This is a genomic window from Marinobacter sp. 2_MG-2023 (assembly GCF_030546935.1).
Classification (GTDB): domain Bacteria; phylum Pseudomonadota; class Gammaproteobacteria; order Pseudomonadales; family Oleiphilaceae; genus Marinobacter.
In genome coordinates this window covers 1-57,671 of record NZ_JAUOPH010000009.1, presented here as the reverse complement: position 1 = coordinate 57,671, position 57,671 = coordinate 1, and the positions used below count along the sequence as shown (strand labels likewise).

Here is a 57,671-nt window from a genome sequence, read left to right as displayed (position 1 = left end):
GAAATAGGCGAAACCACACCAAAGTCTTGCAGGGTCTTGCGAACAGCCGGGACACCAACATCCAGACCAACCCTGACCGCCGGAAGATTGTATGATTTTGAAAGGGCTCGATGCAGGGGGACTTCCCCACGCTCTTCACCATCGTAGTTTTTAGGTGTCCAGCGCTTTCCGTCGTCGAACTCCAGCGTGAAAGACTTGTCCAGTACTGGCGTCATCAGCGTATAGCGCTCCGGTTGCTCCAGCGCTGTCAGGTAGGTAAAAGGTTTGATCAGGGAACCAATCGGGCGATTGGCGTCCAGCGCCCGATTAAAGCCGGCGAACTGCGGGTCTTTTCCGCCAACGAGAGCCAACACTTCCCCCGTATCCTTGGCGGTCACCACAAGTGTTGCTTCCAGGGCCTTAGCTGTGTCGCCGCTGGCCAGTCTTGGCAAGGTGTCCGTAACTGCGTACTCAGCGGCGTATTGAATGGCCGGGTTAAGTGTAGTGAATATTCGTAGCCCTTCGCTGCGCAAGTCCTCTTCTTTGTAGTCCCGCGCCAGGTGCCTTCGAACAAGATCGATATAGGCAGGATAACGATTCTCCGAGTAAGAGGGCTTAGCACTGACACCTAATGGCAAGCCCCGGGCGCGGGCCGCTTTCGGCCCATCAACAAGGCCTGCATCTTCCATCTCACTGATAACCAGATTCCGGCGCTGTGTGGCGCGCTCCGGATGGCGGCGAGGATTGTAGTAGCTCGGCCCTTTGACCATACCCACAAGCAAGGCGACCTGATGTACATCCAGATCTTTCAGTGATTCACCAAAATAGAACTGACTGGCAAGCCCGAATCCATTAATACTCCGGGTGCCGGCTTGTCCCAGGTACACTTCGTTCAGATAGGTCTCCAGTATGTCGTCTTTCTCGTAATGCAGTTCGAGCAGAATCGACATCAAGGCTTCATTGCCTTTGCGCAGCAGGGTCTGATCCCGAGTAAGAAAGAAGTTTTTTACCAGTTGCTGGGTAAGAGTACTGCCGCCCTGTACGATTTTCCCGGCGCGCATATTCGCCAGCATGGCGCGAGCGATAGAAACCGGAGCAATTCCGAAGTGGTCGTAGAACTTCCTGTCTTCAACCACCATCAGCGCAACAGGCAGCAGAGCCGGAACCTCATCCAGGCGCACAAGAATCCGGTCTTCTTTGTGAGCAGGATAAATTCCGCCGATACGCGCGGGTTCCAGCCTTACAATCGCCGCACTATCACCAGCTGAAACGGAAAAGTCCTGAACCCGGTCGCCATAGATATTCAACGAAAGCTTGCGCCGCGGCTCATCACCATCAGGAAAACGGAAGCCCCGGGTACTGATCGTAAAATGCCCGCCGTTGCGACGATAGCTTCCAGGTTTTGCGCCATCACCTTTTCTGTAGCCAGCCAACGCCAGCTCTCGCTCAAGTGCTCCGAAACTCACGCCGGCGCCGTTGTAAAGTTCCAGAGGGCGAGCATAAACCCGCGAGGGCACTTCAAACCGCCGCCCCTCGAACCGGTCGGTTACCACCGCATCGAGATAGACCATCCAACCCGCCAGCAACACAAGGCCTATGGCGGACACGCGGATAAACATTTTCCAGAACCAGGACCCTTGCCCCTTCCGGCTGTTTTTGTTTGGAGATTTTCTATTTGGCTTCGAAGATGATCTGCTTTTTTTCATGAGTAGATTATAACGAAGGCTGCAGGACATAAGGCAGGCCAACTATGTGTTATTTCTGTAACCTGCCCGTTATGATGGAACAATAGAAATCAATGAGTTCAGGGAAGCGAGGAGCACACCGTGAGTGAAACATCCCCAGGCAATCTGTTACTGGCACTGCAGAACCCCGAGCTGTACGACCACCCGGTTGACGGATTCCAGATAATCGAAACTCATATTTCTCAGGTAATCCTGACCGGCCAGTACGCCTATAAGATCAAAAAACCCATGGATTTCGGGTTTCTTGATTTCTCCACATTGGATCGTCGAAAGCACTTTTGTGAGGAAGAGCTGCGTTTGAACCGGCGCCTGGCGGAGCCACTTTATTTGGACGTTATCCCTGTTACCGGAAGCCCGGAACAGCCCGTTATTGGGGGCGAGGGCGAGCCATTTGAATACATGCTGAAAATGCGTCAATTCCGTCAGAATCAGCTTTTTGATCACATGCAGGAGACCGGGGTTCTGAAACCCGAGCTGCTGTCCAGCCTCGCACAACAGGTGGCCGCCTTCCACGACAGCCTGGAACCGATAGCAGACGAAAAACCTTTGGGCACGCCTGAAGCCGTTTACGAGGCCATGCAGGAAAACTTTGACCAGATCCGGCCGATGATTGACGACGGCGCCCTGCTGAGCCAACTCGATAATCTCGAAGCCTGGACAAAAACCACCTTCGAGCGCCAGCGCGACCTGATTGCCAAGCGGCGAGCTGATGGCCTGGTACGGGAGTGCCATGGCGATCTGCACCTGGCGAACATCACTGTATATGACGGCAAGGTAACGGTTTTCGACTGTATCGAATTCAACGAGCCGTTCCGCTGGATTGATGTGATCAACGACCTCGCATTTTTGTTGATGGATCTTGAATCGCGGCGCGAGCCTGCTCTTGCAAACCTCGTTCTCAATACCTACCTGGAGTATCGTGATGACTTCGAGGCTTTGCCTCTGTTGCCCCTCTACAAGGCTTATCGGGCACTGGTGCGCGCCAAAATTGCACTTTTCACTCTGGCCAACCCGGCCCTGAGTGCAGAGGAAAAAGCGTCCCTGATGCAGCGCTATCGCGATTACGCCCAACTGGCAGAAGATTACAGCAGCATTCCGAACCATTATCTGCTCGCCACAGTGGGCCTGTCTGCCAGCGGTAAAACCTGTGTGAGTGCCGCTTTAGCACATGAGCTTGACCTGATACGCCTGCGCTCCGATGTCGAACGCAAACGCCTGCATGGACTCGCACCGCTGGAAGACAGCAAATCACCCACCGGAGGAAATCTGTACACCTCCGAAGCCAATGAAAAAACCTATGAACGCCTGGCAGGGCTGGCCAGCGATATACTCGCTGCGGGGTTGCCGGTTATTGTTGACGCCGCCTGCCTGAAAGAACGAGAGCGCGCGCTGTTTGCCGCCGTTGCCGAAAGCCAGGGGGTGCCCTTTGCGCTGATTCATTGCGAGGCCCCGGAGGAATTACGCAAGGAATGGGTACGTAAGCGCAAGGGTGACGCCTCAGAAGCAACAGAGGAACTTTTGGATGCCCAGAAAGACTGGTTCGAACCCCTGACGGACGAAGAAAACACCTATACCGCTCACTTGCACACCGAACAGGAACATGTGGCGGAAGCAGTTGCCGATAGAATAAGGCAGCATTTTGGCCTACCTCCGAGGTAAGCATCTTGCGCCCAAGGCCGCAAAACAGCCCGGCAAACTACACTTGCTGAAGAACCTGAACAGAACGCCTTTAAGGACTTATCATGGAAACCGGCACCCTGCGCCATATCAATGATCCGCTCTACGACCTTCTTCGCAAAGAGGATGTTACCGCCTTCAATGCCGAAAAATCGGCACGAGGCGAGCTTCCCAGCTTTGCCCATGGCGATTTTCGGGGCTTGGAATTACGCGGACTGGATGCTGGTGGGCTTGATCTGCGCCACGCCTATTTTCGCGGTGCTGACCTCAGAGGCATTGATTTCAGCCAGGCAAATATGGAGGGGGCCAGCCTTGCCGGCGCAAAAATTTCCGGATGTTTCTTTCCTCAAAGGCTGAGAGCCGAAGAAATCCTAATGTCTCTGAACCACGGCACGCGGATGCGGTACAGCTCTGAGTAATGACAGATATCCAAGCAATCCTGTGGCAACCCGTGTGCTCCAGACAAACCCTGCAGGCGAGCCAGTTTGTTGAGTTTTCACTGGCCACTGTAGCGCAGGGCGAGGACACCCTGCCCCAGACGGGGTTCATCTTTCTGGACGGCTCTACTCCCAGAGCCTACCTGAACAGGTGCCCCCACAGGGGTGTCGAGCTTAACTGGATGCCGGGTCGGTTTATGGATACCGACAACTTGTTCCTCCAATGCTCCACTCACGGTGCCCTGTTCAAACCGGGAGACGGTGAGTGCATTGCCGGGCCTTGCCAGGGTGATACACTTACCGCTCTGGATATACGGGAAACCGAAGAGTTCCTTGAAGTCAGACTTCCAGAATAACCGGCACAGCTTCTGTCAGAGCCATTTCGCCGGATGGTCTGCCATCATCCTGTGCCAACCTTGCCCTGTAGGCCATAACCTCAACCCCCGCATCACACGCCTGACGCAACAACTTACCGTAATGCGAGTCGATATGATCGGCAGGCCGCACAGTTTCAATACCCGTATGATTCACCACGAAAAGCAGCACTGCACGGTCGCCAAGTACCACCTGAGCCATGAGCTCACGCAGATGTTTTTGCCCGCGGGTTGTTACTGCATCCGGGAAGAAGCCCTGACCATTTTGCATAAGGGTGACGTTCTTTACCTCAACCCAGGCATCCGGCTCCGTTTCATGGCCGGAGAGTAGCAGATCAATCCGGCTTTTTTCTTCGCCATACTTTACCTCTGACCGGCAATCACTGTACCCGGCCAGTTCGCTGATGCGGCCGGCCTCGATCGCCTCACGCGCCTGCGCGTTGGGTCTTGCCGTGTTGACACAAGCCAGCGTGCCGGGCTCGGTTTCAACAAGTTCCCAGGTATACGGCAACTTGCGCGCAGGGTTGTCACTGCGGCTGAGCCACACTTTTCCATCGGTCGGCTGGCACCCCAGCATGGAGCCGGTGTTCGGACAATGGGCGGTTATCTCAGTACCATCCGGCAATCGTACATCTGCCAGAAAGCGTTTATAACGTCGAATCAGACGCCCCTCAATCAGGGGTTCAGGAAACTTCATGGGCTCTCCAAACTGCGAAGTGGTCATCACAAGGCTGGCACCTCCGTGACTAATCTGCTATTTTCCGCCAAATCCCGTTTCAGGACGACTGCTTCATCCAGGTTATAGCCGCGCCGCAGCGGGGGCTGGCGCGCAGGGAAGCAAAGCGTCCTTGTGAAGTATTAATAAGAGGCCGGGTTAAATGGCAAATACATCAAACGAACGTTTCACCAACTTCACCCCTTATGAAATGAAGAAGGGTGAAGAGTACATGAGTGCTGATATGCGGGAGCACTTCAAGGAACTACTGCGTCAGTGGAAGCAGGAGCTCATGGAAGAAGTAGACCGCACTATGCATCACATGCAGGAAGATGCTGCAAACTACGCGGATCCCAGTGACCGCGCAACTCAGGAAGAAGAATTCAGCCTGGAACTTCGCACCCGCGACCGCGAACGTAAACTGATCAAGAAAATCGATCAGACTATAGAGCGTATCGACAAAGACGATTACGGCTTTTGCGACCAGTGCGGGGTAGAAATCGGTACCCGTCGCCTGGAAGCACGCCCGACAGCGACGCTGTGCATTGATTGTAAAACACTGGCCGAAATCCGCGAACGCCAAACTGGCATCTGAGATAACAGGCCCGACCAGGCCGGCGCAGCCTTTTAAGGCGATGCCGGCCAATCAGCCTTATCCATGACCAGTCTTCGCACTTACCGGGGCCGCTTTGCCCCCTCACCCACTGGGCCACTTCACTTTGGCTCTCTGGTTACCGCTCTGGCGAGCTACCTGGAAGCGAAATCCCGTCAAGGGCTGTGGTTCATCCGGATTGAAGATCTGGATCCACTGCGGGAACCACCGGAAGCAACCGGCGAAATTCTTCACAGCCTTGAAACCCACCACTTGTTTCCTGACGCACCGGTACTGTTTCAGTCCCGACGTCACGAAGCCTATCACTCAGTCATTGATTACCTGTCAGGGATAGGCCGGGCCTACCGCTGCAGCTGCTCACGCAAACAGCTCCAGGCCAATCACGGCCGACACCCCTTGCGTTGCAGGGATGTCAGCAGCACCACATCCACCCAGCCCTATGCCATGCGCTTTGCACTCACTGATGAAGAATGTCACTGGCAAGATCAACTACTGGGGCCGCAGCATCAAACTGTTCGCGCAGAAATTCATGACCCGGTTATTTTGCGAAAAGAAGGCTTTTTTGCCTATCAGCTTGCCGTAGTGGTTGACGATATCGAACAAGGTATTACCGATGTGGTTCGCGGCTCAGATCTACTGGACATGACTGCTCAACAATTGCAGATTTATCGTGCCTTGGGGGCAACGCCACCAAATTGGCTTCATATTCCGGTAATTGTTAACGATCAGGGACAAAAACTATCCAAACAGAACCGCGCCCCGGCGCTGGATAACCAGGCTCCTGTAGAAAATCTTTTCGCTGCATTAACCGCCCTGAACCAGCAACCACCGCAGCCATTGCTGACCGGCTCAGCGGCCGACCTTCTGAAATGGGCCTGCACCCATTGGAATCGCGGAGCCGTTCACCTGACATCCCGGTGACTGTCATGGTATAAAGCCTTTCACAAACTTCAGCGCGGATCGCATGCCTGATGTATATCTACCGTCTGGTTTTTCTGCTGGTTCTGGCCATTTATATCTTTTCACCCAACATACTTGATTGGTGGACCTCTCCCGGGAACGCCTGGTATAGCCCTTTCGTAGTCTGGGCAGGCCTTATAGCCATTGGTTTCTGGCTTGAATGGCGGCGAGATCCCAATGAGTTTTAGTGCTTCAGGGCTTCTGCTTGCCAGCTTGCTGTACCTGGTGATCCTGTTCGGTATTGCCTGGATGACAGAGCGTGGCATGGTACCCCGGCACTGGGTACGCCACCCGCTGGTTTACACTCTGAGCCTGGGCGTATACGCCGGAATCTGGGCCGTTTATGCTGCGGTCGGCATGGCGGCTGAATCCGGTTACGGCTTTCTTGCCTATTACCTCGGTATCAGCGGAGCTTTCCTACTGGCCCCCGTGCTCCTCAACCCCATCATGAGGATCGGCCGGGCCTATCAGCTGACCTCACTATCCGACCTCTTTGCCTATCGGTATCGCAGCCAGTGGGCAGGGACGCTGGTGACGCTGTGTTCTGGCGTAGCCATTCTTTCTCTACTGAGTATGCAGATAAAGGCCGTATCGACATCCGCCAGCATCCTCGCTCCGGATACCTCACCACGTCTGATCAGCATTATGTTCAGCCTTATCGTGGTGTTGTTTGCGATGCTGTTTGGCGCCCGCCGCAACCAAGGTGCAGAAAACCATCCAGGGCTGGTGCTCGCCATCGCTTTCGACTCACTGGTCAAACTTATTGCCCTTCTGGTCATTGGAGGCGTTGTTCTTTTCGGTGTATTTGACGGCATGAGCGGCCTGGAGACCTGGTTGGCCGGCAATACCGCCCCAGCCACAACCATGTCCCTGAGCGTTCACGACGGTAGCTGGCGCGCACTCATGCTGATGTCGTTTGCCGGTGCACTGGTATTGCCGCATATGTACCACATGACGTTCAGCGAAAATCCCTCACCCAAAGCTCTGGCAAAGGCCAGCTGGGGACTACCCTTCTACCTTCTGCTTCTGGGCATTCCCGTGCCGTTGATCCTGTGGGGCGGGCAGGCACTTGGGGTGACCACTGGCCCAAGCTTTTACTCTCTCGGTGTTGCCCAGGCACTGGAAAGTCCGGCCCTTACTCTTCTCATGTACGTTGCCGGGCTCTCGGCCGCCAGCGGCCTGATGATTGTCAGCACACTGGCACTCGCCGGAATGGTGCTGAACCACGTGGTCTTGCCACTGAAGACCCCGAAGGATCAGGGAGATATTTATCGCTGGCTGCAATGGATCAAACGTCTGCTGATTGCCGCAATCATCCTGCTGGCGCTGCTATTCCACGAGACTGTTGGCAAAAATCTGGACTTATCCATTCTTGGGGCGATTTCGCTTTCCGGCACCCTGCAACTACTACCTGGCGCCCTGGGTGTCATTTACTGGCCTGAAGGCAACCGCCGCGGATTGATTTCGGGACTTGTTGTCGGTCTGCTGATTTGGGCAATAACGCTGGTACTTCCCTTCTCCCACACAGCCAACCTGCTTGAATGGCTAGGCGCTCCTCTGGTTCCGGATTACAGCAACTGGCACATATTTACGTTTGTCAGCCTGACCGCAAACGTAACAGTGTTCGCACTGATTTCGGTACTGAGCTCAAGTACCAATGAGGAAACGAGCGCCGCTCAGGCTTGCTCTCTGGGTGCACTCTCACGCCCCCAGCGCCGAGAGCTGCTTGCAAGCTCCTCCGCTGACTTTGTCCGCCAGATGGCCGAGCCTCTTGGTTTGGGGGTTGCAAAACGGGAAGTAGAGCGAGCCCTCGGGCAACTGAAACTCCCCAGTGTCGAGTACCGCCCCTATCAACTAAGGCGGCTTCGCGATCAGGTTGAAATCAACCTCTCCGGCTTGCTGGGCCCATCAGTGGCCCGGGATATGGTTAAACGCCACCTGGGTTTCAAACCTATGACCCGAGGCGGTACCGCTCAGGATATCCGCTATGTAGAACGTACCCTGGGAGACTACCAGAACCGACTGACCGGCCTTGCAGGCGAGCTGGACAACCTTCGCAGACACTACCGTCAAACCCTGCAAAACCTGCCAATTCCCGCCTGCTCCGTTGGCGAGGACGGTGAAATCCTCATGTGGAACCACGCCATTGAGACACTCACGGGCATCACTGCAGACGATGTGGTAGGCGCTCGCCTGATGGCTCTGCCAGATCACTGGCACCACCTGCTGGACGACTTCAACAGCGGCAAAGATCTGCATCGTTACAAGCACCGGCTGGATCTCAAAGGGAGACCCCACTGGCTCAACCTTCACAAGGCTGCCCTCAGTGGCCCGGACCACCCGGATGGCGGGAGCATCATTCTGGTAGAAGACCAGACGGAAATCCGCTTGCTGGAAGATGAGTTGATGCACAGCGAACGTCTGGCATCGGTTGGGCGCCTGGCAGCAGGCGTAGCACACGAAATCGGAAACCCGGTGACAGGCATATCGTCGTTGGCACAGAACCTTAAACTGGAAACCGATAACCCCGACATTCTCGACACAGCTGGCCAGATTCAACAGCAGACACGTCGCATATCCACCATTCTGCAATCTTTAATGAATTTTTCCCGCACGGGAAACCATGCTCAGGCTAACCGGTATGAGCCCGTATGCATCCGTCGCTGTGTCGACGAATCCATCAACCTGCTCTCCCTGAGCGACAAAGGGCTTGGAATCCGGTACATAAACGATTGCCCGGAAACACTCCAGATCTTGGGCGATGAACAACGGCTTGTGCAGGTTTTTGTCAATCTTTTGGCCAACGCCAGGGACGCGTCGCCCGAGGGAGGATCAATCCGGGTGACTGGCAAGGATGAGGGCTACTCGGCTATCATCGAAGTCGTTGATCAGGGCTCAGGAATACCTGTTGACCAGCTTGACCATGTATTTGAGCCCTTCTACACCACCAAAGCAACCAATGAAGGAACGGGTCTGGGCTTATCGCTGGTGTACAGCATTATCGAGGAACACTACGGAAACATTCAGGTTGAAAGCCCTGCTGATCCGGCAACCGGGCTTGGCACACGGGTAAGACTGAAACTGCCAGCTTATGAGCCGGAGACAGACAACTCCACCATCCGTCCGAATTAAAGGTTCTGAAACTGCCATGCCCCGAATTCTGATCGTGGAAGATGAAGATATTATTCGCTCCGCTGTTCGCAAACTGTTGTTGCACGCTGGTTATGAGGTCGAAGATGTCGGCTCAGTGGAAGAAGCAGAGCAGGAACACGATCCGGACCAGTTCGACCTGATTATTTCTGATCTGCGCCTGCCTGGTGCCGCCGGCACGGAACTGATCGGCCGCGCACCGAATACACCGGTGCTGATCATGACCAGTTACGCCAGCCTGCGCTCCGCAGTGGACTCCATGAAGATGGGCGCCGTGGAATACATAGCCAAGCCGTTTGATCACGATGAAATGCTTGCGGCCGTAGAGAGTATCCTGGCCCGCACAATGTCATCAGCCCCGGAGCGTCAGGGAGACACCCCGGCGACTTCGGAAAGCGGCGACCCGGCCAGTATTATGTACGGCCATTGCGAGCCCATGCAGAGAGTGTTCACGCTCATTCGAAAAGTGGCACCAACGGAAACAACCGTGCTGGTTCAAGGGGAGTCTGGTACAGGTAAGGAGCTTATTGCACGGGCGCTGCACCTTTTAAGCCCGCGCGCCACAAAGCCGCTGATCTCGGTCAACTGCGCAGCCATTCCGGAAAGCCTGATCGAATCCGAACTGTTCGGACATGAGAAAGGCGCATTCACCGGCGCTGTATCTGCCAGAACCGGCCTGATTGAAGCCGCGGACGGTGGCAGCCTGTTTCTGGACGAGATTGGCGAACTGCCAGCCGAAGCTCAAGCGCGTCTGCTGCGAGTACTCCAGGAAAGTGAAATCCGCAAAGTGGGCTCAACACAGAGCCGGAAGGTCAACGTGCGAATGATCGCCGCGACCCACCGCAACCTTAAAGCGATGACCCGCACCGGCGGGTTCCGGGAAGATCTATACTACCGCCTGAACGTAATGCAGATACGGATTCCCCCCCTGCGGGACCGGCAAAGTGACATCCTCGGGTTGGCACGGCGCTTTCTTACTGCCCAGGGCGACAAAGTGGGCAAACCCAACCTGAACCTCAGCCCCGAAGCAATGCGGGTGCTTGAACGACATCGGTGGCCCGGTAACGTGAGGGAGCTGGAAAACGCCATCGAACGGGCCAGCATCCTGTGCGACGGAGACATCATCACACCCTCGCTGCTGGATCTCGACGGTGAGGGTGGCGACGAGTACATTCCTGAAACGCTGGTGGAAGGCAACAATGAGCCACTACGCTCCCGTGATGTAGACAACGCCAGCGACCTTTCTCTGGAAGACTACTTCCAGCACTTTGTGCTGGAAAATCAGGACCGTATGAGTGAGACCGAGCTGGCGCAAAAACTGGGCATCAGCCGAAAATCACTCTGGGAGCGCAGGCAGCGGCTCGGCATCCCCCGAAAGAAAACTTCAGGAAACTGAAATTTCGTATCGACGCCGGTCCAACTCTCCATCTAAAAGTATGAACCTATGCTCAGTTGTTACCGCATGTTCCCCTTGGTAACACTCCAAAGAAAAAGACTGATTACGGGTAACACTTATACAAGGTACGGGGTAACACTTACGCGACCAAAAATTCTAACTATCTGTTTACAAAGAGTTTTCAAAACCTGGCACACCAACTGCAATCTATTAAGCGCACAACAACAAAAACAATAGTGACAAAGCAGCGCTTCAACAAAAACAAAAAGCTGCGGGAATACGTTCAGCAACAAAAACAAAAATAGAACGTGAGCGAATTGAGTGTTTTGGGTACTTTGCTTTTTTGGTAGTCCCTTGGCACGTGCGAGTTGTAGAGATGCAAAGAAGAATCACCCCTGAGGTGACGCAGCACCTACCAATAACTTGTTCGATGTCTTTGATTACTGATTGTGTTCAAAGCTTTCCGTTTGCACTGCTGAGAAGCCTCAATTTTGAGGATATACAGTGGGGTACAAAAACGAAGAAAAATCCCGGCAAAAAATAAAAACAATGCAGATAGTCAACGTTTTGAGGGCGGATTCGTGAGAGCGGATCCGCCTTTTGATTATCTGGCGATCGCAAGATTCCGAGGCAAACGTGTGCAAATCCTGCTCAAACCGTTAAACTCTCGGTTTTTGCTCAACGCAACCACGGATTTCAATGCCAAAAACACTTTCCTCCATCTTCGAACAATCCGTCGACAAGCTCCGTTCTTTCATTCCCGGTAAAGGGAACAAAAAAGTACGAGCCTATCAGCGACAGGAAATCCCCAGGGACCAGCACAACGTCTCACGCTCTGCTATAAGCGAGCCTGCCAAGAAAGTTCTTAGCCGACTCAACAAGTCCGGCTATGAGGCTTACCTTGTGGGCGGCGGCGTGCGCGACATCCTTTTGGGACAACAGCCCAAAGATTTCGACATCGCCACCAACGCCACTCCGGAAGAAGTTCACGATCTGTTTCGCAACTCCCGTCTTATTGGCCGGCGCTTCCGGATTGTTCACGTGGTATTCGGGCGCGAAGTCATTGAGGTAACGACCTTCCGCGGAAACGCCGTCGAAACCGATGACGACAACACCGACGATGACAGGAAAACCAGCGAACACGGCTTGCTATTGCGTGACAACGTTTATGGCAACCAGGAAGAGGACGCCCTGCGCCGGGACTTTACAGTCAATGCACTCTACTACTGCATCCGCGATTTTACGGTCATTGACTTTGCCAACGGCATTGAAGATCTGCGCAACCGGCAACTTCGCCTGATTGGTGACCCGGAAACACGCTACCGTGAAGACCCGGTTCGTATGCTGCGTGCGATTCGTTTTGCCGCCAAGCTGGGCTTTGACATAGAGCCAGAAACCGAAGCCCCCATCCAGAATCTGGCACCGCTACTGACACATATCCCGGCCGCCCGTCTGTTCGAGGAAGTGCTGAAGCTGTTTTCTGCCGGGTACGGTGAAGCCACCTATGATCTACTTACCCGCTACAACCTTCTGGCGCCATTATTCCCTGAAACCGTCAAGGCCATCGAGGCTGGCGAGCCGGACGAGCTGATTCGCCAGGCATTGCGCAACACCGATGCCCGGATCGCGCAAGGGAAGTCCGTTACGCCCTACTTCCTGTTTGCAGCCATGCTCTGGCCCGCACTACAAAGGGAGTGGAACCAGCGCCAGGACAACGGCGACCCGGTACAGCCAGCACTTCACGGTGCAATCGGCAAAGTAATTGGTCGCCAGGTGCAGGCAACCTCGATACCCAAGCGCTTCTCAGGCCCCATGAAAGAAATCTGGGAACTGCAGATGCGCCTGCCTCGTCGCCAGGGAAAACGAGCCTTTGTAGCCATGAGCCACCCAAGGTTCCGTGCAGCCTACGATTTTCTGCTGGTCCGGGAAGCCTGTGGTGAAATCGAGCCAGGGCTGGGCGCATGGTGGACGGAGTTTCAGCGCATGGATGAGCGCGGGCAAGAGCGCATGCTTTCAGAGCTCAGCAGTGACGCACCAAAAAAACGCCGTCGCCGCAAACCGGTAAAGCGGCCAGCGCCCTGATGAAAACTGATGCCTTCATTGGCCTGGGCAGCAATCTGAAAGATCCCGCAGCCCAGTTGGCAATGGCAGTAGCCGAGCTGTCCGCCTTACCCGACACCACGCTTGTTGCGCAGTCGCCTTTTTACGCCAGCAGCCCGGTCGGCCCTCAGGATCAGCCGGATTTTGTGAATGGTGCGGTATGGCTCAGCACCGGGCTTGCCCCGCATACTCTACTCGACCAGCTTCAGGCCATCGAACACGCCCACGGGCGCGAACGCCTCAAGCGCTGGGGCCCACGCACCCTTGATCTTGATCTGCTCGTATTCGGCAACCTGGTACTGAATGACAACCGACTTACCGTTCCCCACCTGGAGCTCCCGAACCGGGATTTTGTGCTTCAGCCGCTGCTGGATCTGAAACCTGATCTGGCACTGTCTGACGGCACCTCAATCGCGACCCTGAGGGAACAATGCCCGGACAACCGGTTGCGCAAACTTCCACCTCCGGATTACCCTTAGCATCTGAACGCCGGTTATCCTCGGCACGGTCTTGGCCCACCTACCCAAAAGGCAAGGATTTTATGGCTGTTACCATCAACACCCTGCGGGAATATAAACAAAAGGGCGAAGCCTTTTCTGCTCTCACATCCTATGACGCCACCTTTGCCCAGGTCGTCAGCGAAGCCGGGGTGGACGTTATTCTGATTGGCGACTCGCTGGGCATGGTGCTTCAGGGCCACGACAGTACCCTGCCAGTCACTATGGAGCAGATCGTTTACCACGTTAGCTGTGTAGCCAAAGGCAACCACGGCTCGCTGATCATGGCCGACATGCCTTTCATGAGCTATGGAACCGTAGACGCAGCGCTGGAGAATGCCGCCAAGCTCATGCGGGCAGGTGCCCACATGGTAAAACTGGAAGGCACCGACTGGATGAAAGATACCATTACCGCGCTCTCAGAGAGAGCCGTTCCGGTATGCGCCCACTTGGGCCTGACCCCACAATTTGTCAACAAGTTTGGCGGTTACAAGGTTCAGGGGCGCGATGAAAAGTCGGCGGAAATAATGATCGACCACGCCTGTGAGCTCGTGGCTGCAGGTGCAGACATAATCCTTCTGGAGTGCGTTCCTGCGCCTTTGGCCGCGCGAATTGCCAAAGCTGTGACAGCCCCTGTTATCGGCATTGGTGCCGGCTCCGATACCGATGGCCAGATTCTGGTGCTGCACGACATGCTGGGCATTACCACGGGCCGAAAACCACGCTTTGTGAAAAACTTCCTGGCAGAAAACAACTCCATTCAGGAAGCCATTGCCGCCTACGCAAAAGCCGTTAGTGAGCGCAAATTCCCGGCCGAGGAGCATACGTTCAAGGCATGAGAACCGTCCATTCACTAAAAGAGCTGCGTGCCATTCTCCGCGGCTACCGCCAGCAGGAAAAGACCATCGGCCTGGTTCCGACTATGGGGAACCTGCATGAGGGGCATATTTCGCTGGTTCGCAAGGCTGCCGAAGCCGCAGATATTGTGGTTACCAGCATTTTCGTCAACCCGATGCAATTCGGTGCCAACGAGGATCTCGACACCTATCCTCGCACCTTGATCGAAGATCAGGAAAAACTCAGCGCTGCGGGGAACACGCTGGTATTTGCCCCCTCCGCCGACGAAGTCTATCCAGACGGCCTCGCCCGTCATACCCGGATTGTAGTGCCTGAGGTGAGTGATGGGCACTGCGGTGCAAGCCGTCCAGGGCACTTCGAGGGTGTCGCAACGGTGGTCTCTGTTCTGTTCAATATGATCCAGCCCGACTTCGCTGTATTCGGTGAAAAAGACTTCCAGCAACTGGCTGTCATCCGCAAGATGACACGGGATCTGATGATGCCGGTTGAAGTCATCGGGGCGCCAACCGTTCGGGAAGAGGACGGCCTGGCCAAGAGCTCACGCAACGGCTACCTCTCAGAGCAGGAGCGCATCATTGCTCCCGCCATCTACCAGGCACTCCAAACCACCTCGGAAAAAATTGCCAACGGGCGCGATGATTTTCCGGTGCTCGCTCAGGAGGCCGGGGACAGCTTGCGCGAAGCCGGCTTGCGTCTTGATTATTTCAACATTGCAAACAGCCAGACTCTGAAGCCCGCCGCACCAGAGGATCGGGAAGTTACGCTGTTGGCAGCTGCGTTTCTTGGCACCACCCGGTTAATTGACAATATCTCAGTAACCCGCTGAGCCACTACACCAATACATCAGGAAAGGACTCTTAGATGACCACGCCAACCCCAGCACTGACACAAAAGCCGGAGTGGAAGGAGCTGGAGGCCTGCAGAGAACGCCTGCAGCACAGCACAATGAAAGCACTGTTTGCAGACGACCCTGCGCGGGCACAACGTTATTTTGTTGAAGGCGCCGGCTTGTCGTTGGATTTCTCCCGAAACCGGCTTACAGATGAGGTGCTCTCGGGATTGATGGCCCTTGCTCGCAGCTGCAAACTGGAAGATCGCAGAGCAGCCCTGCTGCGCGGGGACAAGGTGAACGTTACAGAAAACCGCCCTGCACTTCACACGGCTTTGCGCAACCCGGGGACCGACACCATCATGATTGATGGTGTAGATGTAATTGCAGAAGTAGGCGCCACGCTGGCACGCATGGAGACCTTCGTACAAGAGGTACTCAGCCATTCTCGCTGCGGCTATACCGGCAAGGTATTTACCGATGTGGTCAGCATTGGTATTGGCGGCTCTTTTCTTGGACCGAAACTGGTGACCGAGGCCCTTCAGCCTTTCCGCGCGCCCGGCCTGCGTTGCCACTATGTGGCCAACATCGACGGCACGGAAATCTGCGAGACCCTGGCGACAGTAGACCCGGAAACCACGCTGTTCCTGGTCCAGTCGAAGTCATTCGGCACGCGAGAGACTCTGGAAAACAGTAAAGTTGCCCGCCAATGGTTCATAGACCGCAGCGGCAACAAACAAGCAGTTGCCAACCATTTCATAGCGGTCACCGCCAACCCGGCAGCTGCGAAGGAGTTCGGCATTGATCCCGCCAACGTATTCCCGATGTGGGACTGGGTAGGCGGGCGATACTCTCTCTGGTCGGCCATTGGCCTCCCCATCGCACTGACGGTCGGCATGGAGAATTTCCGCGCTTTGCTTGCCGGAGCCCACGCCATGGACAAGCATTTCCGCGACACGCCTCTGGAAAAAAACCTGCCGGTTATCATGGCCATGCTGGGCATCTGGTACAGCAACATCTGGGGCGCCGAAACCCACGCCATACTGCCGTACGATCATTACCTCCGCAGCTTGCCAGCTCATCTTCAGCAACTGGACATGGAAAGCAGCGGCAAACGCGTGAATCAACACGGAGAAGCGCTGGAATATAATTCAGGCCCGGTTATCTGGGGTGGGGTCGGTGCGAATGGCCAGCACGCCTATCACCAGCTGATTCACCAGGGCACGCGCCTCATTCCCGCAGACTTCATCATTCCCCTGCAAACCCACAACCCGGTTGCAACACACCACGCGGATCTTTTTGCCAACTGTCTGGCTCAGTCCCGCGCGATGATGACAGGAAAGACTCTGGAAGAGGCCAGAGCCGAGTTGGCGGCGAGCGGCATGAACGAGGCGGACATAGCAAAACTGGCGCCGCACAAGGTCATCCCCGGAAATCAGCCGAGCAATATGCTGATGATGAAAAAAGTAACACCGGAAACGGTCGGAGCGCTGATCGCGCTCTATGAACACCGCACCTTTGTGCAAGGCGTTATCTGGGATATTGATTCGTTTGATCAGTGGGGCGTTGAGCTGGGCAAGAAACTGGGCGAGAACATTCTGCCGAAACTGCTGGGACCGGCAAAATCTGACGACGCAAGTGACAGCACGACAGATAACCTGGTTGCGCTGTTCCGCTCAGCAAACGGCCTTTGAAATCACTCGCCCCTGCCAGCTGAAGTTCACCGGCCAGAGTTTCTGGTCAACGTTATAGGCTTGCCAGAGTTCAAGGTAACTCATCCGGCATACCGGGTGCTTCACGGTAGGTGCAATGTCTGCCAGAGGGCGCAGGACAAAAGCATTCTTGAGAATCTCGCTTCTGGGCAGCTCCACTCCATCCATCCGGCCCACGGCCTCGCCGTAGGTCAGAATATCCAGATCCAGCGTTCTTGCGCTGAACTTCGGTGCGTCTCTGCGCCGGCCGTTTTCTGCTTCCAGTTGTTTGAAATTCTGTGAAAGCTCGCCGACTGACAGATGGGTCCAGACACCCACAACCAGATTCAAGAACGGGGAACCATCAAAACCAACCGCTTCACTTTCGTATACCGGAGAGATTTCGAGTTCGCCAAACCAGCCTGAAAGTGCATCAAGAGACGCACACACATAACGTTCCCTGTCGATATTACTACCAATACTGATATAAACCGGAACCTGATCAGGCATTACCGAGCTCTCCTTCACGAGCTGACCTTTCAATGCAGACGCCCACAGACTTGGCCGCTGGAACCGCTCCGGGCTTGCGCAACGTCAGACGCAGCCAGCTAATACCAAACTCCCGCTGCAAAACTTCCGCCAGAACCTCTGCACCGTGCTCAAGCAACCTTGGTTTGAGCTCTTGAAGGCATTGCCCTACCCGCTCGCTGACTGCGGCATAATCAAGCGCATCCGCTACATCATCAGACCGGCCGGGAATGCGGTTATCCCAAGCCATGTCAAGATCTACAACCAGCGCCTGGGTCACTTCCCTCTCCCAGTCGTATACACCCACCACAGTTTCTACAACCAGGTTTTCGATCAATACACTATCTGCCAAGAGGGCTCCCTGGGTTATCCCACATACTGCTGATTGAATAACGTACAGACAGCGGATACTGTAACAACACCGGCCTGCAAACTGAGGGCCGGCATTTTCGCACATATTACCCTGATACGTCTTTGTCCCTGAGCTCGCAACATGGCCTTGAGTGATCCGCTATTAACTGTTCTGTTGTGTATGACTGCCTATCTGGCCGGGTCGGTGCTCTTTGCTCTTCCGGTTTGCAGGATTTGGGGGCTGCCCGATCCTCGGGCTCAGGGCTCGGGAAACCCCGGGGCAACAAACGTATACCGGGCCGGCGGCTGGCTACCGGCTTTGATCACCCTGGTACTGGATGCGGCTAAAGGTTGGCTGCCCGTCTGGCTGGCACACAACGCGGGCTTATCGGCTCTGGTGCAGGCCATGGTGGCGCTGTTTGCCGTTACCGGGCACATGATCCCGGCGTTCTATCGATTCAAAGGCGGCAAAGGGGTTGCTACAGCCCTCGGCGCAGGCCTTGCGCTGGCGCCAGTTACAACGCTCGCAATGGCATTTCTATGGCTACTCGTGCTTTGGCGCTGGAAAATCTCGGCACTGGCATCTGTAATAGCCATCATCAGCGGGCCGCTAATCAGCGCATTTATTGAGCCGGAGAATCTTCCCTTATTTGGTCTCCTGGCCATTCTCATTGTCGTGCGTCACCGCAACAATCTGATTCGCCTCGCCCAAGGAAGGGAAATCGGCTTTTAACGCTCCTCTGGCTCAATCCACCAGCCCTTGCAGCCGCGCCTCAGCTAACGACGGCAACTGATTCATCGGCCACCTGGGCACAGCGACAATCCGCTCCCCATCACATTGCCCAGCCTTCATACGCTGGGCACCGGCGTAGGCGATCATGGCTCCGTTATCGGTGCAAAACTCCGGGCGGGCATAAAATACCTGGGCGGACAGCTTTGCTGCCATCTTCTCAAGGCCGGCTCTCAGCCTTTTGTTGGCGCTGACCCCTCCGGCAATAACGAGGCGATCGCCGCCTGCCTGCTCGAGTGCTCGCCGGCACTTTATCACCAGCGTGTCCACAGCAGCCGTTTCAAAAGCCAGAGCAATATCAGCACGCACCTGATCACTGAGGGCCCCTGTTGCCTTTTTCTCGGCATTAACGGTGTTCAGCGTGTAGGTCTTCAAACCACTAAAGCTGAAATCCAAGCCGGGCCGGTCTGTCATCGGCCGTGGGAACTTATATTTTCCTGGCACACCCTGTTCAGCCAGCGCAGCTACCCTGGGCCCCCCGGGGTAATCCAGCCCTAACATCTTGGCAGTTTTGTCAAATGCCTCACCGGCCGCGTCGTCAACTGACTCTCCGAGCATTTCATACTCACCGATGCCATCCACTCGAACCAGTTGTGTGTGCCCACCGGAAACCAGCAGAGCCACAAAGGGAAACGCCGGCGGATTGTCTTCCAGCATGGGCGCCAGCAGGTGGCCCTCCATGTGATGCACGCCAAGTACAGGTATATCGAGGGCAAATCCCAGGGCGTGGGCTACCGCCCCACCCACCATAAGAGCCCCAATCAACCCCGGGCCCGCCGTATAAGCAATCCCCTCGATATCCTTTCGCGAGCGACCTGCGTCTGCAAGCACCTGATCACACAACGGCAAAAGTTTGCGAACATGATCACGGGACGCAAGCTCTGGCACGACACCGCCATAATCTGCATGCATGTCAACCTGACTGAACAGCGCGTGACTTAAAAGCCCCTTGTCGGTGTCAAACAAGGCGACGCCGGTTTCATCACAGGAAGTCTCAATACCCAGGATCAGCATATAATCTGGCCACATCGGTTAGCGAAAAATGGATAAGTGACGCGCATTTTAGCAGAAACCCGAAACTCACTGGCAGTTTCATCCAACAAACATTGACCTTGCCACGATCCAGGCGCTATCATTGCCGCCCTAAATTACGAACTGGTCGCATTTTAGCCAATCTGACCAGAAATCGAGAGAATCGAGCCGGTCTGGCACAGCCAGATGCGCATCAAAATGAAACCGAATCTATCAGGTAGGTGATTGTCGAATGCCAGCTGTTAAAGTGAAAGAGAATGAACCGTTTGACGTAGCACTGCGTCGCTTCAAGCGTTCTTGCGAAAAAGCGGGTGTACTTTCAGAAGTACGTCGTCGTGAGCACTATGAAAAGCCGACTTCCGTTCGTAAGCGCAAAGCAGCAGCTGCCGTTAAGCGCCATCTCAAGAAGCTTCAGCGGGAACAGCGCAAGTTCGAGCGTCTGTACTGAGTTACCGCAGACGCCGCTTGACTGCAAAGCACTGATTGCCTGTACAGCCACAGGCTGCACAGAGCGACCAAAAAATGCCGCCGGGGCCTGGCTTCGGCGGCATTTTTGGCTATTGGCCAAATGCGTGAAGTGCCTGATGTGGAGCCTCTATGAGCGGACTGATCCCCCAACGCTTTGTTGAAGACCTGCTCGACCGGGTAGACCTGGCAGAGCTGATCGGATCGCGCATAACTCTTAAAAAGGCCGGCGCCAATTACAAGGCGTGCTGCCCGTTTCACGATGAAAAAACGCCATCGTTCAATGTAAGACCGGATAAAGGCTTCTATCATTGTTTTGGCTGCGGTGCTCATGGCGATGCTATCAGCTTCGTACGTGAATTTGAGGGCCTGGGCTTTACTGAGGCCGTTGAAGAGTTGGCTCGCAGGGCTGGACTGGAAGTGCCGTACGATCAGGCTGCGAAGCAGGAAATCCAGCAGGCTCGAACGTTGACCGATGCGCTGGATTTTGCCAGTCGCTTCTATCAGTCATCGCTGCATAGTCAGCAAGGCGCTTTCGCCCGTGACTACCTGAAGCAGCGCGGGCTGGATGAGAGCATTATTCAACAGTACCAGGTGGGCTTTGCGCCTGCCGCAGGCACGTCGCTGTTTGATGCCGCGAGCAAGGATCTTCAGGGGCCGCTGATTGAAACAGGCACAGTTTCTGATAAATATGGCCGGCCCCGGGACCTGTTCCGCAACAGGATCATGTTCCCGATCCGCAACAGCCGCGGAAAAACCATTGCCTTCGGCGGGCGGACGCTTGGGGACGACAAGGCCAAGTACATCAACTCTCCGGAGTCGGATGTATTTCACAAAAGCCGGCAGATTTACGGCCTGTTTGAAGCAAAGCAGGCACTGAAACAGCTCGACAAGCTGCTCGTAGTAGAAGGCTACATGGACGTGATTGCCCTGGCCCAGCATGGCATTCATTACGCGGTTGCGACCCTCGGCACAGCAACAAATCAGGACAGCCTGACGGCCTTGTTGAAACAGGTACGTCATGTCGTTTTCTGCTTTGACGGTGATCAGGCCGGTTTCAGAGCCGCTGACCGGGCAATGGACAACGCTCTTGAACTGATGGCAGACGGGCTTCACCTGCAATTCCTGATGCTTCCGGAGGGCGAAGATCCGGATACGCTGGTACGCAAAGAGGGCGCAGAGGCTTTTCAGAAGCGTATTGATGGCGCCACCCCGCTCTCACGGTATCTGTTTGACCGACAGAGCGAGGGTCTGGACCTCCAGCTACCGGAGAACCGGGGCGAGCTCAGAGCCAGAACCGAGCCGCTGCTGAACAAAATGCCCAGAAGCACCCTGCGGGATGCCATGTGGCACGAAATGCTGCGTCTGTGCGGAGGCCGAAACCAATGGCAGAACCGCCCCCCCCAGCAGTGGGGCAAAGGGAAAGGTGAGCGACGGGATCGCATCACCGAAGAGCGTATCGACGTAAAGTTGAGCAAAGACAGCATTCTGTGTCTGGCGCTGCTGGAAGCACCGGATATGGCAAGTGAGATTACCGAACTGGCACTCCATTCCCGCCAGTACAATCAGGCCCGGAATTTTGCGGGTTTTATTCTGGAGCACGAAATCCGGAATCGAAAAGCATTGATAACAACGCTGGCTTTGAACAGCCAGGCGCGTGAACGGTTCTACCATCTGTTCGACGGCATAGAGCATATCCCTGCACGGGAAAGCACTCTGGCCGCTGCAAGAGAGATGCTGAGCCCGAACGAAGAAGCATCAAGGCAGCAAAAGCTGGCCACTTTATTGCGCAACTTCGCAAACCTTACCGCCGAGGAACGGCAAGAGCTGCGAGAGCTAAGCGGGGGAAGCCCGGATTAGCAGCACTTGAAACTTGGCGTACTGATCACCATCTAACCATTCGGTGGCAGAGCATTAGAGCGACAGCTATAATGGCTGTTTAATTTTCTCTTTATTTAAGCGAGTTCACAGGGTGTCTATGTCAGGCAATTCGCAGAAATCACGTTTGAAAGACCTCATCGCACGAGGCAAGGAACAAGGCTACCTGACTTACGCCGAGGTAAACGACCACCTCCCGGAAGACATTGCCGATCCGGATCAGGTCGAAGACATTATTCGCATGATCAACGATATGGGCATTCAGGTGTCTGAAGTGGCACCGGACGCCGATACTCTGTTGATGACCGACGGCGACTCCACCGCCGACGAAGCAGCCGCTGCTGAAGCCGCTGCTGCCCTCGCCGCCGTAGAATCTGACGCCGGTCGTACTACTGACCCCGTGCGCATGTACATGCGTGAAATGGGCACAGTGGAACTGCTGACCCGCGAAGGCGAAATTGTCATCGCCAAACGCATCGAAGAAGGTATCCGCGATGTCATGGCAGCGGTTTCTCACTTCCCCGGCACCGTAGGTACTGTGATCCAGGCCTATGATCGCATCATCGAGAATGAAGGCCGTATCAGCGATATAGTGACGGGCTTCCTTGATCCTGATGGCGCTGAGCCGTTCATGCCGGAAGAGCCCGCCAAAGCCGAAACCCCCGACTCGGAATCTGATGACGATGATTCAGACGATGAGGAAGAGGAAGAAACCGAGAGCGGACCAGATCCTGAAGAGACCCGCCTGCGTTTTGAACTTCTCAGGGAGAAGTTGACCGAAGCCGAGGCATTGCTTGCCAAACACGGTCGCGCTGACAAGAAAACCCAGGCAGCCCTTAATGAGCTGGGCCAGGTCTTTGCCCCATTCAAGCTGGGTAATAAAGCATTCGATGAGCTGGTCAATGTAGTTCGCTCCACCAACGACCTAGTGCGCCAGAATGAGCGAGCGATACTGCAAATCTGCGTCCGCGACTGCAAAATGCCGCGCAAGGATTTCATCAAATCCTTCCCGGGCAACGAAGCAAATCAGGATTGGGCAGAAAAAACCATCAAGAGCAAAAAGCCTTACGCTGCGGCTATGGGCGAGCGCATTGATGAAATCATCCGGCTTCAGAAGCGCATACAGAATGTGCAGACCGAAGTGGATCTGGATGTTGTCGACATCAAGGAAATCAACCGCCGCGTTTCCATTGGTGAGGCGAGAGCTCGTCGTGCCAAGAAAGAAATGGTTGAGGCCAACCTGCGACTGGTGATTTCTATCGCGAAGAAATACACCAACCGCGGCCTACAGTTCCTCGACCTGATTCAGGAAGGCAACATCGGCCTTATGAAGGCCGTCGATAAGTTTGAATATCGCCGTGGCTATAAATTCTCTACTTATGCCACCTGGTGGATTCGTCAGGCCATCACCCGCTCCATTGCGGATCAGGCGCGCACCATCCGTATTCCGGTGCATATGATTGAGACCATTAATAAGCTCAACCGTATTTCTCGCCAAATGCTTCAGGAAATGGGCCGCGAGCCTACTCCGGAGGAGCTCGGCGAGCGCATGGAAATGCCTGAAGACAAGATTCGTAAGGTACTGAAGATCGCCAAAGAGCCAATCTCCATGGAGACACCGATTGGTGACGATGAAGACAGTCACCTTGGTGACTTCATTGAAGACATACAGGCGCTCTCGCCAGTGGATTCGGCAACTGCTGAAGGCCTGCGCGAAGCTACCCGCTCCGTTTTGTCAGGCTTGACGGCTCGTGAGTCCAAGGTACTGCGCATGCGCTTTGGTATCGAAATGAACACGGATCACACATTGGAAGAAGTCGGCAAACAGTTCGACGTAACCCGTGAGCGTATCCGTCAGATCGAAGCCAAGGCACTGCGCAAACTGCGTCATCCTTCCCGTTCCGATCATCTGCGCGGATTTATTGACGATCAAGGCAACGGATAAGCTTCACAACAGTAGCGGGCACCGCACCTCCCCGGTATAATGGCGCCCGCTTTGTTTCCCTAAGGGGAAACACTTTCCTGACAGCGTTCGCTGAACGGGCCTATAGCTCAGTTGGTTAGAGCAGAGGACTCATAATCCTTTGGTCCCTGGTTCGAGTCCAGGTGGGCCCACCATTACTCGAAAATATCTTGCCAGCTCCACCCGGCAACTCTCACAGCCCCATTCACTTGACCCCGACCTCCCATGACAGCTTGTTCACTGCCCTGCCGACCAATTTAATCTTTTTTTTCAGAAACTTATATCCTGCATGCGCAATCATGCCAAGCGTTCAGCGGCTTATCACTCCGGGTTTGTTGCGAATCAGTCATGGTCGATTGCCTGCTGCCTGCTAGAGTTATGGTGTGGTGAGCATGGCATTCCGTCGTTTTACGGCACATCTCGCCGTTCATAAAAGTCCGTCAACCCCGACGGCAGGATGATTTCGTGCGTAAAACACGTTCCTGCATAGCTTACATATTGCTGAAAGGAGATCGTGCATGAACAAATTCAAGTCGATGTTATACACCGCCGGGATTACTGGCGTCGCTCTTACTATCGGTGGTTGCGCCAGTTCTGGCGAACGGCCCGATTCAGACCTTCAGTCTGCGGAGAGTTCTCTTCAGCAGGCCGTTGCCGCAGATGCCCGGAAGTTCCAACCGGTGCTGCTCAACAACGCGCAGAATAAGGTCGCCGATGCGAAAAACCTGATCGAACAAGAGCGGTACATCGAGGCCGAACGCCTTCTGGAACAGGCTTCCGTCGATGCTCAGCTAGCAGGCGCGCGCGCTGATACTGAAAAAGCACGCCAGGCTGTTGAGGAAATCAACCAAAACATTGAATCAATGCGCAACCAAATCAATCAAGACCAGTAATCGCCATATCTGGAAAGGAGACTGTTATGAACAAACGCAACATAACACTGGGCGTGGCTGTGGGCTTGTCAGTGCTGGTCGCCGGCTGCTCTTCAACCCCGACGGAAAACGCGATGGTCGATGAAGCGCGCGCCTCTTACACCAAAATCAAAGATGATCCGGATGTCGCACGCAGTGGCGATCGCCAACTCAGAAGTGCGAGAGATGAGCTGAGCCGCGCCGAGTCTTTGCTGGAAGACGGCAAGGACACGGTTCTTATTGAGCATGCAGCCTATCTTGCCAATCGCCATGCACAGATCGCCAGCGAGCAGGGTGAGCGCGCACGCTTGCAGGAAGAAATAGACTCGGCTGAAGAGCGCCGTCGCGAATTAATGCTCAACCAACGCTCCAGTGAAGCCGAGCAGGCCCGCAAAGAAGCTGAAATGCTGCGACAAAGAATGGAAGAGTTGCAAGCAGAGCGCACTGATCGTGGAATGGTTCTGACACTGGGCGATGTTCTGTTCGACCTTAACAAGGCCGACCTGAAGTCATCAGGGGAACGAACCATAGGCCGCCTCGCACAATTCATGCGGGAGTATGAAGACCGTAGAGTCAGCGTGGAAGGTTATACCGACAGCACTGGCGAAGAATCTTACAACCAGCAACTGTCTGAACGCCGCGCCGAAGCTGTCCGTGATGAGCTGATCTCTCAGGGCATTGAGCGGCGCCGTATAGAGACAAGAGGCTACGGCGAGCAGTATCCCGTCGCCGGCAATGACACTTCCTCTGGTCGGCAACAGAACCGCCGCGTAGAGATCGTCATCTCGGATGAAGACGGACAGATCGAGACTCGGCAAGACTGAGTGTCACCGAGCATGATAGAAACAAGGAAGTGAGTGCCCGGCGGCGCTCTTCCTTGTTTCCGTCAACCGGGCAGAATTCCGGCGCATTGACGAGGATCAAGCATGCCCGTGTGAAACGGCCTAAACTGAATTTGGTTAATGTGGTTACACACCTGAGGAGAACTAACGAATGCCACTAGAAAAACACGATCTTCTACGTGAACTGCCGGAGTCTAAAGACGCCATTCATAAACTGAAAACGACAGACCAGCATTTTGCGAAGTTGTTCGAAACTTATCACGACACCGATCATGAGATACATCGCATTGAACAGGGTGTCGAGACCACCTCCGATGAGTATCTGGAAGAGCAGAAGAAAAAGCGGCTGAGCCTCAAAGACGAGCTTTACGGCATGATCCGCGATTATGAAGCTTCAATGGCAAGCTGAGCCAGATAAGTCGCAAGGAACCCCGCAATTGCCTGCGGGGTTCGCTTTGACCTCCTAGTGTTTCCTTACCCCCCGATTTTCCCTGGAGCCGCCCCGGCTCACAAATGCCACCAGCATGTTACCTACCATCGCGCAAATTAATTATTCGCATAACCAATTGTATTAAATATGATTTTTGATAATTTTTCCCGTACATGGTCATTCCGACAGGATATCGTGTCAAAAGTGCCAAGGTCCTAGAAAGACAAGCCCCCTACACTTCCGGGTGTAAAGAATTACCAGCCGTATCCAGTCCTATTCTGGGGCGCTGAATTACGGCAAGAGTATAAAAACAATGAGATAATGGAGTGTATCAATGGTCCCCACCTCCCGGTTTCCTGCACGGGCGCCGAGCCTAGCGGTTGCAGCAGTATCCACAGCTCTCTCTATGTCGGCGTCAGCCAGCATGGGCAATATCGGTACAACTTATGGTGTCATGCCCATAGACGTTGCTACCGCCCAGTCTCTCTCCATGTTTAATGACCAGGTGTCCGCCACTTATTATAACCCGGCGGCTCTCACCCGGGATGAGCGAGGCGAGCTGACATCTGGCATTCTGCACGCTGATCAGGAACTGCGGTCGGCAAACCCTAATGCCAATGGGGATGTGGTTTCCAGCTCTCCCAGCCAACACGTACTGGTCGGAATGAAGACCAACCTGGGTTCTCTTACACGCTTTGACCACCCCCTTTACCTTGGTTTCATTGCCGGCGTGGAAAAGTACGGGAAAGAAATGCTGGCATTTGATTCCCAGACCTCATCCAATGGCCAGTTCCTGCAATACGGGAAAGAGCCTCTGTTCCTGAACCTTGGCGGTGCCACCCCTATATGGCGCGGTATTTCGGTGGGCGTATCCGCACGCATAACCCTGGATGCAACCGCTGATCTCGATGCAGTATCCACACTCGGCGGGGAAACCAGCCGCGAGCGCCTGGCAGTAAATGCCGAGCCACAGGTTAAAACCATTATTGGCACCACCGTCGATCTCGGTAGCACTTTTTGCCCGGAAAACAGCTGCTTCCTGCAAGGCTGGGAAGCAGCGTTCACTTATCGAACCAAGTCATCAGCTTCAACCGCTGTTGATTCAAACGTTATCGTTACGCAAACGATTCCCGATCCGGGCCTCAGCCTTGTCGTATCCACAATCGATTCATTCCAACCGGAAACCTTCGGATTCGGGACGCAATATCGAGGTGAAAACTGGCGCATTGGCGGCAGCATCGAACAGCAGAACTGGTCTGAGCTGTCGGATGAATTCAAAGACGATACGATCAAAGATCAGGCCACTATCCCCGCCGCCAGCCGCATTCAGTTCAACGATACGATAATTCCACGTATTGGTGCTGAGTACGACCTCAACAACAACTTTTCCATACGGGGCGGATTGGCCTACGAAGAGTCGCCTCTGAAAACAACTCGCAACCCGGAAATCAACTACCTGGATACCGACAAAATTGTCGTTGGCCTTGGCGTTAGCGCCACCTACGACCACACTCGCCTTCTGGCCTTTCCTGTACGTTTTGACCTGGGCTATCAATACCAGCAGCTGCAAGAACGGGACTTCATCCTGGTCGACTACGAGGGTACGGAAACCGACGTAACAGCAGACGGCGATGTCCACATTATCAGTGGCTCAGTAACCCTGAAGTTCTGAGGAGAAGTTTGCCATGAAGTACAACAAGATCCTGGCATTGATTCCCGCCCTGCTACTCGCAGCCTGTGGCGGAGATGAACAGACAACAAACCAGAAAGTTACACCTGGCTCAGTCATTTACTCATACCCCGCAGATGGGCAGTCTGGTGTCAGCCCTGAAGCAGATATTGTTATCAGGTTTTCACACGCCATAACTGAAGATATCACCGATCTTTCCAGCAAAATTGAAGTAAATTCAGCTGGTGCCTCTGCAGTGTTCGATGTTGAAAAAGTCGATGAAGGCAGGAGCCTGAAGCTCACCGTTAACAACGCCCTGAACAGAGCAGCAAATTACTCCGTCACTTTTAACGAGCCACTTCTTGCCGAGGGTGGACGTTTGATCGAAACGCCGGAGGGTCTCGGCGATCGGGGCGTTCAGTTCCAGACCCGGGGCAGCCTCTCAGGGTCTACGGGCCTGGCGAACACCTCTGATCGCTTTGGCGTTGCCTGGAAGGTACCGGCGAGCGATGACCAAACCGATAAGAGCTTTCAAGCGCTAAACTTTTCCACGTTCCGCCTCGCCATGACCCAGCCAGTACATCCGGACTGGAAAGGGCTCGGCGGCTCGATTGAAATGCTGGACCAGAATGAACAGCCTGTGCCTGCCACCATTCTGGTCAAAGGCAATCGCATTACGGTCGACCCTTGCGTCACACCGGATCTGCAGCAGTGTGGCGGCAAACGAGACGTCCTTAACAGTGGTGAAACCTATACGCTCAAATTAACCAACCTGGCGAGTCTGACAGACTCCGGCGAGGGTAATCGGCTAACCCGGAGCTTCAGCTTTACCCCCCGAGACACCGGCCCGACAGTCGTCTTGAAGCAAAGCGCAACGGATTCGGGTCTGGCTGCCGGCGAAGCTGAAGGAGATGTAACAAGGTCCATTCTGAACAACCAGATCATCAATGGAGTCACACTGAATTCGGTGCTTCAGGGTGTCGCCGGCCCTTCCCAGCAAACCGGTGACTTATTTGCAGAACTGGCATTCGCACCCTCATTTGAAGCAACAGAAGCACTCCCTCTGCGTATAGCCAAGGGCAGCATTCTTCGCAGTACCAGCCTGGATGTTCTGGTTGGTGGTGTTGTGCCGGTCACAGAAGCGGTAAACCCTGGCGAACCTGTTGGTCCCTTACAGAAAACAGGTGACATTAAAGTAACGATGACTTCTGATGCATCCGGTTACCTGAGCCCGAACCTCTATACCGATGACATCAACGCTCCCCGGCAAATCACATTGTTCATGGATGTATCCATGAACACCGCGGAGGCCCAACCAAACGCCTCTCTATCCCAGGATCTGATGGGCGTGGAGCTGCGGGGCATCGCGATCGTGAAGGACGGCGTACTCACTATCGATGCCATTGGCATGGTGGAACCTAATCTGCTTGGGCAGGAATTCACAGACTCAACCATTGCCTTTCACCTTGAGGCCGCCACAGATGCAGAGTCTGCTCTGGATGCAGAGTTGGATCGCGAACTGGACAACACCTCGCCGAAACTGCTGAGCTGGACGCCAGGTGCCGCTGACGCAATTCCCGCCACCAGGCAGTCCATGCACCGCCCCGGCGACCCGGTGATCCTGTTCTTTGATGAGCCTCTGGACCCTGCATCCATCAGGAATGGCGTCAGCCTGTATGCAAACGGGCAGCATGAGAAAGACCTTCATGCCAGGCTTGATGGCACAACCCTCATACTCAACCCTGAGGGCGGTTTGAAGCAGGGTGTTTCCTATCTGGTATCGGCTCGGGGTGTGGCCGACCTTGCCGGAAATACTGCAATGGTAGAGGATTTGAGCTTTGAACTTGACCCGACAGATACTGCCGCACCCTCCGTAACCCAGGCCCCGCCTCTCGCACTGACAACTTATCCGGGATTTCCTTGCGAAACGACCTATGACGCCATTGATCTTGCCGCAGGGGTACACGGCCAGTGCTGGGACGCCACCTCCGGTGGACAGGAGGGCGACGTGCTTCCTGTGCCGGAAATGCCTGAAAATCGCCCTATTGTTGTCATTTTCTCTCAGCCGATGAAGCTGGCCTCAATTCGGCCTGGGGAAACCTTCGTTGTTGAGAAAGTCGCTGCCGACAAAACCCCGATTGAGACGGTAGCCGGTCGTCTGGAGAAAAATAACCAGCGTATCCGTTTCTTTCCAGACCAGCCCTGGGAGCGCGATGCGTTCTATCGTTACACCATGAAAGTTGACCGAGCGGCACCCAATTGCGCCCAGGAAAATCCGACATCGATCTGTGGCGCGAACATGCTACCCCTGAAAACAGATCTGCTTGAGGGGCTGAATGGTGGTGGTAACGGTGACAACTCAATGTCCATCTACTTTAAAGGCGTGGCAGGGCAGGAATCGGTATTTACCCCGCTACGAAATCTGCCTATTCGCGACACCAATGCCAACTTCCGCATTGATTGCAGCTCGAACGATGATACCAGCTGCATCGAACCTTTCGCCCATGAAGGCAGCGATGAAGATGGCTGGTCGCCCTCTGCCAACACAACGAAACTGAGCGTCAAAAACAACCAGGCCTCTGCCACACCTGGACTGGTTTCCGGAAAGGCGGAGGCCCGCGTAGGTTGTGAAACGGGGGAGCGTTGCCCTAGAAACAAGTTTATCTATCAAACATATGCACTGAACACGGAAGTAAAGGGCCCGGGCATATACAAGCCGACTGGAGAGAAGGGCATACTGGTGGATCTCTACCCCACCATGCTCGCAACAACGTCGGTCAGTGTGTTCGTAGAACTCAAGGTTCTTGGCTTTATCCCACTTATGGAAGAATCCATCACCAATACGCAACTCATTCGTATGCGCTACACCCAAGACCCAAGCTGTGCGGGTGATGCCGGCTGCCCACGAAACCAGCTTATACCCGGAGCCATTATTGAGGGCGATAACGGACAGCCGGTGTTCAAAACACAAGTTGAGTTGATGCTGGATGCGCCAGATATGGAAATCCCCCTGGGTGGCACCCATGACCTTTACGCTCGGGAATTTATTTTTGACCTCGAGGGCGATATCACATTCTTCGATGATGGCCGCATGCAGATAGAGCAACGCAATATCAACCTGGTCGATATCAACGTGAGCGCAAATACCCTGGGGATACCCAATGCAGGCCTGATAACTATAAATCTACCCCTGCAGATACCGGTTGGAGGCACCTACCTTAATTTCATAACCAATCCCGTAAAGGACCTCCCCGCAGAGGAATGAACCCGCTGCAACGTTTATCAGGCCAGTCTCCGGACTGGCCTCTTTTATAGCGGAAACAACGACTGACCGTTTCCTACCCCAACGTTTCCCTACACCAGCGTTTTCCTGCTAATCTGGTTGCACAATGAAACCCAACCTGTCACAACAAAAAATATCAGGAGAGATCTTCATGGATAACGGCACCCATTACCGCACCTGTCATCTGTGCGAAGCCATGTGCGGCGTTGCCATTGAAGTGAAAGGAGGCCACATTGCATCCATTCGCGGAGATGACAAGGACCCGCTGAGCCACGGACACATTTGCCCCAAGGCCGTCGCTCTGCAAGATCTCCAAGAGGACCCAGAGCGTTTGCGCAAGCCGGTTCGCAAAACCTCCACCGGATGGCAGGAAATGGAATGGGATGAGGCTTTCAGCCGGGTCGCCGAAAAACTCCATAGCACGCGCACAACCCATGGTCGCAACAGTATCGGTGTGTACCTCGGCAACCCGAATGTCCACAACCACGGCTCGCTAATCGCCACCATGCCCTTTCTACGTGCCATCGGCACCCAGAACCGGTTTTCAGCAACGTCTAATGACCAGCTGCCACACATGCTTGCAAGCCTGGAGATGTTCGGTCACCAGGTCCTGTTCCCCATACCTGACATAGATAACACTGACCTGTTTATCTGTATTGGCGGGAATCCTATGGCATCCAATGGCAGCCTGATGAGCGTTCCGGACTTCCGTGGCCGCCTGAAAGCGCTGAAGCAGCGTGGTGGCAAAATGATTGTTGTGGATCCACGACGCACGGAAACGGCCCGACAAGCAGAGGAATTTTATTTCGTTCGACCCGGTACCGACGCCTTCCTGCTGATGGCCATGGTGAACACTCTGTTTACCGATGAGCTGATCCACCCGGGACCTGCTGAGCACCTTATAAAAGACATCGACCTTTTACGGCTGGCATCCCTGCCCTTCACTCCTGAAACTGCGGCTGAGCGTACAGGTGTTCCCGCCGAGACCATACGTAATCTCGCGCACCAGTTGGCAAGCACTCCCAAGGCTGCTCTCTATACCCGAATGGGTACGAGTACACAGACATTTGGCAGCACAGCTACCTGGCTGGCCTACTGCCTGAATATTCTGACCGGGAAACTGGACTCCATCGGCGGTGTCATGTTCACGCAGCCGGCAATTGATCTGATCGCTCTGGGCGCCATGTCCGGGCAGCGAGGCCATTTCGGCAAGCGTCACAGCCGCGTTAAAGGGCTTCCAGAGTTTGCCGGTGAATACCCTGCCAGCACCATGGCAGATGAAATACTCACCCCAGGCGAGGGGCAGGTTCGTGCCTTTGTGACTGTCGCCGGAAACCCGGTGCTCTCCAGTCCCAATGGGCGCCGGCTGGACGAGGCGCTGAGCGGCCTGGATTTTATGGTGTCGGTGGATTATTACATCAACGAAACCACACGCCACGCGGACATCATTCTGCCCCCGACCGCCGCTCTTGAGCGCAGCCATTACGATATCATTTTCAATATGCTCGCAGTGCGTAACCTGGCCAAATACAGCGAAGCGCTGTTTGATGCCGGCCCCGACAGCCGGCACGACTGGCAGATCCTTCTTGAACTGGCCCACAAGCTGGAGAAGTTACGCAAAGGTGGAAAGCTTCCTGTACGTTCCGAGTTGGGCTGGCGGGCATTCAAGCAGCTAGGCCCTGACCCCATTGTTGACCTGCTTCTGCGAACTGGCCCCTATGGCACGGATACGGGTCGCGTTGGTAGGATATTGGAGCCGGCCATGAGTCTGCTGCAGGGGCTGTTGCCCAAAAAACACGCGTTGGGCAGTCTCTCTCAGCTAAGTTCACTCAATCCGCAATGGCAGGAACTGCCCAAAGGCCTGTCTCTCAAACGCCTCAAGGAACATCCCAGCGGGATTGATTTGGGCGCTCTCAGGCCAGCCCTGCCAAATCGCCTATTCACACGGGACGGTAAAATAAATCTGGCTCCACGCCGTTACCTCGAAGACGTAGAACGCCTCCATCAGCAGCTTTCAGCGCCACAACCATCAGATGAATTGCTCCTCGTAGGAAGGCGCCATGTGCGCAGCAACAACTCTTGGATGCACAATAGCCAGAGGCTAGTGAAAGGCAAGGAGCGCTGTACGTTGCTGGTGCACCCGCAAGATGCAAGTAGACTGGGCCTTCACGAAGGCGGCCAGGCGGAAATCAGCACTGCTGGCCAGCAGATCGTCTTACCTGTAGAGATTACAGAAGACATGATGCAGGGTGTGGTTTCTATCCCCCATGGTTGGGGACATAACCGCGAGGGCACCAAGCAATCCACCGCGTCCCGACACCCTGGAGCAAGCATCAACGATGTATTAAGTGATGATCATACCGATCCGGTTGCGGGCACTTCCGTATTGAATGGTCAGCCAGTAACTGTCAAAGTCTGGCAGCCGAAACAGCAACGTAAATCGGCCTGACTAAAACAGGGAGAACAGAATGCCTGAGTGGCTGAAGTGGGGCCTGATTATTGCCGGTGCTATCGTCATCATTGTGTTGTTGGGCTTTATCCGACGGCAAATGCTGGTATTGTCTGAGAGCCGTAAACGCCAGCAAAAGGCAGAGGCTTTTCAGACAAAGCGGCGTCAGGAAATGATCGACAGCATTCGCGTTATCGCAATGGCAATAGAAGAGGATCAGGTCGAATACTCGGAGGCTTGCCTGCGCATCAAAGGCCTCCTCGACCATGTTGCGCCCCAGCTTATGGAAAAACCGCCCTTTCGGGTCTTTATAGAGGTGTATGACCAACTTCGGCATATGCCCACCCACCAGGCGCGCCAGGATACGGAAGCACGTTTTGTCGAGAAAATGGATAAGGAAAGATTCGAGGTAGAAAAGCGCCACGCCGATGAAATACGCCGTGCTGCGACCGCCATTCGAAATCACTCGTTCTAATCAGCACCAAGGTTTGTGTTTTTTTTGTAACGGAAAGAATTGCAGAGGCTATTTTTACTAATTCAATATCAACAGCTTGCTCATAGCAGAGAAAGTGACAAGGCGCTCAGGTTCAATTTTCCACCTCAAACACCTTTTCTTTTTGCAGGCGTTGTCTAAATTGAAAACAGGACGGTACTTTTCTTCTGCATCAATTTACCGCCCCGCGTTGTTTCTCCTGAAACGTTCGGACGACTCTGCTATGAGCGAAAACCTCGCCGGCCTTATTCCAGGGGCCGGCTTTTTTGTTACTGACCCATCATGCCGGCCATTGCCATAATATCGTCTTTACCAGCTACCAATTCATCAAATTGCTCTTCTACCTGCTTGCGATCCAGCCCGAGCTCTTCAAAAACCTCCTCGCCAATGCTTTCGCTGGCGCCCAGAGCTATGCCTCTCTCCGTTAATAGTTGCCTACCTAACCATAAAAGCCTGGCATAAACCCAGTGATCGCCTTTGTAACCACGGTGTTTTTGATACCGGAGCGCCAGAGTGACCTCTTCCGGCATACTCCAGTTCTCCATAAGCTGCGCGGCAATCTGCTCGCGGGTGATACCCAGCAGATAATGCTCGGTTACCGAAGAATCAATGGTCGAGTTCACTTCCAGGGAACGGCATACCAGCTTGAAGTGGGGAGGAAAAACCTGAGCCAGCAAAAGATAGCCAAAGTTATGCAGCAAGCCAGCAAGGTAGGCCAAGCCGAATACAGGCCTCTCGCCTCGAGGCATCATACTCGCCAGAACACCAGCCGACTGGGCCTGCCAGATTGCTTGCTGCCAATAATCCACATAGCCATCCGGATGATCCTGAGGCGGCTTGAGCGTGCGCCCGAGGGACAGCCCCATAGCCAGGTTCATGACCATATCAAACCCGAGCACTCGGGATACCGCATCGTGAACCGATCGAACTTGCCCGGCAGCCGCATAAAAAGAAGAGGATGCCCAGCTGACAACCTGCGCAGCCAGGCTTGGATCACTCTCAACAATATCCACGAGATCGCCCATCACAGCATTCGGATTCACCCGCAAGTGAATAATGCGCTGGGCGGTTTCCGGAAGCGGCGGAAGCTCCAGCGTATCCTCCAGTCGCTGCTGAATACGCAGGCTGGTGAATTTCTTTATCGCAAAAGTCAGCTTACTGCGATCACTGGCCGGGTCATCCAGGTTTACCGCAATATTTTCCGAGGCCACTGTAAAAGACCGGCGATCTGCATTCGACGTCAGCGCACGAAAATCTTCAGCAGGCATTACCATGGCGAGATTCTGTTCGCCCAGCTCCAACGCTACTGAGGGCAAGTCATCGACCCGGCGATCGACTATGGTCGGCCAGCCTGTTAGTGAAGGCAGTGCTGGAAGCTCCCTGAGCCCGGCTCGCTCTTTCGCGCGAACCTGCTCCCGGGGCTTCATAAGGCGAAATTCCTGCTCCAGCTGTTTGTTCAAACGCTCCAGGTCAATCAGATCCTCTTTGCAGCAAATAGCCTGAAGGTTCTCTGGCCCATCTTCGAGCAACACCATTCGCAACAGCTCGTGCCTGTTAGCCTGACGTGCGTCCCTCAGCGATACACCCTTGGCTGCGTCGCCCAGAGCTTGCTGAACCGTGACAGGTAGTTCCATCGTCTTCTCCCGAAGTGTCGCTGCTTGCCATCCGGCCTTCAATTCTGCCGAAAGGTCTTCAGTATAAGCCATGGCGTCAGGCTAAACGTTGACATAGAGCCAGTTAGTGCAGTTGCACTAAAGGCTGTCCATGCGCGCCGAATCGGTTCATACATCGCCATAACGTGTTTTTTCACCCAGCCAACGCCTGATCAGAGCCTGCACCAGCTGTGGGTATTGCATCAGTTCGGGTGCCATTTCACGCACCGGTTCAATCCAGCCCTTATCTCGCTCAAAGTCTGCCAGCCGGAACTGCATCATGCCAGTTTGCCGGGTGCCCAGGACTTCACCAGGCCCTCGTATTTCCAGGTCTTTTTCAGCAATAACAAATCCGTCCTGACTGTCACGCAAGGCCTGCAATCGAGCTTTGCCGTTGGCAGACAAAGGAGGATGGTACATGAGCACGCAGAAGCTGGCCTGTTCGCCGCGGCCAACCCGCCCCCGTAACTGATGAAGCTGGGCCAAGCCCAGGCGCTCGGGGTTTTCGATAATGATCAATGACGCATTGGGTACATCCACGCCCACTTCTATTACGGTTGTAGCAACCAGAAGGTCCAGTTCGCCTTGCTTGAACCGCTCCATTACGGCTGCTTTTTCTGACGATTTCAGTCGCCCGTGCACCAACCCGATCTTCAGCCCCGGCAACCGATCTTCCAACTCCCGAGCCGTCACTTCTGCCGCCTGGCACTGCAAGGCTTCGGATTCCTCAATCAGTGTACATACCCAATAAGCCTGGCGACCTTCTGTGCAAGCGCTGCGTACGCGTTCAATAACATCGTCTCGACGGCTGTCCGGGATTACAATGGTCTCAATCGGTTTGCGGCCTGGCGGTAGCTCGTCTATCACCGAGGTATCAAGATCGGCATAGGCGCTCATGGCAAGAGTGCGCGGAATAGGCGTCGCCGTCATGATCAACTGATGCGGCGCAAGGGTTCCGCCTACACCCTTCTCTCGCAGAGCCAGGCGTTGGTGCACACCAAACCGGTGCTGCTCATCCACGATAACCAACGCCAAACGATGAAACAACACGTCATCCTGAAACAGTGCATGAGTGCCAATCACCACGCTGGCAGCACCAGAATGTACAGCTTCCAGAGCGTCTTTCCGGGCTTTACCTTTGACCTTGCCGGAAAGCCAGGCCAGCTGGATGCCTAGTGGCTCAAGCCACCCGCAGAAATTTTGATAATGCTGCTCGGCGAGTATTTCTGTTGGCGCCATAAGAGCCACCTGTGCGCCTGCCCCGATGGTCTGAATGGCTGCGAGCGCAGCTACCACGGTTTTCCCGGAACCCACATCGCCCTGAACGAGCCGAAGCATGGGCAGTGGCTGGCTGAGATCCTGCCGAATATCGCTCATAACGTGTTTCTGGGCGCCCGTCAGCGAAAACGGCAACTCATCAAGAAAGCGCTCAGCCAGGTTCCCGACTGGCAGCAGCGGCAGAGCCTGGCGCGCCTGAATCTGTGCGCGAACCTGCAGCATGCTCAGCTGGTGGGCAAGCAGCTCTTCCATAACCAGCCGCTGCTGTGCCGGATGGCGCCCTTCCATCAACAGGTGAACCGGAGCATTGGCTGGCGGTGAATGTACCAACTGGACAGCATCACTGATTCCAGGGAGTTGATAGCCAGCCAGAAGCTCAGCAGGCAACCAGTCACGAATCGGATGACGCTGAAGATACCCTAGAGCCTGCTGACACAGGCCTCTCACCCTGGGTTGCTGTATCCCTTCTGTCAGCGGGTAAACCGGCGTGAGAGTCGCCTGGGCCTCTGGGGGCATGGGTGGTGGGTTGGTCTGGTATTCGGGGTGATAGAACTCATAGCCGGCGCGACCGGGGCGGACCTCGCCGAAACAGCGAACACGGGCGCCTTCCGCAAGCTGGTTTTTCTGGGCTGCGTTAAAATGGAAAAACCGCATGACCAGAAAGCCGCTGTCATCTTTCAGCGTAACCTGTAGGCTGCGGCGACGCCCCATTACCAGGTCCGCCTTCATCACCTCGCCCTCTACAACGGCTACATCGCCGACTCTCAAACTACCCATGGGTATGATTCGGGTACGGTCTTCGTAACGATGGGGAAGATGGAACAGCAAATCCTGCAGCGAGGCGATGCCCAGCCGCGCAAGCTTCTCAGCAAGGGCGCTTCCTACGCCCTTAAGCTCTGTAACCGGTATATCGTCCAATGCGGCCATGGTTGAGGTCAGTCCGTTGCGACTGCAACCGGAGTGTCCACTTTCGCTTTCTCAATCACCCGGCACTGGCCGGCCGCAAGCGAGAGCACATCGATAGCTTTGGGCCGCGGGAAGGTTACCCTCCAGGCCAGAGCCACCGTGCGGGATGGCACAGGCGGGGCAAAGGGCCGGGTTACAAGTACGTCCTTTTGATACTGCATGCCGGTAGCGGCAGAAAGCGGCAGTACCGTAATTCCCAGACCAGAGGCAACCATATGGCGAATGGTTTCCAGAGAGCTGCCCTCAGTTACAAGTGATGGTGAGCCAAGATCGGCACGCCGCGTAACCGCTTCAACCAGGGGCGGGCAAGATTCCAGCACTTGATCCCGAAAGCAATGCCCGGGGCCAAGCAGGAGCAGCTGTTCATGGGCGAGTTCATCGCCCGTAATCTGTTCCTTTTGCGCCAAGGGGTGATCTGCAGGCAGAAGCACAACAAATGGCTCATCGTAGAGCGGCAAGGTGAGGACTTCTGACTCTTCAAATGGCAAGGCGATAATAATAGCGTCCAGCTCGGACTGGCGCAGTTTCTGCCGCAGGTTGGCAGTATAATTTTCTTCAATATACAGCGGCATTTCTGGTGCCGCACGGCGCAGCTCCGGCAAAAGGTGCGGAAAAAGATAGGGGCCGATCGTATAGATTGCCCCGACCTTCAACGGCGAATTAAGCTGACTTTTGCCATCCTGAGCCATATCCCGGATCACGCCTACCTGATCCAGAACACGCTGGGCCTGCTCCACAATACGCTGACCCGTTTCTGTTACGCGGATACTGCTTTTGCTGCGCTCGAATAACGAGATACCCAGCTCGTCTTCGAGCTTTTTGACCGCAACACTGAGTGTTGGTTGGCTGACGTGACAGCGCTCAGCGGCCCGGCCAAAATGCCTTTCCCGTGCAAGCGTAACGACGTATCGTAACTCCGTAAGAGTCATGGTGATCTCCGGTCAAATGGATACGGGTCAAAGTTTCACTGATTTATCGTCTAAAGGATAAGGATTGATATTGTCTATGGCAATCACTGAACGTAATAGCATGCCAGGAATTCTCATTGCTGGTTGTGGCAAGCTCGGAGGCGCCATCGCCAGCAGTCTGAAAGGCTCGGCACAGGTCTATGGACTCCGCCGCAATCCGGATAAGGTTCCAGAAGGCATAAATGCTATTGGCGCCGATTTGACTCGGCCGGAGTCCTTGACTGGCAAGCTTCCGGAGAACCTGGATAGCGTGATCTACTGCCTGACCCCTTCCAGTTACGACGAGCAGGGTTATAGAGATGCCTATGTTAACGGCCTCTCTAATTTGCTTGCGGCATTAGGCGACCGGAAACTCAAGCGGCTCTTTTTTATCAGCAGCACAAGCGTTTATGCCCAGGATGATGACAGCTGGGTTGATGAAACCAGCGCGGCCTCACCCGCCCGCCTTACGGGTCAACAAATACTGGCAGGTGAACAAACGGCACTGGAGAGCGGTCATCCCGCCACCATTATCCGTTTCAGTGGAATTTATGGGCCGTCAAGAAGACGCTTCCTGGAGGAGGTTATTGAAGGCCGCATGAATCCGGTAAAGCCTGCACCGTTCAGCAACCGTATTCACGAGGAAGATGCTGCTGCAGCTGTTGCTTACCTCAACGGGCTGGCGTTTGCAGATAAGCCTCTGGATACATGCTATGTGGCCAGTGATTGCGAACCGGTTCGTCTTGATGACGTAGTTGATTGGGTTCGGCAACAGGTTCCTTGCGCTGAGCCTGTTGCCGATGCCCGAAAAGGTGGCCGGGCGGGCAGCAAGCGCTGCAATAACCACCGGCTTCTGCAAACGGGATTTACCTTTCGATACCCGGATTATCGGGCTGGATATCGCGCAATGATCGATGAAAGCCAGGCACTGAAACGAACAAAGACGGCCTGAGCCGCCTTTGTTCCTGCCTGAGAATTCCGTCCGGTATCAGCTAAGCACCATCACAGCTTCCACTTCTACTGGAACACCCTTGGGCAACGCTGAAACCTCAACGGCCGCACGGGCCGGATAAGGCTCAGGAAAGTATGTAGCCATAATTTCATTCACCGTGGCAAAGTTGGCCAGGTCGGTGACATAGATATTCGCCTTGACGATATCCTTAAGCTCTCCACCAGCTGCTTCACACACCGCTTTAAGGTTTTCGAAAACCTGGCGGGTTTTGGCTGAAAAATCCCCGGCAACCACTTCCATGGTTTCAGGATCCAGCGGAATCTGACCAGAGATGTAAACCGTGTCACCTGCCTTTACGGCCTGAGAATAGGGACCAATTGCCTTAGGGGCATTTTCAGTCTGGATTACGGATTTATTGGTCATACCGTTCAACTTCCTCTCGTCTAAAACGCTAATCGTCGCCCTTCGGTGCCGGAGCTGTCAACTACCACAAGGCGCTGCGGCTCAGTATTTCACACGGTTGATCGAGGTAACGGCCCTGATGTTACGAACCCTGCGCATGACACGGGCCAGATGCTTACGGCCTTGAACCTTGACAACCAGGCTAACCACACCGAAGCGAGCATTCTGCTCGTCCACATTAATGCGCTCAATATTACCATCGGCCATCGCTACCGCGTTGGCGACTTCCGCAATCACCCCTCGCTGGCGCTCAAGCTCAACGCGCAGCTCTACAGAGAATTCATCGGTAATGTCCTTGGCCCAGGTAAGATTGGTCAGGCGGGACCGACCTTCATTATCTTCCGGCAGGCGAGAGCAGGTATCGGAATGAATCACCATACCACTTCCGGAATCCATCACCCCGACAACAGGATCCCCGGGGATCGGCTTGCAGCAAGTGGCAAAGTGAACCAGCATGCCTTCCGTCCCGCGTATGGTTACAGGCGCAGCTTCACCACTCTTGATGTCGGTTTGCGAGTCTCCAGGCTCAGTACTTTCAGCGCCACTGACAAGCTGACGCGCAACCAGGTAGGCCATACGGTTGCCCAAACCAATCTCACTGACCAGGTCATCAAAACTGTTAACCTGGTTATGGTTAACAACCGCTTGTTTCTGGGTATCGTCAATGTCGGCCAAACGAACACCAAAACCTTTGAGAGACTTTTTCAGCAAAGCGCGACCCAGATCAAGCGACTCGGCCTGCTTTTGACTGTTAAGGGTGTGACGGATGCTGCTGCGCGCTTTGCCAGTTACCACGAAACTGAGCCATGCAGGATTCGGGCGGGCACCCGGCGCTGTAATAACCTCGACAGTCTGGCCACTCTGCAGGGGCCTGCTGAGAGAGCCCAGATTCCGGTTTATCCGACAGGCCACCGTCGCATTGCCTATGTCCGTATGAATCGAATACGCGAAATCCACAGGCGTTGCGCCTCTTGGCAACTCCATGATTTTACCCTTTGGAGTAAATACATAGATTTCATCCGGGAAAAGATCCACCTTCACGTGCTCGATAAACTCAAGGGAGTCATCTGCGCGCTCACGCATTTCCATCAAACCCTTAACCCAACGGTCTACCCTCGCCTGGTTCACACTGGTTACGCTGGTCGGCTCGTTTTTATACATCCAGTGCGCAGCGATTCCGTCGTTGGCGATATGCTCCATTTCCTCGGTACGGATCTGGACTTCGATATTCACATGCATGCCGAACAGGGTCGTGTGCAGTGACTGGTAGCCGTTGGCCTTTGGCATCGCGATGTAGTCTTTGAACCGGCCAGGCATTGGTTTATACAGACTGTGAACCGCCCCCAGAACCCGATAGCAGTCGTCTTCGTTATCGGTAATGATGCGGAAGGCGTAAACGTCCATGATTTCATAGAAGGATTTCTGCTTGAGCTTCATCTTGTTATAGATGCTGTTCAGATGCTTCTCACGCCCGAGAATGCGCCCCGGAAGGCCTCTCTCTTCAAGCTTTTCCTGCAACCGGCCTCGAATTTCCTCAATGATCTCGCGGTGACTTCCACGAAGCTTGTCTACAGCCTTGGATATATAGCGAGAGCGCATGGGATGCAGAGATGAAAACCCCAAGTCCTCCAGCTCAGTGGAGATCGCATGCATACCAAGGCGGTTAGCGATCGGGGCATATATATCGAGGGTTTCTGTGGCAATACGCTGACGCTTTTCGTAGGGCATGGGACCCAGCGTGCGCATGTTGTGCAGGCGATCGGCGAGCTTCACCAGGATAACCCGGATGTCCCTGGCCATCGCCAGGGTCATTTTCTGAAAGTTCTCTGCCTGGGCTTCTGCCCGGCTGCGAAACTCTATCTGGGTCAGCTTACTGACGCCATCTACCAGTTCTGCCACATCATCGCCAAACTGCTCTGCCAGAGCATCTTTGGGAATACCGGTATCTTCTATAACATCGTGGAGCATCGCTGCCATCAGGCTTTGATGGTCAAGCTTCAGGCCGGCAAGAATATGAGCGACAGCAAGGGGGTGTGTTATATAACGGTCACCGCTTTTGCGCATCTGGCCTTCGTGGGCCTGCTCGGCGTAATAGTAAGCCCTTCGCACCTGATTAATGCGATTGGTATCCAGATAGGTACTTAGCTCAGTTGCCAGTCCTTCTACCGTAGCATTTAGCGACACCACACCTCCATAACCTTCCGACTCCAAACATTGCTGGCCCAGAGACAAAAAAACCCGAATGCATGCATCCGGGTCTTCCTTCTGTCCTTCCAGCAACCATCTATAGCTACACTATAAAACTGCGGAGACAGATTTCAATGCTTTCCTTTGTTGCCGGGCCAAATATGCCCGTGCAACCTCAATCTTCTTCGATTTCGGTCAGCAGATCACGACTGACCAGACCGCCAGCAATTTCGCGCAATGCGATTACCGTGGGCTTGTCGTTTTCTTCTGCAACCATCGGCTCGGCACCTTTGGTGGCAAGCTGACGGGAACGCTTGGTAGCCAGCATGACCAGCTGGAAGCGGTTATCAACGTGTTCCAGACAATCTTCAACGGTAACTCGTGCCATAACTTCCCCGACAAAATAAAAATGACTGATTTAGCAGACCGCGTAGTTTACTGCCAGCGGCACAATTTGTATACAGCAAAAGCCCGTATCAGGCTTTCCTTTCGGGTAGCTCTGAAAGCGTCGAGAGCAGACGCCCGTGTCGTTCCTGTTGGGCCACGATCTTCAGGCGCTGGCTGCGAACGATCGCCAGCAAGTCACCCAACGCATGGTGAAATTCATCATTCACGACCAGGTAATCAAACTCAGCCACGTGGCGACACTCTTCACGCGCTTCCTGGAGACGGAGCTCAACGACCTCGGAAGCATCAGTACCACGGCCCACGAGACGATCCCGCAAAACTTCAGACGAAGGCGGAACAATGAAAATGCTGACGCACTCAGGCACGAGGCGTCGTACCTGCCCGGCGCCCTGCCAGTCGATCTCCAGAATGACATCACTCCCCTGGGCAAGCATCTGACGGACCCAAACCTGAGAGGTGCCATAGTAGTTACCAAAAACATCTGCATACTCAAGAAAGTCACCGCGTGCAATCATCGCCTCAAACTGGTCACGGTTGACGAAGTGATAGTTAATACCGTCTTTCTCGCCTTCGCGCATGGGGCGGGTCGTATGAGAGACAGACACTCCAAGCTTTTGGTCGGCATGCAACATTTCTGCTACGAGACTGGTTTTGCCAGCGCCCGATGGCGCAGAAATGACGAACAAAGTACCCGTTTCACCGACCTGACTCATGACTCGACAACTCCTGAACTGGATCTGGCCGCCATTAATGAGGGCCTGCAAAACCGGTAATTATACGGCCTTTGACCAAACACCGCATCCCGGACGCCTCGACAACTGATAACATTAGGAGAGCGGCAGGAAAAACCGCAGCATCGAACCCAGGCAAAACCAAATTACGGAAAGGCAGCATGGATAAACTTCTGATTGTCATGGACCCGGCCCACAAGCACCAGAAGGCTCTGGCTCGGGGAATCGAACTGGCACGCGCCACCGGGGCTCACCTGGAAATCGTGGCCTTCACTCACGAACACCTTGACGCCCTGCCGTCGGACCCGACTGTTCAGCAGCGCGCCCAAGAAGCCCTTATAGGCCTGCGCCAGCGCTGGCTGGATCAAATGCTGGCCCTTTCCGATTGCAGCGACCTGCAAGTTACCACGCACACAGTTTGGGAAAAGAACATACACCTGTGGATTATCGAACACTGCCACCCCAACCGCTTCAAAGCCGTGATCAAAACCGGAAGTCGTTCAGAAACCTTGTTGTACACACCAACCGACTGGCACTTGATAAGGGAGTGCCCGGTACCGGTAATGCTTGTTGCTGAACAGAAGTGGAACCATGCACACCCGATCCTGGCTGCGGTGGATCTGAGCTCCACAAAACCCGTCAAAAAAGCTCTCAATACTGAGATAATCGAACAAGCCGGGGCGCTGGCCAAAGCGCTCGGAACGGAACTCCATCTTGTTCATGCTCTGCATATATCCGAGTTGCTGGCAGACCTTGAGATCATCAACGTGCGCGAGCACGAACAGAAGCGCAGAGCAGCGCTGGAACCCGCCATCACACACCTTTGCAACACCTGGCACCTGAGCAGGGATCAGATTCACATGGCTGTTGGCCCCGCGCACAAGGTAATTCCCAGTACTGCCAGCAAACTTAAAGCCGATATGGTGGTTATTGGCACCAGCGGTAAAACCGGCCTGAGGGCCAGAGTCATTGGCAATACCGCAGAGAAGGTACTCACCCATCTGAGAACCGATCTGCTCGCCATCAAACCCCGAGATACTGGCCAGTAATGCGCAGAAAATTCGACGTCACAACCGAGCACCCCGAAACCGCAATTGAAGCTCTGAGCCGGAAATCAGGGCTTCCGCGCCAGCGCATCAAGGATGCGATGAACAAGGGCGCATGTTGGTGGACGCTTAAAGGAAAACAGGTAAGGCTTAGGCGCGCCACCAAAGAGGTCAAGGCAGGCACCCGGTTGCAGCTTTACTACGACGAGAACGTACTCGACCGGAAACCTGAAGCCGCAACCCTGCTAGCGGACAAGAGCCGCTACAGCGTATGGTTCAAACCCCACGGTATGCTCGCGCAAGGCTCCCAATGGGGAGATCACTGCAGCCTGTTGCGATCGACAGAGCTCGAGCTCAAACGGCCGTGCTATCTGATTCACAGGCTGGACGCCGATGCAGCCGGGCTGATGCTCATCGCCCACGATTCAAAGGCAGCTGGAGCCCTCTCCCAGTGCTTTTCCGGGCGTACCATGACCAAACAATACCTGGCCAGAGTAACGGGGATTATTGACACCCGGGATCAGCTCATCGATACGCCCATCGACGGTAAAGTCGCTATGAGCCGGGTTACTACCATGGAAACAAATGAGACCGGCCCAACCAGCCTTCTGCAAGTCATCATCGAAACCGGCCGCAAGCACCAAATCCGCAAGCACCTCGAGAGCATAGGCCATCCCATTGTCGGTGACCGCCTGTATGGCAAACCCGCAAAGGTGCCCTTACAACTGTTGGCTGCGAGCCTTGAGTTTGACTGCCCCCTGAGCCGCCAGCACGTGAAACTCGAGCTGCCAGAACCGCTGAACAGGCTGGACACCTAAAACCGGATCACTCAACGTTCTGTACCTGCTCCCGGACTTGCTCGATCAGTACTTTTAAATCCACTGCTGCGCGGGTTACACCGGCATCAATGCTCTTGCTGCTCAGGGTATTTGCCTCCCTGTTCAGCTCCTGCATCAGAAAATCCAGCCGACGACCAATCGCTTCATCGCGCTTGAGAGTGTCGGCAACCTCACTGATATGAGCGTCCAACCGATCCAGCTCCTCCGCCACATCGCTTTTCTGCGCCAGCATGACCATTTCCTGGGCCATACGCTCGGGATCAAGGTCGACTTTCGCCTTCTGGAAACGTTCTCGCAAATGCGCCTCCTGCGCTTTCAGAAGCCCGGGCATGCCGTCGCGAACGCCAGCTACCAGGGCCTTCATTTGCGTCAGGCGACTTTCAAACAAAGGCCGCAAACGGTCACCTTCACGTTCCCGGACAACCGCCAGCTCCTCAACCGTTTTTCTGAATAGCTCTTTGGCGGCTTCCCGAACAGAGCTGAAATCCTGCTCAGGCACCGACAACACTCCGGGCCAGCGCAGAATATCCAGGGCATTGATGTGCGCAGGGTTATCCAGCATTCGATTAACGTGATTCGCGGCGTCGTTGACCGCCTTGGCTATGTCCTCGTTAATTTCAAAACCTGGCGCGCCCGTATCAGAGGATTGCAGGCGAATTGATACATCTACCTTGCCTCGCTTCAACTGCTTTCGCAGCTCCTCCCGGAACGGGTTTTCAAGCTCGCGGAGCGCCTCCGGCAACCGAAAAGACGGCTCCAGGTAACGATGATTGACGGTACGAACCTCGCAGGTCAGCGTTCCCTGACTGTCCTGAACATCCTTCCGGGCAAATGCAGTCATACTTCTGATCATGGCAGCTCCGGCCTTGTAGTTGATCACAATCGATTATGGAATAACCTGAGTCTAACAGGCCAGGATCACCTGCGGCGAACTCCTTTCAAACAACCACAAGAGCCCTTCCCGGCACCCCGATCTCCGAACCCAACGTGTTATACTCCGCGCCCTTCAAATACGAATCCGACCGGGACAGCCTCCCGGACACTTACCTCAGATATCAGGAAACACTATGCGTCCAAGCGGCAGAACACCCGAGCAACCCAGAGAGATCCGCCTTACCCGAAACTACACCCGCCACGCTGAGGGTTCCGTGCTGGTAGAGTTCGGAGACACCAAGGTCATCTGCACTGCCTCTGTAGAAAACAAAGTGCCACCCTTCCTGCGTGGTGAAGGTAAAGGCTGGATCACCGCTGAATACGGCATGCTTCCGCGCTCAACCGGCAGCCGCATGGGCCGCGAAGCCGCCCGCGGCAAACAAGGCGGCCGCACCGTTGAAATCCAGCGCCTGATTGGCCGCTCACTGCGCGCCGCCGTCGACATGGAAGCTTTAGGTGAGCACACCATCACCATCGACTGCGACGTAATACAAGCCGACGGCGGCACCCGCACAGCGGCCATCACCGGAGGCTGCGTCGCTCTGGTCGACGCGCTTAACCATTTGGTTGAAACAAAACGCCTGAAGCGGTCACCGCTGAAGCAAATGATTGCGGCAGTGTCCGTTGGCATATACAAAGGCACACCGGTGGTTGATCTGGACTACCCGGAAGACTCCGAAGCCGAAACGGACATGAACGTGATCATGACCGATCAGGGCGGTTTCATTGAAATACAGGGAACTGCGGAAGCTGCACCATTTGTTCAGGAAGAGCTGAACAGCATGCTGGCATTGGCCAAGCAGGGCATTGAGAAGTTATTTGTACTGCAGAAAGAAGCGCTAGAAAGCTAAAGAAGCCAACAAGAAGTCGGGGTGTCGACGCTGATGCCTTGTCCCCAGACTGTTGAAGGCCAAGGATGGCCGGAAACAAGCGTACATGGACGGACTTGCAGCGTGTCTGGGGACAAGGCAGCAGCGCTGACAAGTCCCCGAAACTCATGCCGATTTACAAGCCAATCTCTATATCGTAATCCATAATAACCGGCGCGTGATCCGAGAAACGGGTCGTGTTGTCAATCCAGCCATCCTGAATGGTCTTGCGAATACCTGGCGTCATCAGCTGGTAATCCACCCGAATGCCCGCATTCTTTCGCGAACCCTCAGCCTGCTCCGGCCACCAGGTGAACTGATTGCTCTGCTTGTTGATATCGCGGAACGCATCCACGCAACCCATCTCATCAAACAAGCGATCCAGCCAGGCCCGCTCGTGGGGCAGAAATCCAGAGAAGTCCAATCTGTGGTAAAGAGGACTGGCATCCGTCACATGATGTGCCGTCTGCAGGTTTGCACCAAAAATAAATTGCCGACGCTTGCGCAGGGTTTTCTGCATATGCAGACCAAAAGCGTCCATAAAATCATCTTTATGGTCGAGAACCGTCAGGTCGTCCTCACTGATCAGTTCTTCTTCACGGCCAAGGGCACAAGGCGCCAAAACGCAGGCGACCGAAACCTTGTCAAAATCAGCCTGAATAAAGCGCCCTTCCCGATCCGCCTGCTCATTGGCGAAACCGTACATGATGGCCTTAGGAAAATGTCGCGTGTAAATTCCCACGCCACCATCCTCATTCTTTTCGCCATCTATGAAGTAAGCCTCGTACCCTTCAGGAATGAGATTCTGATCCTCAATCTCATAGGCGCGCATACGGTGATCCTGAACGCAGACAACATCTGCATCCTGCTCGGCCAGCCAGTCAAAAAAACCCTTTTCAACGGCCCGGGCAAGACCATTGACGCTGATTGATACTACCCGCATACGTATTCCCTGATTCGGTTTGTGTGTATGATACCGTTTTTACGCGTTATTAAAAGATCCACACCCGCCAGAAGCCTTGCCATGTACGACTATCAACAAAAATTTATTGAATTCGCCATTCGCCGCAACGTACTTCGTTTTGGTGACTTTACACTCAAGTCCGGTCGCACCAGCCCATATTTCTTTAACGCAGGGCTTTTTAACACCGGGGATGACCTGCTGCAGCTCAGCATGGCCTATGCCTCAGCCATCGCCCGAAGCGGCCTGGATTATGACATCATTTTCGGGCCTGCCTATAAGGGCATCCCGCTGGCAACCGTGACTGCCATGGCATTGGCCCGCGAGGGTGACAGCAAACCCTTTGCCTTCAACCGGAAAGAAAAAAAAGATCACGGAGAAGGCGGTAATATCGTTGGCGCCCCGTTGCAGGGTAAAGTATTAATCGTCGATGATGTGATTACTGCCGGCACAGCCATACGCGAGTCCATCGACCTTATTCATGCCTCAGGCGCAGAGCCCGCGGGTGTATTGATCGCCCTGGATCGACAGGAGCGAGGGAACAGCGAGCTCTCCGCCATACAGGAAGTGGAGAGCGAATTTGGCATTCCGGTCGTAAGCATCATACGTCTGGAACAGGTTCTGGACTATCTTGAGAACAACCCGGAGTTTTCTGGCCACGCCGCAAAGGTTGCCAGCTACCGGGAACTTTACGGAGTCTGACTGATGCACAAACGCCTGACCGCATTTTCAGCCACGGCCTCTGCACTCTTGCTGACACTGGGTGTAGTAGCCCACACGAAAGCTGGCATGTACCGGTACACGGACGAAACCGGGCAGGTCGTGATCAGCAACACCATCCCCCAGCAAGCCACAAAGCGCGGCTACGACATTCTCAACTCAAACGGCCGCGTGGTGGAAGTCATACCGCCTGCGCCAACCGAAGATGAAATCGCCGCCCGCGAAGCAGAAAAGCAGCGCCAGGAAGAGCTCGCCATTCAGCGCGAGCAAGACGCCAAGCTACTAAAGCGCTTCAGTCACCCGGACCAGGCAATCAGGGCCATGCACCGTAAACTGGATGAACTTCGGGGCCTGGTTCAGCTCAAACGAGGCAATATCTCCGTTATCTCAAGCCAACTCGACAGCGAGCAAAGTCGGGCAGCCAATATGGAGCGCAGCGGACAAAAAATTCCGGATGCAACTCTCGACAAGATCCGCCGACTGGAATCGCAGATTCGCGATATCGAGAGAGAAATCTCCTGGCAAAATCAGGAAACAGATGCCCTGATGCAGTCGTATGAAGAAGATGTCAAAAGGCTTGAAAAAATCACCGGCGAAACCCGCACACTGCCATTGGACCCAGACAGTACTGCGGATTAACCCGCCTTCAAGGCACAAAAAAACTGCACACGATTACTCAGACAACAAAAAAGGGCGCCAAGACTCAGCTTGGCGCCCTTTTTTTAAGCCAGCACACACTCCGCACTGGCATTACTACCTCACCTTAAATCAGGCTGAAGCAGGTTCTTTTTTCTCTGTAGTCTTTTTGGCAGCCGGCTTTCTGGCTGCTGGCTTTTTCGCCTGTACGGACTTCTTGGCATCCTGAGCTGCTTTGGAAACATCGTCAGCTGCGCCAGATACTGCGTCTGCGCCTTCAACGGCTTCTTTCTCAAGCTTTGCTACCAGATCGGCCGCGAAACTGCCGAAACGGCTGTTCAAGCTGCGTAGTTGGCCAAAAAGGCTGTCACTGTAGCCGTTGTAGCGGGTGCGCAGAGTCTTAACACTGTACTCACGCGCGCCTGATTCCAGCTTCTCTGCGTAGTCAAACGGCTTGGCCGCCAGCTTCTTCTGCTGCTCTTCTGCAGCGTTGATGCCTTTGTCTACGATTTCCTGAAGCTGTTCCTGATATGTTTTAAGTTTACCCATGTCACTTCTCCTTGGTTTACTGAAGTTCTCTTGAACTTTCCTCCTATCCTTTCCCATCAAGAAATAACTGCTTGCTGGGACCCAAGATGAAAGCCCTTCTCTGATCTTGTAACCAAGGTTACGGGGTAAAATTAGAATGTTCATACTAAAAGCAGACACTGCCCTACTCTACTGACTGGACTGGTCTGAGCAGAAAATCACCAGCGAAACAAAATCCAGCTCGGCACCAACATGTCAGAGTCTGTTTCGCGGATCCAACCACCACCCTCAACGGGCACCAGGTAATACTCAACGCCAACTTCCGGTACCACCTTTATCTCCATGAGCTGACCGTTCACACGGTACTCATAGAAAATCTCCTCATCGCCAGGCCGGATAACAATCTGTGGCCCCTCGCTGGAGGATTGATAATCGGAAATCACGACCGGCTCTTTGGGCGTTTCAACGACAGCCTCATCCAAAGCACCACTTTCCTGCGCCAGAGCAGACCCAAGGCCGCAGACAAGCAGGAATGCAGAACAGACGATTCTTTTCATTTTCGTGATACCCTTTTATCCATCGAATTGAGTACAGAGTTGCACAAGCCAACCCACGCTTCAATCAGAATCCGGATCCGTTTTGACATGACTGAACAAAAGACCCCACCTGTGGTGCTTGTGGACGGTTCGTCCTATTTATTCCGTGCTTATCATGCACTTCCACCACTGACAACCAGCAAGAATCATCCTACTGGCGCCATTAAAGGCGTTATCGCGATGATCCGGCGCCTGGAGCAGGACTTCCCCGGCTCGAAGCTGGTTGTAGTCTTCGACGCCAAGGGCAAAACCTTCCGCCACGACCTGTACGACGAGTATAAAGCCAACCGCCCGCCCATGCCGGACGATCTGGCCATGCAGATTGCACCTATTCACCAGATGGTTAAGGCCATGGGGCTGCCACTGCTGATTGTAGAGGGCGTGGAAGCCGATGACGTGATCGGAACTTTGGCCGAGGAAGCCACCAGTAAAGGCATTGATGTCGTGGTATCGACCGGTGACAAGGATATGGCTCAGTTGGTCAGCGACCACGTAACACTGATCAATACCATGACTGAAACCCGGATGGACCGAAACGGTGTGCTAGAAAAGTTTGGCGTTCGCCCCGACCAGATAATCGATTATCTGGCTCTGGTTGGAGACAAGGTCGATAACATACCCGGCGTCAATAAGTGCGGCCCGAAAACAGCGGTCAAGTGGCTCGAGGCCTACGACAATCTCGACAGCGTGATAGAGCATGCAGGCGAAATCAAAGGCAAGATTGGTGAGTACTTACGAGAAGCCATAGATACCCTGCCTCTGAGCCGCGAGCTTGCCACAATCAAGATGGACGTTGCCCTGGACTTTGGCCTGGAAGACCTGAAGGAGCGGCAACAAAATGATGAGGAGTTGCTGGCCCTGTTCCGCGAGTATGAGCTGCGCAGCTGGATTGCCGAGCTGGAGGCCAAGGCACCGGAAACCGCCGAAGCCGGCAACAGCAAAACAGCAGAATCCATTGATAGCAGCACGGCAACACCCCTGGAAAAACGCTACAGCGTAATCGTTAATCAGGAAGAGCTCGATGAATGGGTAGAACGGCTAAGGAAATCCGAGCTCTTCGCGTTTGACACAGAGACCACCAGCCTGCGCTACATGAGCGCCGAAGTGGTGGGTGTATCCTTCGCGGTAGAAGCGGGCGAAGCAGCTTATGTACCCTTCGGCCACGATTACATGGGAGCGCCAGAGCAGCTTGATCGCGACAAGGTGTTGGCTCAGTTCAAACCTCTGCTGGAAGACCCGAAGCAGAAGAAAGTTGGCCAGAATCTGAAGTACGATAAGAATGTACTGGCCAACCACGATATCTGCCTGGAAGGTATCGCTGAAGACACCATGGTGGAGTCCTACGTGCTCAACTCCGTGTCCTCCCGCCACGACATGGACACTCTGGCCAGGAACTACCTGGACGAAGAAACCATCACCTTCGAATCCATTGCCGGCAAAGGCGCCAAACAACTTACCTTTAACCAGCTGGAGCTGGAAAAGGCGGGCCCCTATGCCGCTGAAGACGCCGACATAACCCTGCGCCTGCATCAGGTTCTACGCCCACAGTTGGCCGCGACTGGGAAGCTGCAGTCAGTTTACGAGGATATCGACCTCCCCCTGGTGCCAGTTTTATCCCGCATGGAACAGCGCGGCATTCTGATAAAAGCCAACACTCTGCGCCAGCACAGCCAGGAACTGGCAGAGCGAATGGCCGAGCTGGAAAAAGAGGCCCATGACGTTGCCGGCGAGAAATTTAACCTGGGCTCGCCCAAGCAGTTACAGGCCATTTTCTACGAGAAGATGGGGCTGCCTGTGATCAAAAAAACCCCCAAAGGGGCACCCTCGACAGCGGAACCTGTCTTGCAGGAGCTGGCCCACGAACACGAGCTTCCGAGACTGATTCTCGAACATCGCAGTCTGAGCAAACTCAAATCAACTTACACAGACACCTTGCCAGAGCTGATCCACCACCGCACTGGACGTGTACACACCTCCTACCATCAGGCGGTTACGGCTACCGGGCGGCTCTCATCCTCAGAGCCCAACCTGCAGAACATTCCTGTCCGCACGGAACAGGGCCGGCGCATTCGTCAGGCATTTATTGCTGAGGAAGGCTGCAAACTTATCGCGGCTGACTACTCACAAATAGAGCTGCGGATCATGGCCCACTTGTCCGGGGACAAAGGTCTGCTGACAGCTTTTGAACATGGAGAGGACATTCACAAAGCAACCGCTGCAGAAGTCTTCGGTGTGGCCCTGGAAGACGTAAACGGTGATCAAAGGCGCAGCGCCAAAGCCATTAACTTCGGCCTGATTTACGGCATGTCCGCGTTCGGGTTGGCCCGCCAGCTGGATGTGGAGCGCAAGGTGGCCCAGCAATATATCGACCGGTATTTCGAACGCTACCCGGGGGTTTTGCAATACATGGATAACATTCGCAAACAGGCTCACGACGACGGTTATGTCGAAACCCTGTTTGGCCGACGTCTGTACCTGCCTGAAATCAATGCGCGCAACAAGCAGCTTCAACAGGCAGCCGAACGCACCGCCATTAATGCACCTATGCAGGGGACTGCCGCAGATATCATCAAGCGGGCGATGATTGAGGTAGACAGCTGGCTGCGCAAAGAGCACGCAAACAATGCCAGCATGACCATGCAGGTCCACGATGAACTAATCATCGAAGTGCGGGAAGAATCCCTGGAGGAGGTCAAGAAAGGCCTGGTTCAACGCATGTCTGCTGCCGCCAGCCTGAAGGTCCCACTCCTGGTTGAAGCCGGCACAGGTGACAACTGGGATGAGGCTCACTAACCTCAATAGCTGGAATGTAACGCCCTGTTTCTGTTCGCATTTAGCATGGAGTGCACGGAAATGGGGCACACTTTCTCCTGCAGCCTCCCACAAACCGGTGATTCTGCTACACCGCTTGATCGGCACGAAACCTGCTTTAATCCGCAGGTCCGGTATAAACCCCGATGTAGTGACACCGATGTGAGGTCCTTCCATGAACCCTATAGCCACCGAACGCAGCTGGTTGTTCGACCCTTCTCTGCTAAAACTGGTACACCAGTGCCGGCGTCTGATTCAATCGGAATTTGGAGTAAAACTTCATTTCGATGAAGCAGATCTCGAGCAACACCTGGCCGACTATGCGAGCAAAACACGCTCCCGTCATCTGATTCATACCTGGGAAACACTAAAACGGAGAGTGCCAGAGTTACAAACACAGGACGAAGAACAGAACCCGACGCCAAAAACGTACAGGGGGCAAGCGATCATGGAAGATCAACGTGAACGAAAAGAGGAAAGCTTCGGGGAGGAGCCCCAGCACAAGAAGAGAATATACCGGGGGCAAGTGGTAGGCTGACTCCGGAAACGGAACCAGCCTCCCAGCACTACAAATGGATCAGAAAGCTTTACTGATCTGGATAGCAGCGCTCCAGGCTTCAAGCTCGTATTCGCCCTCGTATACTGAGTTCGGGTCCCTCGGGTTCGGGACAGTGCCTGCAGGCGTTAATACGTAGGATTGATCCGAAACTTTCGGATCGTCCGTAAACAACAAGGTGCCTACCGCAGCATCTATTGTCCAGCCGCTCTGCGCCGGCTTCCATTGTGCACCGAGTGTCAGCCAGTGACGATCACTGGAAGGAATACGCGCCGTAACGTATTGGTCTACCGGCGACTCGTCCCAGGCATAACCTGCCTTGAATGCCCACTCAGGCGTTGCCTGGTAAATACCACCTACGTTGAGCTGCCAGGTATTCTTCCATTCTTCAGGGATGTGTGTCAGCTGGTCGGGCATGCCACCCGGGCTATTGGATGTCAGCGGCTTGCTGGAATCACGCCCGTATATATCGAGAGATTCGAACCGGCTCCACCGCGCATAAGTTGCACCTGCCAGAACCGTAAACTCATCGTTCAACCTGTGCCGGATGCTGGCGGTGATGCTTTCTGGAATAGCCAACGGCACGCTTGCAGGCTCTGTAGAATCAATCGCTCCAACAAAGCCCGAGGCCGGATCCACTGCCGCGAAGTCTGTAAACTTGGCATCGCCTTGAAGATCAAGCTCAGTGCCGGTTTGCGCCTTGAGGCCAATCTGGGTCTGGCTATTCAGCTCGTAAAGGAAACCAAGCTGGAAGGTCACGGCAACATCGTCACCCTCAATGTCCGCGTATCCTTGCTCTGGAGTTCCAGGAACAACATTGCCTCCAGCCCCGGCAATCGTGCCCGAGTTATCTACAAACTTCGTGAGTTTGCCTTCAACGTAAAGCACGTTAAGGCCAATACCCATCGACAAACCCTGACCGTTATTTACCGAAATGGCCGGCGTAAATGAAAGCGCTGTCAGCTCGGTTTTGTCCGCAAAGTAGCGGCCAACGAAATCGTCGTCATAATCTGCAGCCAAACCGTATGGCGCGTGGATGCCGAAGCCCACATCAATCGAATCGTTGACTTCATGAGTCAGATAAAGGTTTGGCAAAAGCGCCGGGTCTGCGATATCACCGCCAGTCGTACCCTGAACTTCGCTTTGGGGGTAAGCGGAAGGGAGCTGACTGTTTGCCCTTGCTCCGTCTTTTGCCTCAGCATCAATATCCAGAATCGCAGCACCAAAAGAAATATTGGTGCCCTTGAGTTGGCTCATGCCCGCCGGGTTGAAATAAACAGTGGTCGCGTTTTCCGGGTTCGCAGCAGCACCGGCATTAGCCGTACCCATGGCGCTGGCACTTTGCTCGTTCAGGGAAAAACCACCCGCAAAGACGCTGGCAGGGGCGGCTACTGCGGCCAGCGTTGCCAGCCGAACAGCACGGGTAAGAAGTTTGGATTTCATAACAGCGGCATCTCCTTTGTATTGTAGGGCGGAGTATACGCAGCTGTTACCGGTGGCCTCAAATGCTAAAGCTACTGATTTGATAAATTAACCATTTTCGGCCATTACCGGCATGTTGGGGTCAGGTATCCTGAATGGTCAACTTATCAACAGAGGATGACAACTTGTCTGCACCCTGGGCATCCGTACCCAGTTTTATCATCAGCCGCAGGTCATTAGCCGAGTCGGCGTGAGCCAGCGCGTCTTCATAAGTAATAGAGCCTTCGGCATAGAGCTCATACAGGGCCTGGTCGAACGTCCGCATGCCAGATTCGTTGGACTTGGACATCAACCCCTTGAGTTTATGCACTTCACCTTTACGAATCAGGTCCGCTACCAGCGGCGTGTTGATCAGCACTTCAATAACGGCCTTACGGCCTTTGCCGTCCGGTGTCGGAATCAGTTGCTGAGCCACGATCGCTTTGAGGTTAAGAGAAAGGTCCATCCAGATCTGGTTGTGCTGCTCCGCCGGGAAAAACTGGATGATACGGTCAAGCGCCTGGTTAGCATTGTTTGCGTGCAGCGTAGCAAGGCAAAGATGACCCGTCTCGGCAAACTGGACTGAGTATTCCATGGTCTGACGGGTACGCACCTCACCGATGAGGATAACGTCGGGCGCTTGTCGAAGCGTGTTTTTCAGTGCCACTTCGAAACTCTCGGTATCAATTCCGACTTCCCGCTGCGTCACGATGCAGCCCTGATGCTGATGCACGAATTCGATAGGGTCTTCTATGGAAATAATGTGCCCACGACTGTTCCGGTTACGGTGCCCCAGCATCGCCGCCAGCGACGTCGACTTGCCGGTACCCGTCGCCCCCACAAACATGATCAGGCCGCGCTTGGTCATAGCCAGCTCTTTGATTATTTCTGGCAGCGACAGCTCGTCGATCTGAGGAATTTTTACTTCTATTCGCCGCAGTACCATGCCACACAGGTTGCGCTGGAAGAACGCACTCACCCTGAAACGGCCGATCCCCCGGGCACTGATAGCAAAGTTACACTCGTGAGTCTCCTCAAACTCGATCCTCTGCTTTTCATTCATGGCGCCGTAAACAAACTCCCTCGTCTGCTCCGGCGTTAACGCATTTTTGGTAACAGGCAACACCTTACCGTTCACCTTCATACTGGGCGGGACACCGGCCGTAACAAAGAGGTCTGAGCCTCCTTTTTCTACCATCAGTCGAAGAAGCTTTTCGAATTCCATTTTTAATTACCTATTTTCTTTTTATACACCGACTCGCTACAAGCAGAGGATCAGAAATTATCAGGCATTTTCGCCTTGGCCCGGGCTGCATCTCTTGAGATCAGGCCTTTCTGCAGCAAGCGTTCCAGACACTGATCCAGCGTCTGCATACCCAGAGAGCCGCCTGTCTGGATTGACGAATACATCTGGGCGATTTTATCTTCGCGAATCAGGTTACGAATCGCAGCGGTGCCAATCATGATTTCATGGGCCGCTATACGACCACCGCCCATTTTCTTCATCAGAGTTTGGGAAATAACTGCCTGCAGTGACTCCGAAAGCATGGAGCGCACCATGGACTTTTCTTCCGCCGGGAACACGTCTACCACTCGGTCAATGGTCTTTGCCGCTGAGGTTGTATGCAGGGTACCAAATACAAGGTGACCCGTTTCCGCAGCGGTCAGTGCCAGGCGTATGGTTTCAAGGTCCCGCAGCTCACCTACCAGAATGATATCGGGATCTTCCCGCAGCGCAGAGCGCAGAGCTTCGTTAAAACCCAGAGTATCCCGGTGCACTTCCCGTTGGTTCACCAGGCACTTTTTGGAGTCATGCACGAATTCGATCGGGTCTTCTATAGTAAGAACATGCTCGTAGCGGGTGTCGTTGATGTAATCCATCATAGCCGCCAGGGTGGTGGACTTACCGGAACCGGTCGGCCCGGTGACCAACACGAGCCCACGAGGCACCGAGGAAATATCCTTGAAAACCTGGCCCATGCCGAGGTCTTCCATAGTCAGAACTTTCGAAGGAATGGTACGGAATA

The 57,671-nt window shown here is 54.5% G+C and carries 51 protein-coding genes and 1 tRNA gene (1 of these 52 running past the window's edge); 33 read left to right on the top strand and 19 right to left on the bottom strand.

Annotation, left to right across the window (positions count from 1 at the left end):
• Window positions 1-1,685 carry the 5' portion of a penicillin-binding protein 1B gene (gene mrcB / locus Q4501_RS18170; protein WP_368498036.1) on the bottom strand. 646 nt of this gene lie to the left of the window's left edge, so the window shows 1,685 of its 2,331 coding nt (coding positions 1-1,685); it begins with the start codon at window positions 1,683-1,685; its stop codon lies beyond the left edge, outside the window.
• Window positions 1,686-1,805: 120 nt separating this feature from the next.
• Between mrcB and Q4501_RS18165 the strand changes: the two genes are divergently transcribed.
• The 3 genes from Q4501_RS18165 (at window position 1,806) to Q4501_RS18155 (ending at window position 4,194) form a co-directional block, all read left to right on the top strand.
• Window positions 1,806-3,383 (top strand): bifunctional aminoglycoside phosphotransferase/ATP-binding protein, encoded by a 1,578-nt coding sequence (locus Q4501_RS18165; RefSeq protein ID WP_303597679.1) that lies wholly within the window; start codon window positions 1,806-1,808, stop codon window positions 3,381-3,383.
• Window positions 3,384-3,466: 83 nt separating this feature from the next.
• Window positions 3,467-3,820 (top strand): pentapeptide repeat-containing protein, encoded by a 354-nt coding sequence (locus tag Q4501_RS18160; protein WP_303597678.1) that lies wholly within the window; start codon window positions 3,467-3,469, stop codon window positions 3,818-3,820.
• Window positions 3,820-4,194, top strand: a complete 375-nt coding sequence (locus tag Q4501_RS18155; RefSeq protein ID WP_303597677.1) for a Rieske 2Fe-2S domain-containing protein — start codon at window positions 3,820-3,822, stop codon at window positions 4,192-4,194. The genes Q4501_RS18160 and Q4501_RS18155 overlap by 1 nt, the downstream gene beginning before the upstream one ends.
• Here Q4501_RS18155 and sfsA read toward each other — a convergent pair.
• Entirely contained in the window at window positions 4,178-4,909 is a 732-nt protein-coding gene (sfsA, locus tag Q4501_RS18150; protein WP_303597676.1) for a DNA/RNA nuclease SfsA, read from the bottom strand. The two genes, Q4501_RS18155 and sfsA, sit on opposite strands and share 17 nt — an antisense overlap.
• Before the next feature lie 181 nt (window positions 4,910-5,090).
• Between sfsA and dksA the strand changes: the two genes are divergently transcribed.
• From dksA to pgi, 10 genes are all read left to right on the top strand, one after another.
• Window positions 5,091-5,522 (top strand): RNA polymerase-binding protein DksA, encoded by a 432-nt coding sequence (gene dksA, locus Q4501_RS18145; protein ID WP_303597675.1) that lies wholly within the window; start codon window positions 5,091-5,093, stop codon window positions 5,520-5,522.
• Window positions 5,523-5,585: 63 nt separating this feature from the next.
• Window positions 5,586-6,461: a tRNA glutamyl-Q(34) synthetase GluQRS gene (gene gluQRS, locus Q4501_RS18140; protein WP_303597673.1), complete on the top strand. Its 876-nt coding sequence runs from the start codon at window positions 5,586-5,588 to the stop codon at window positions 6,459-6,461.
• Between the two features lie 50 nt (window positions 6,462-6,511).
• Entirely contained in the window at window positions 6,512-6,688 is a 177-nt protein-coding gene (locus tag Q4501_RS18135; RefSeq protein ID WP_291946205.1) for a hypothetical protein, read from the top strand.
• Window positions 6,678-9,632 (top strand): ATP-binding protein, encoded by a 2,955-nt coding sequence (locus Q4501_RS18130; RefSeq protein ID WP_303597672.1) that lies wholly within the window; start codon window positions 6,678-6,680, stop codon window positions 9,630-9,632. Before Q4501_RS18135 ends, Q4501_RS18130 begins: the two co-directional genes overlap by 11 nt.
• Before the next feature lie 16 nt (window positions 9,633-9,648).
• The gene (locus Q4501_RS18125) at window positions 9,649-11,046 is read left to right on the top strand and encodes a sigma-54 dependent transcriptional regulator (protein WP_303597671.1); all 1,398 of its coding nucleotides are present in this window, start codon (window positions 9,649-9,651) and stop codon (window positions 11,044-11,046) included.
• 699 nt (window positions 11,047-11,745) lie between these two features.
• Window positions 11,746-13,128: a polynucleotide adenylyltransferase PcnB gene (gene pcnB, locus Q4501_RS18120; protein ID WP_303597670.1), complete on the top strand. Its 1,383-nt coding sequence runs from the start codon at window positions 11,746-11,748 to the stop codon at window positions 13,126-13,128.
• Complete coding sequence (folK, locus tag Q4501_RS18115) at window positions 13,128-13,625, top strand: 2-amino-4-hydroxy-6-hydroxymethyldihydropteridine diphosphokinase (RefSeq protein WP_303597669.1); 498 nt, start codon at window positions 13,128-13,130, stop codon at window positions 13,623-13,625. Before pcnB ends, folK (Q4501_RS18115) begins: the two co-directional genes overlap by 1 nt.
• A 62-nt stretch (window positions 13,626-13,687) precedes the next feature.
• Window positions 13,688-14,482: a 3-methyl-2-oxobutanoate hydroxymethyltransferase gene (panB, locus tag Q4501_RS18110; protein WP_303597668.1), complete on the top strand. Its 795-nt coding sequence runs from the start codon at window positions 13,688-13,690 to the stop codon at window positions 14,480-14,482.
• Window positions 14,479-15,327 carry a pantoate--beta-alanine ligase gene (panC, locus tag Q4501_RS18105; RefSeq protein ID WP_303597667.1) on the top strand — a complete coding sequence of 283 codons (849 nt, stop codon included), beginning with the start codon at window positions 14,479-14,481 and terminating at the stop codon, window positions 15,325-15,327. The genes panB and panC overlap by 4 nt, the downstream gene beginning before the upstream one ends.
• Before the next feature lie 35 nt (window positions 15,328-15,362).
• The gene (gene pgi, locus Q4501_RS18100) at window positions 15,363-17,024 is read left to right on the top strand and encodes a glucose-6-phosphate isomerase (RefSeq protein WP_303597666.1); all 1,662 of its coding nucleotides are present in this window, start codon (window positions 15,363-15,365) and stop codon (window positions 17,022-17,024) included.
• Here the strand turns inward: pgi and folK (Q4501_RS18095) are convergent.
• Complete coding sequence (gene folK / locus Q4501_RS18095) at window positions 17,007-17,531, bottom strand: 2-amino-4-hydroxy-6-hydroxymethyldihydropteridine diphosphokinase (protein ID WP_303597665.1); 525 nt, start codon at window positions 17,529-17,531, stop codon at window positions 17,007-17,009. The two genes, pgi and folK (Q4501_RS18095), sit on opposite strands and share 18 nt — an antisense overlap.
• Complete coding sequence (locus tag Q4501_RS18090; RefSeq protein WP_303597664.1) at window positions 17,524-17,901, bottom strand: dihydroneopterin aldolase; 378 nt, start codon at window positions 17,899-17,901, stop codon at window positions 17,524-17,526. The genes folK (Q4501_RS18095) and Q4501_RS18090 overlap by 8 nt, the downstream gene beginning before the upstream one ends.
• Before the next feature lie 141 nt (window positions 17,902-18,042).
• Here Q4501_RS18090 and plsY point away from each other — a divergent pair, with 141 nt between their 5' ends.
• Window positions 18,043-18,633, top strand: a complete 591-nt coding sequence (plsY, locus tag Q4501_RS18085; protein ID WP_303597663.1) for a glycerol-3-phosphate 1-O-acyltransferase PlsY — start codon at window positions 18,043-18,045, stop codon at window positions 18,631-18,633.
• Window positions 18,634-18,645: 12 nt separating this feature from the next.
• On the opposite strand, the gene tsaD is transcribed toward plsY, so the two are convergent.
• The gene (gene tsaD / locus Q4501_RS18080) at window positions 18,646-19,704 is read right to left on the bottom strand and encodes a tRNA (adenosine(37)-N6)-threonylcarbamoyltransferase complex transferase subunit TsaD (RefSeq protein ID WP_303597662.1); all 1,059 of its coding nucleotides are present in this window, start codon (window positions 19,702-19,704) and stop codon (window positions 18,646-18,648) included.
• 250 nt (window positions 19,705-19,954) lie between these two features.
• Between tsaD and rpsU the strand changes: the two genes are divergently transcribed.
• From rpsU to Q4501_RS18025, 11 genes are all read left to right on the top strand, one after another.
• A complete protein-coding gene (gene rpsU, locus Q4501_RS18075) occupies window positions 19,955-20,170 on the top strand; it encodes a 30S ribosomal protein S21 (RefSeq protein ID WP_072794797.1) in 216 nt (71 codons plus the stop codon).
• Between the two features lie 149 nt (window positions 20,171-20,319).
• Window positions 20,320-22,047, top strand: coding sequence for a DNA primase (gene dnaG / locus Q4501_RS18070; RefSeq protein ID WP_303597661.1), 1,728 nt, complete (start codon window positions 20,320-20,322; stop codon window positions 22,045-22,047).
• A gap of 118 nt (window positions 22,048-22,165) precedes the next feature.
• Window positions 22,166-24,010, top strand: a complete 1,845-nt coding sequence (gene rpoD, locus Q4501_RS18065) for an RNA polymerase sigma factor RpoD (protein ID WP_303597660.1) — start codon at window positions 22,166-22,168, stop codon at window positions 24,008-24,010.
• Between the two features lie 96 nt (window positions 24,011-24,106).
• A tRNA-Ile gene (locus tag Q4501_RS18060) sits at window positions 24,107-24,183 on the top strand.
• Between the two features lie 363 nt (window positions 24,184-24,546).
• Window positions 24,547-24,921 (top strand): DUF4398 domain-containing protein, encoded by a 375-nt coding sequence (locus tag Q4501_RS18055; protein ID WP_303597659.1) that lies wholly within the window; start codon window positions 24,547-24,549, stop codon window positions 24,919-24,921.
• Between the two features lie 26 nt (window positions 24,922-24,947).
• Window positions 24,948-25,763, top strand: a complete 816-nt coding sequence (locus tag Q4501_RS18050; protein WP_303597658.1) for an OmpA family protein — start codon at window positions 24,948-24,950, stop codon at window positions 25,761-25,763.
• Window positions 25,764-25,932: 169 nt separating this feature from the next.
• The gene (locus Q4501_RS18045; protein ID WP_303597657.1) at window positions 25,933-26,190 is read left to right on the top strand and encodes a YdcH family protein; all 258 of its coding nucleotides are present in this window, start codon (window positions 25,933-25,935) and stop codon (window positions 26,188-26,190) included.
• A gap of 355 nt (window positions 26,191-26,545) precedes the next feature.
• A complete protein-coding gene (aupA, locus tag Q4501_RS18040; protein ID WP_303597656.1) occupies window positions 26,546-27,883 on the top strand; it encodes an alkane uptake protein AupA in 1,338 nt (445 codons plus the stop codon).
• 13 nt (window positions 27,884-27,896) lie between these two features.
• The gene (locus Q4501_RS18035) at window positions 27,897-31,145 is read left to right on the top strand and encodes an Ig-like domain-containing protein (protein WP_303597655.1); all 3,249 of its coding nucleotides are present in this window, start codon (window positions 27,897-27,899) and stop codon (window positions 31,143-31,145) included.
• A 169-nt stretch (window positions 31,146-31,314) separates the two neighbouring features.
• Window positions 31,315-33,612, top strand: coding sequence for a molybdopterin oxidoreductase family protein (locus Q4501_RS18030; RefSeq protein ID WP_303597654.1), 2,298 nt, complete (start codon window positions 31,315-31,317; stop codon window positions 33,610-33,612).
• 19 nt (window positions 33,613-33,631) lie between these two features.
• The gene (locus Q4501_RS18025; protein ID WP_303597653.1) at window positions 33,632-34,087 is read left to right on the top strand and encodes a DUF2489 domain-containing protein; all 456 of its coding nucleotides are present in this window, start codon (window positions 33,632-33,634) and stop codon (window positions 34,085-34,087) included.
• A gap of 287 nt (window positions 34,088-34,374) precedes the next feature.
• Here the strand turns inward: Q4501_RS18025 and Q4501_RS18020 are convergent, their stop codons facing one another.
• The 3 genes from Q4501_RS18020 to Q4501_RS18010 all read right to left on the bottom strand — a co-directional run bounded on the left by Q4501_RS18020 (window position 34,375) and on the right by Q4501_RS18010 (window position 38,930).
• On the bottom strand, window positions 34,375-35,739 hold the full coding sequence (locus Q4501_RS18020) for an aminoacyl-tRNA deacylase and HDOD domain-containing protein (RefSeq protein ID WP_303597652.1): 1,365 nt from the start codon (window positions 35,737-35,739) through the stop codon (window positions 34,375-34,377).
• A gap of 147 nt (window positions 35,740-35,886) precedes the next feature.
• The gene (gene recG, locus Q4501_RS18015) at window positions 35,887-37,962 is read right to left on the bottom strand and encodes an ATP-dependent DNA helicase RecG (RefSeq protein WP_303597651.1); all 2,076 of its coding nucleotides are present in this window, start codon (window positions 37,960-37,962) and stop codon (window positions 35,887-35,889) included.
• A gap of 8 nt (window positions 37,963-37,970) precedes the next feature.
• Entirely contained in the window at window positions 37,971-38,930 is a 960-nt protein-coding gene (locus Q4501_RS18010) for a hydrogen peroxide-inducible genes activator (RefSeq protein WP_303597650.1), read from the bottom strand.
• Between the two features lie 76 nt (window positions 38,931-39,006).
• Here Q4501_RS18010 and Q4501_RS18005 point away from each other — a divergent pair, with 76 nt between their 5' ends.
• Complete coding sequence (locus tag Q4501_RS18005; RefSeq protein ID WP_303597649.1) at window positions 39,007-39,900, top strand: NAD-dependent epimerase/dehydratase family protein; 894 nt, start codon at window positions 39,007-39,009, stop codon at window positions 39,898-39,900.
• Between the two features lie 36 nt (window positions 39,901-39,936).
• Here the strand turns inward: Q4501_RS18005 and Q4501_RS18000 are convergent, their stop codons facing one another.
• From Q4501_RS18000 to gmk, 4 genes are all read right to left on the bottom strand, one after another.
• Entirely contained in the window at window positions 39,937-40,323 is a 387-nt protein-coding gene (locus tag Q4501_RS18000; RefSeq protein WP_303597648.1) for a RidA family protein, read from the bottom strand.
• An 81-nt stretch (window positions 40,324-40,404) separates the two neighbouring features.
• The gene (locus tag Q4501_RS17995) at window positions 40,405-42,546 is read right to left on the bottom strand and encodes a bifunctional (p)ppGpp synthetase/guanosine-3',5'-bis(diphosphate) 3'-pyrophosphohydrolase (protein WP_303597647.1); all 2,142 of its coding nucleotides are present in this window, start codon (window positions 42,544-42,546) and stop codon (window positions 40,405-40,407) included.
• 178 nt (window positions 42,547-42,724) lie between these two features.
• Complete coding sequence (rpoZ, locus tag Q4501_RS17990; RefSeq protein ID WP_303597646.1) at window positions 42,725-42,937, bottom strand: DNA-directed RNA polymerase subunit omega; 213 nt, start codon at window positions 42,935-42,937, stop codon at window positions 42,725-42,727.
• A gap of 88 nt (window positions 42,938-43,025) precedes the next feature.
• Window positions 43,026-43,670, bottom strand: a complete 645-nt coding sequence (gene gmk, locus Q4501_RS17985; RefSeq protein ID WP_303597645.1) for a guanylate kinase — start codon at window positions 43,668-43,670, stop codon at window positions 43,026-43,028.
• 179 nt (window positions 43,671-43,849) lie between these two features.
• Between gmk and Q4501_RS17980 the strand changes: the two genes are divergently transcribed.
• Both Q4501_RS17980 and Q4501_RS17975 read left to right on the top strand, forming a co-directional pair.
• Window positions 43,850-44,737, top strand: coding sequence for a universal stress protein (locus Q4501_RS17980; protein ID WP_303597644.1), 888 nt, complete (start codon window positions 43,850-43,852; stop codon window positions 44,735-44,737).
• On the top strand, window positions 44,737-45,552 hold the full coding sequence (locus Q4501_RS17975) for an RluA family pseudouridine synthase (protein WP_303597643.1): 816 nt from the start codon (window positions 44,737-44,739) through the stop codon (window positions 45,550-45,552). Before Q4501_RS17980 ends, Q4501_RS17975 begins: the two co-directional genes overlap by 1 nt.
• 7 nt (window positions 45,553-45,559) lie before the next feature.
• Here the strand turns inward: Q4501_RS17975 and Q4501_RS17970 are convergent, their stop codons facing one another.
• Window positions 45,560-46,426, bottom strand: a complete 867-nt coding sequence (locus tag Q4501_RS17970) for a YicC/YloC family endoribonuclease (protein ID WP_303597642.1) — start codon at window positions 46,424-46,426, stop codon at window positions 45,560-45,562.
• Window positions 46,427-46,640: 214 nt separating this feature from the next.
• Here Q4501_RS17970 and rph point away from each other — a divergent pair, with 214 nt between their 5' ends.
• Window positions 46,641-47,357, top strand: coding sequence for a ribonuclease PH (gene rph / locus Q4501_RS17965; protein WP_303597641.1), 717 nt, complete (start codon window positions 46,641-46,643; stop codon window positions 47,355-47,357).
• Between the two features lie 154 nt (window positions 47,358-47,511).
• Here rph and Q4501_RS17960 read toward each other — a convergent pair whose 3' ends face one another.
• Window positions 47,512-48,318 (bottom strand): exodeoxyribonuclease III, encoded by an 807-nt coding sequence (locus Q4501_RS17960; RefSeq protein ID WP_303597640.1) that lies wholly within the window; start codon window positions 48,316-48,318, stop codon window positions 47,512-47,514.
• An 81-nt stretch (window positions 48,319-48,399) separates the two neighbouring features.
• On the opposite strand from Q4501_RS17960, the gene pyrE reads away from it, so the two are divergent.
• Window positions 48,400-49,038, top strand: coding sequence for an orotate phosphoribosyltransferase (gene pyrE / locus Q4501_RS17955; protein WP_303597639.1), 639 nt, complete (start codon window positions 48,400-48,402; stop codon window positions 49,036-49,038).
• Window positions 49,039-49,041: 3 nt separating this feature from the next.
• Window positions 49,042-49,695: a DUF4124 domain-containing protein gene (locus tag Q4501_RS17950; protein WP_303597638.1), complete on the top strand. Its 654-nt coding sequence runs from the start codon at window positions 49,042-49,044 to the stop codon at window positions 49,693-49,695.
• 129 nt (window positions 49,696-49,824) lie between these two features.
• Here the strand turns inward: Q4501_RS17950 and Q4501_RS17945 are convergent, their stop codons facing one another.
• Window positions 49,825-50,241, bottom strand: a complete 417-nt coding sequence (locus tag Q4501_RS17945) for a hypothetical protein (protein WP_303597637.1) — start codon at window positions 50,239-50,241, stop codon at window positions 49,825-49,827.
• 197 nt (window positions 50,242-50,438) lie between these two features.
• The gene (locus tag Q4501_RS17940; protein WP_303597636.1) at window positions 50,439-50,777 is read right to left on the bottom strand and encodes a DUF2782 domain-containing protein; all 339 of its coding nucleotides are present in this window, start codon (window positions 50,775-50,777) and stop codon (window positions 50,439-50,441) included.
• Between the two features lie 87 nt (window positions 50,778-50,864).
• Here Q4501_RS17940 and polA point away from each other — a divergent pair, with 87 nt between their 5' ends.
• Entirely contained in the window at window positions 50,865-53,609 is a 2,745-nt protein-coding gene (gene polA / locus Q4501_RS17935; protein ID WP_303597635.1) for a DNA polymerase I, read from the top strand.
• 193 nt (window positions 53,610-53,802) lie between these two features.
• Window positions 53,803-54,165, top strand: a complete 363-nt coding sequence (locus Q4501_RS17930) for a hypothetical protein (RefSeq protein ID WP_303597634.1) — start codon at window positions 53,803-53,805, stop codon at window positions 54,163-54,165.
• Window positions 54,166-54,204: 39 nt separating this feature from the next.
• Here Q4501_RS17930 and Q4501_RS17925 read toward each other — a convergent pair whose 3' ends face one another.
• The 3 genes from Q4501_RS17925 to Q4501_RS17915 all read right to left on the bottom strand — a co-directional run.
• Entirely contained in the window at window positions 54,205-55,626 is a 1,422-nt protein-coding gene (locus tag Q4501_RS17925) for an OmpP1/FadL family transporter (protein WP_303597633.1), read from the bottom strand.
• A 121-nt stretch (window positions 55,627-55,747) separates the two neighbouring features.
• Window positions 55,748-56,869 (bottom strand): PilT/PilU family type 4a pilus ATPase, encoded by a 1,122-nt coding sequence (locus Q4501_RS17920; RefSeq protein ID WP_303597632.1) that lies wholly within the window; start codon window positions 56,867-56,869, stop codon window positions 55,748-55,750.
• A gap of 50 nt (window positions 56,870-56,919) precedes the next feature.
• Window positions 56,920-57,671 (bottom strand): type IV pilus twitching motility protein PilT (locus Q4501_RS17915; protein ID WP_303597631.1); only part of this gene is annotated, 752 nt, incomplete at its 5' end.

Excerpts from the sequence above, each read along its gene's own strand:
- Q4501_RS18155 (WP_303597677.1), top strand. The coding sequence starts at position 3,820 with ATGACAGATATCCAAGCAATCCTGTGGCAACCCGTGTGCTCCAGACAA.
- Q4501_RS18135 (WP_291946205.1), top strand. The coding sequence starts at position 6,512 with ATGTATATCTACCGTCTGGTTTTTCTGCTGGTTCTGGCCATTTATATC.
- Q4501_RS18055 (WP_303597659.1), top strand. The coding sequence starts at position 24,547 with ATGAACAAATTCAAGTCGATGTTATACACCGCCGGGATTACTGGCGTC.
- Q4501_RS18000 (WP_303597648.1), bottom strand. The coding sequence starts at position 40,323 with ATGACCAATAAATCCGTAATCCAGACTGAAAATGCCCCTAAGGCAATT.
- Q4501_RS18045 (WP_303597657.1), top strand. The coding sequence starts at position 25,933 with ATGCCACTAGAAAAACACGATCTTCTACGTGAACTGCCGGAGTCTAAA.
- Q4501_RS18030 (WP_303597654.1), top strand. The coding sequence starts at position 31,315 with ATGGATAACGGCACCCATTACCGCACCTGTCATCTGTGCGAAGCCATG.
- Q4501_RS17925 (WP_303597633.1), bottom strand. The coding sequence starts at position 55,626 with ATGAAATCCAAACTTCTTACCCGTGCTGTTCGGCTGGCAACGCTGGCC.
- Q4501_RS17970 (WP_303597642.1), bottom strand. The coding sequence starts at position 46,426 with ATGATCAGAAGTATGACTGCATTTGCCCGGAAGGATGTTCAGGACAGT.
- sfsA (WP_303597676.1), bottom strand. The coding sequence starts at position 4,909 with ATGAAGTTTCCTGAACCCCTGATTGAGGGGCGTCTGATTCGACGTTAT.
- Q4501_RS18130 (WP_303597672.1), top strand. The coding sequence starts at position 6,678 with ATGAGTTTTAGTGCTTCAGGGCTTCTGCTTGCCAGCTTGCTGTACCTG.
- Q4501_RS17980 (WP_303597644.1), top strand. The coding sequence starts at position 43,850 with ATGGATAAACTTCTGATTGTCATGGACCCGGCCCACAAGCACCAGAAG.
- gluQRS (WP_303597673.1), top strand. The coding sequence starts at position 5,586 with ATGACCAGTCTTCGCACTTACCGGGGCCGCTTTGCCCCCTCACCCACT.
- Q4501_RS17930 (WP_303597634.1), top strand. The coding sequence starts at position 53,803 with ATGAACCCTATAGCCACCGAACGCAGCTGGTTGTTCGACCCTTCTCTG.
- plsY (WP_303597663.1), top strand. The coding sequence starts at position 18,043 with ATGGCCTTGAGTGATCCGCTATTAACTGTTCTGTTGTGTATGACTGCC.
- Q4501_RS18005 (WP_303597649.1), top strand. The coding sequence starts at position 39,007 with ATGGCAATCACTGAACGTAATAGCATGCCAGGAATTCTCATTGCTGGT.
- gmk (WP_303597645.1), bottom strand. The coding sequence starts at position 43,670 with ATGAGTCAGGTCGGTGAAACGGGTACTTTGTTCGTCATTTCTGCGCCA.
- recG (WP_303597651.1), bottom strand. The coding sequence starts at position 37,962 with ATGGCCGCATTGGACGATATACCGGTTACAGAGCTTAAGGGCGTAGGA.
- Q4501_RS18020 (WP_303597652.1), bottom strand. The coding sequence starts at position 35,739 with ATGGAACTACCTGTCACGGTTCAGCAAGCTCTGGGCGACGCAGCCAAG.
- pyrE (WP_303597639.1), top strand. The coding sequence starts at position 48,400 with ATGTACGACTATCAACAAAAATTTATTGAATTCGCCATTCGCCGCAAC.
- rpsU (WP_072794797.1), top strand. The coding sequence starts at position 19,955 with ATGCCAGCTGTTAAAGTGAAAGAGAATGAACCGTTTGACGTAGCACTG.
- rph (WP_303597641.1), top strand. The coding sequence starts at position 46,641 with ATGCGTCCAAGCGGCAGAACACCCGAGCAACCCAGAGAGATCCGCCTT.
- Q4501_RS18125 (WP_303597671.1), top strand. The coding sequence starts at position 9,649 with ATGCCCCGAATTCTGATCGTGGAAGATGAAGATATTATTCGCTCCGCT.
- tsaD (WP_303597662.1), bottom strand. The coding sequence starts at position 19,704 with ATGCTGATCCTGGGTATTGAGACTTCCTGTGATGAAACCGGCGTCGCC.
- Q4501_RS18025 (WP_303597653.1), top strand. The coding sequence starts at position 33,632 with ATGCCTGAGTGGCTGAAGTGGGGCCTGATTATTGCCGGTGCTATCGTC.
- Q4501_RS17975 (WP_303597643.1), top strand. The coding sequence starts at position 44,737 with ATGCGCAGAAAATTCGACGTCACAACCGAGCACCCCGAAACCGCAATT.
- pgi (WP_303597666.1), top strand. The coding sequence starts at position 15,363 with ATGACCACGCCAACCCCAGCACTGACACAAAAGCCGGAGTGGAAGGAG.
- polA (WP_303597635.1), top strand. The coding sequence starts at position 50,865 with ATGACTGAACAAAAGACCCCACCTGTGGTGCTTGTGGACGGTTCGTCC.
- folK (WP_303597665.1), bottom strand. The coding sequence starts at position 17,531 with ATGCCTGATCAGGTTCCGGTTTATATCAGTATTGGTAGTAATATCGAC.
- Q4501_RS17945 (WP_303597637.1), bottom strand. The coding sequence starts at position 50,241 with ATGGGTAAACTTAAAACATATCAGGAACAGCTTCAGGAAATCGTAGAC.
- aupA (WP_303597656.1), top strand. The coding sequence starts at position 26,546 with ATGGTCCCCACCTCCCGGTTTCCTGCACGGGCGCCGAGCCTAGCGGTT.
- rpoD (WP_303597660.1), top strand. The coding sequence starts at position 22,166 with ATGTCAGGCAATTCGCAGAAATCACGTTTGAAAGACCTCATCGCACGA.
- Q4501_RS18050 (WP_303597658.1), top strand. The coding sequence starts at position 24,948 with ATGAACAAACGCAACATAACACTGGGCGTGGCTGTGGGCTTGTCAGTG.
- panB (WP_303597668.1), top strand. The coding sequence starts at position 13,688 with ATGGCTGTTACCATCAACACCCTGCGGGAATATAAACAAAAGGGCGAA.
- Q4501_RS17920 (WP_303597632.1), bottom strand. The coding sequence starts at position 56,869 with ATGGAATTCGAAAAGCTTCTTCGACTGATGGTAGAAAAAGGAGGCTCA.
- folK (WP_303597669.1), top strand. The coding sequence starts at position 13,128 with ATGAAAACTGATGCCTTCATTGGCCTGGGCAGCAATCTGAAAGATCCC.
- dnaG (WP_303597661.1), top strand. The coding sequence starts at position 20,320 with ATGAGCGGACTGATCCCCCAACGCTTTGTTGAAGACCTGCTCGACCGG.
- Q4501_RS17950 (WP_303597638.1), top strand. The coding sequence starts at position 49,042 with ATGCACAAACGCCTGACCGCATTTTCAGCCACGGCCTCTGCACTCTTG.
- dksA (WP_303597675.1), top strand. The coding sequence starts at position 5,091 with ATGGCAAATACATCAAACGAACGTTTCACCAACTTCACCCCTTATGAA.
- rpoZ (WP_303597646.1), bottom strand. The coding sequence starts at position 42,937 with ATGGCACGAGTTACCGTTGAAGATTGTCTGGAACACGTTGATAACCGC.
- pcnB (WP_303597670.1), top strand. The coding sequence starts at position 11,746 with ATGCCAAAAACACTTTCCTCCATCTTCGAACAATCCGTCGACAAGCTC.
- panC (WP_303597667.1), top strand. The coding sequence starts at position 14,479 with ATGAGAACCGTCCATTCACTAAAAGAGCTGCGTGCCATTCTCCGCGGC.
- Q4501_RS18035 (WP_303597655.1), top strand. The coding sequence starts at position 27,897 with ATGAAGTACAACAAGATCCTGGCATTGATTCCCGCCCTGCTACTCGCA.
- Q4501_RS17940 (WP_303597636.1), bottom strand. The coding sequence starts at position 50,777 with ATGAAAAGAATCGTCTGTTCTGCATTCCTGCTTGTCTGCGGCCTTGGG.
- Q4501_RS17960 (WP_303597640.1), bottom strand. The coding sequence starts at position 48,318 with ATGCGGGTAGTATCAATCAGCGTCAATGGTCTTGCCCGGGCCGTTGAA.
- Q4501_RS18010 (WP_303597650.1), bottom strand. The coding sequence starts at position 38,930 with ATGACTCTTACGGAGTTACGATACGTCGTTACGCTTGCACGGGAAAGG.
- Q4501_RS18160 (WP_303597678.1), top strand. The coding sequence starts at position 3,467 with ATGGAAACCGGCACCCTGCGCCATATCAATGATCCGCTCTACGACCTT.